This is a genomic window from Bradyrhizobium sp. WSM1417 (assembly GCF_000515415.1).
Lineage (GTDB): Bacteria > Pseudomonadota > Alphaproteobacteria > Rhizobiales > Xanthobacteraceae > Bradyrhizobium.
Window position 1 is genome coordinate 3613062 of record NZ_KI911783.1, and the last position, 57273, is coordinate 3670334.

A 57273-nucleotide genomic window follows, 5' to 3' on the forward strand; every position below is an offset into this window, starting at 1 on the left:
CCATTATTGCCGCTATTCGGCGATGCCGGTCGGCCGCTTCATGCTCGACGTCCATGGTGAGAGCACCTCGACCTGGGCCGCGTCGGATGCGCTCTGCGCAGCGCTGCAGATCAACAACCACCTTCAGGATTGCGGCAAGGATTTCCGCGAGCTCAACCGCGTCTATCTGCCGCGCGATGCGCTGGCCGCGAGCGGCGCCTCGGTGGAGCAGCTCGGACTGGCGCAGTCGCCGCCGGCGATGCTGGCCTGCCTTCAGGCTCTCGCCATACGCAACGAAGCGCTGCTCGAGGAGGGCAGGTCGCTGGCCGCGGAGATCCGGGATTTCCGCCTCGGCGTCGAGGTCTCGGTGATCCAGGCCTATGCCGACCGCATCGTGCGCCTGTTGAAGGCGCGCGACCCCTTGCGCGAGCGCGTGCACCTGAACAAGCTCGAGCTCCTCACCTTCAGCCTCGCCGGCATGATCGGCGAAGTCGGCCGCCGCGCGGTCGGACGCAAGGCCATTTCCAGACCGGGGACTGCACATGACGCTTGAGGCGACCTCGCCCGGCGCCAATTATGGCTCGACCGCATCCGGCAGTTCGTTCTATGCCGCGATGCGCATCCTGCCGCACGACCAGCGCGAAGCGATGTTCCAGATCTACAGCTTCTGCCGCCAGGTCGACGACATCGCCGATTCCGATGGCCCGCGCGACGAGCGGCTCGCCGCGCTTCAGGCGTGGCGCAACGACATCGATGCGCTCTACCAGGGCAATCCGCCGCCGCGGCTGAAGGACTACGTGGCCTCGGTGAAGACCTTCGGCCTCAAGCGCGAGGATTTCCTCGCGATCGTCGACGGGATGGAGATGGACGTGCCGCAGGACATCCGCGCGCCCGACATGGCGACGCTGGATCTCTATTGTGATCGCGTCGCGAGTGCCGTGGGGCGGCTGTCGGTCCGGGTCTTCGGCCTGCCGGAAGAAGACGGCATCGAGCTCGCGCATCATCTCGGCCGCGCGCTCCAGCTCACCAACATCCTGCGCGATATCGACGAGGACGCCGGGCTCGGCCGGCTCTATCTGCCGCGCGAAGCGCTGCTGCATGCCGGCATCACCTCCAACGATCCGGACCGCGTGATCGTCGAGCGCGCGCTGCCGAAGGTCTGCCTGCCGCTGGCGCAGCGCGCAAAGGTGTATTTCGAGAAGTCGGACGAGATCATGAACCGCAACCGGCGCCGCGCGGTGCGCGCGCCGCGCATGATGTCGAAATACTATCATGCTATTCTGGATCTCCTGATCGCGCGCGGGTTCAACGCGCCGCGCGAGCCGGTGCGTGTGTCGAAGATCACACGCATCGCCATCCTGCTCCGTTACGCTCTCATCTGATGCAAAAAACAGCTCACATCATCGGTGCTGGAATCTCCGGCCTCTCCGCCGCCGTGCGGCTTGCCAATGCCGGCTTCAAGATCGCCGTGCACGAGGCGACGCAGCAGGCCGGCGGCCGCTGCCGTTCATATTTCGACGGCGCCACCAATCTCACCATCGACAACGGCAACCATTTGCTGCTGTCCGGCAACAGCCATGCGCGCGCCTATGCGCGCTCGATCGGCACCGAGGCGGGCCTCGTCGGTCCGGACCGCGCGCAGTTTCCCTTTGTCGATATCAAGACCGGGCAGCGCTGGCAGATCGATCTCGGCGACGGCCGGCTGCCGACCTGGGTGCTCGACGAGAGCCGCCGCGTCCCCGACACCGGGCTGACCGATTATCTGAAGCTGGCGCCGCTGATCTGGGCCTCGGAAGAGACGCTGGTCGGCAAGTCCATTCCCTGCGAGGGCGTGCTCTATCAGCGCCTGGTGCAGCCGCTGCTGCTGGCGGCGCTCAACGTCGATCCACCCGAAGGCTCGGCGGGGCTTGCCGGCGCGATCGTGCGCGAGACGCTGCTCGCCGGCGGGCAGGCCTGCCGCCCGCTGATCGCGCGCGACGGCCTCAGCGCGGTGCTGATCGAACCCGCCGTCAAATTCTTGAGCGAGCGCGGGCACTCCGTTCAGCTCGGCCATGAGCTGCGCTCGTTTGCGACCCATGACGGCAAGGTCGGCGCGCTGAATTTCGGCGGCGAGGATGTGATCCAGATCGGCGAGGGCGACGTCGTCGTAATGGCGGTACCGCCGCGCGCTGCCTCCAATCTGCTGCCCGGGCTCAAGACGCCAACCGAATTTCGCGCCATCGTGAATGCGCATTTCCGCGTCGAGCCGCCGGCGGGATCGGCTCCGATCCTAGGCGTGATCGGCGGCGTCGTGGAATGGCTGTTCGCGTTCCCGAACCGGCTTTCCGTCACCATCAGCAACAGCGATCGTCTGGTCGACATGCCGCGCGAGGAACTCGCGCAGGCGATCTGGAGCGACGTCTGCAAGGCGGGCGGTGTGTCCGGCGAGCTTCCCCCTTGGCAGATCGTGCGCGAGCGCCGTGCCACATTTGCGGCGACGCCGGCGCAGAATGCCCTGCGTCCGGGGCCGGTCACTGCGCTGAAAAACCTGTTTCTTGCAGGCGATTGGACTGCTACGGGATTGCCTGCAACCATCGAGGGATCGGTCCGATCCGGTGATCGCGCCGCCGATCTGGTTCTGGCCGCCAAGGGATAGTGACAGGCGGCCCTGACGGGCATTTGTCCCGGTCAATTTCGGCCAATTCAATCGACTATCGGAGCAATCGAGCGAGATGGATTCCGTGAACGCGACCAGCCGCGAAGCCCAAGAATTGAGAAACTTGGAATCGAGCATTGCGTCGGCCACCGAAGGCGTCCTCGGCTTCCAGCAATCCGACGGACATTGGGTGTTCGAGCTCGAAGCCGATTGCACGATTCCGGCCGAATACGTGCTGCTGCGCCATTGTCTCGCCGAGCCGGTCGATGCCGTGCTCGAAGCCAAGATCGCCAATTATCTTCGCCGCGTGCAGGGCGCCCATGGCGGCTGGCCGCTGGTGCATGACGGCGAGTTCGACATGAGCGCCAGCGTCAAGGCGTATTTCGCGCTGAAGATGATCGGGGATTCCATCGACGCGCCGCACATGGTGCGTGCGCGCGAGGCGATCCATTCCCGCGGCGGCGCCATTCACAGCAACGTCTTCACGCGCTTCATGCTTGCGATGTTTGGCGTCGTGACCTGGCGTGCGGTACCGGTGCTGCCGATCGAGATCGTGCTGCTGCCGTTCTGGTCGCCGTTCCACATCAACAAGATCTCCTACTGGGCGCGCACCACCATGGTGCCGCTGATGGTCATCGCCGCGCTGAAGCCGCGGGCGAAGAATCCCAAGGGCGTCGGCATCGACGAGCTGTTCCTGCAGGATCCGCGCTCGATCGGCATGACCGCCAAGGCTCCGCACCAGAGCATGGCCTGGTTCGTGCTGTTCCGGGCGCTCGACGGCATTTTGCGCGTGGTCGAGCCGATGTTTCCGAAGAGCCTGCGCAAGCGCGCCATCGACGCGGCGCTCGCCTTCACCGAGGAGCGGCTGAACGGCGAGGACGGCATGGGCGCGATCTATCCGCCGATGGCCAACATCGTCATGATGTACGACGCGCTCGGCAAGGACGAGAACTTCCCGCCGCGTGCGATCACGCGCCGGGGCATCGACAAGCTGCTCGTGATCAAGGACGACGAAGCCTATTGCCAGCCCTGCGTCTCGCCGGTGTGGGACACGACGCTGACCGCCCACGCGCTGCTCGAAGCCGGCGGCGACAAGGCGGTGCCGGCGGCCAAGCAGGGTCTCGACTGGCTGATCCCGAAGCAGGAGCTCGAGGTGAAGGGCGACTGGGCGGTGAAGCGGCCCGACGTGCGCCCGGGCGGCTGGGCCTTCCAGTACAACAATGCCCATTATCCCGATCTCGACGACACTGCGGTGGTCGTGATGTCGATGGACCGCATGCGCCGGGAGCACGGTGCGACCGGCTATGACGCCGCGATCGACCGTGCGCGGGAGTGGATCGAGGGTATGCAGAGCGACGACGGCGGCTGGGCCGCTTTCGACGTCAACAACCTCGAATATTATCTGAACAACATCCCGTTCTCCGACCATGGCGCGCTGCTCGACCCGCCGACCGAGGACGTCACCGCGCGCTGCATCTCGATGCTGGCCCAGCTCGGCGAGACCGCCAAGACCAGCAAGCATGTCGCGGACGGGATCGCCTACCTCCGCAAGACCCAGCACCCTGAAGGGTCCTGGTATGGCCGCTGGGGCATGAACTTCATCTATGGAACCTGGTCGGTGCTGTGCGCCCTCAACATGGCCGGCGTCCGCCATGACGACCCCATGATCCGGAAAGCCGCCGGCTGGCTGGCCTCGATCCAGAACCAGGATGGCGGCTGGGGCGAGGATGCCGTCAGCTACCGGCTGGACTACCGGGGCTGGGAGGCCGCCCCCTCGACCGCCTCGCAAACGGCATGGGCCTTGCTTGCCCTGATGGCTGCTGGCGAGGTTGATCACCCGGCCGTCGCCCGCGGGGTGGAGTACCTGATTGCAACACAGAACGAAAAAGGACTGTGGGACGAACAGCGGTACACCGCCACAGGCTTTCCCCGTGTATTCTATCTACGGTACCATGGTTACCCGAAGTTCTTCCCGCTGTGGGCGTTGGCGCGGTATCGGAACTTGCGGAACACCAACAGCAGGGTGGTAGGGGTCGGAATGTGACTTTGGGGACGGGGGACTATCTTACCGCGGGTCAAACCGTTGATCCGCGGCCGATATTGATCGTGACTGGACTGGTTCAGGAGGCCCGCATCGCGGCCGGGCCCGGCATGGCGGTCATTTGCTCGTCGAGCAGCCCGACCCAGTTGCGGGCGCTGTTGACGGTGCTGGATCCCGAAACGATTCGCGGCGTGATCTCCTTTGGCGTGGCCGGCGGGCTCGACCCGACGCTGCGCTCCGGCGACGTCGTCCTGGCGACCGAGGTGCTCGCGGGCGACACCCGCTGGGCCGCTGGCCTCTCGCTCGGCGACGACCTGATCGACCGCCTGACGTCGGGGCGCCGCCGCGTGGTGCGCGGCAGCCTCGCCGGTGCCGAGGAAGTGGTCACGGGGCGCTCCTGCAAGGCGGCGCTGCATTCGGAGACGGGAGCTGCCGCCGTCGACATGGAAAGCCACATCGCGGCCGCCTACGCCGCCGAGGCCGGCTTGCCGTTCGCCGCGGTCCGCGTCATCAGCGATCCCGCCCATCGCGCGCTGCCGGCGCTCGCCCGCGCCGCCATCAAGCCGAACGGCCAGATCGACGTGCTGGCCGTGCTGCGCGGCATCGCGCGCAACCCGACCGCGCTGCATGGACTGGTCTCGACCGGCCTCGACTTCAACCGCGCGCTGCGCAGCCTGCGCGGCTGCCGCGACTTCCTGATCGGCACCGAGATCGTGGAGAGCGAAGCGCTGGTCTCCGAGGCGGCCTGAGCGGCTTCTGCGATCAGGAAAAGAAAAGGCCCGCTCGCCATTGGCGATCGGGCCTTTTTTGTTGGTGGCGAATAGCGCGCTTACGCGGCGGTCGAAGCCTTCCGCGCAGCCTTCTCCTGCGCGGCGGCGGCTTCGTCCTTGCGGATCTCCGACAGGCGCTTCTGCACTTCCGCCGAGAAGATGTACTGCGCCGGGCGCTGCTTGCTCATGTCGATCTCGGGCGCCATCGGACCCGTGGTCCTGATGCCGCGCAGCGACACCCACATCGCCTTCAGCGGGTTGTTGATGGCTGCGGTCGCCGCCGTCGGCTCGTAGCCGCAATGAGCCATACAGTCGGCGCACTTCTCGTACTTGCCGGTGCCGTAGGTCTCCCAGTCGGTGGTGTCCATCAGCTCCTTGAAGGTTTTTGCGTAGCCTTCACCGAGCAAATAGCAGGGCTTCTGCCAGCCGAAGATGTTGCGCGCGGGCATGCCCCAGGGCGTGCACTCGTATTCCTGGTTGCCGGCGAGGAAGTCCAGGAACAGGCCGGAATGCATGAAATTCCACTTCTTGCCCTTGCCCATCGCAAAGACGTCGCGGAACAGCTTCTTGGTCTTGGTGCGGTTGAGGAAGTGCTCCTGGTCCGGCGCCCGCTCATAGGCGTAGCCGGGCGACATCGAGACGCCGACACCGAGCTCGACGGTGAGATCCAGGAACTTGGCGATCTCCTCGGCCGGATGGCCGTCGAAAATGGTGGCGTTGACGTTGACGGTGAAGCCGCGGGCCTTCGCCGCTTTGATCGCGGAGACGGCGCGGTCGAACACGCCCTTCTGCGACACGGCCTTGTCGTGGTGCTCCTTCAGGCCGTCGAGATGCACCGAGAAGAACAGGTAGGGCGAAGGCTCGAACAGATCGAGCTTCTTCTCGAGCAGCAGCGCGTTGGTGCAGAGCGAGACGAACTTCTTGCGCGCTACGAGGCCGCGCACGATCTCGCCGATCTCCTTGTGGATCAGCGGCTCGCCGCCGGGAATGGCGACCATCGGCGCGCCGCACTCGTCGGCCGCGTCCCAGCACTCCTGTGCGGTCATGCGGCGGTTGAGGATTGCATCCGGATAATCGATCTTGCCGCAGCCGACGCAGGCGAGGTTGCAGCGGAACAGCGGCTCCAGCATCAGCACGAGCGGATAGCGCTTGCGGCCAAGCAGCTTCTGCTTGATCAAATAGCCGCCGATACGCATTTCCTTGAAGAAGGGGATAGCCATTACAAGTTTCTTTCTGGGCTTGAAATTCGGGTGGGTCAGCTCGCAGCCAGTTGGGCCGGAAGCCGGAATTCGATGTTTTCCTCGCGGCCCGGAAGCACCGAAACCTTGACCGGTCCGATCCGCCGCATCGCTTCGATCACGTCATCCACGAGTACCTCGGGCGCCGAAGCGCCGGCCGTGACGCCGACGATCCTGGCATCTTTCAACCACTCCGGATTGAGCGCGCTGCCGTCGGCAATCAGATAACTCGCGACACCGGCCTCAGTGCCGATTTCGCGGAGCCGGTTCGAATTCGAGCTATTGGCAGCGCCCACCACCAAGATCACGTCGACCAGCTTGCTCAAGTCCCTTACCGCAGATTGGCGGTTCTGTGTCGCATAGCAGATATCCCGGATATCCGGGCCTTGAATATCTGTAAAGCGGGCCTGCAGGGCCGAAATGATGTCCTTGGTGTCATCCACCGAGAGGGTGGTCTGGGTGATATAGGCCACTGGCGTATCCGCCGGCAGCTCAAGGGCCTTAACTTCTTCAACGCTTTGGACCAGCAGGACGGGTGCGGGAACCTGGCCCATCGTACCCTCGACCTCGGGGTGGCCGGCATGGCCGATCAGGATCAGGGTGCGGCCCCTGGCGATGTAGCGCTTCCCCTGATTGTGAACTTTCGTGACCAGGGGGCAGGTGGCATTGAGCACCGGAAGGTCGCGCGCAGCGGCTTCTTCCTCGACGCTCCGGGCAACGCCATGAGCGCTGAAGACCGTCACGGCCTTCGGCGGCACCTCCGACAGCTCCTCGACGAAGATCGCACCTTTGTTTTTCAGGCTCTCGACGACGTACTTGTTGTGCACGATCTCATGGCGCACGTAGACGGGCGGGCCGTACTTTTCCAGCGCCCGTTCCACGATCTCGATCGCACGCACCACCCCCGCGCAAAAGCCGCGCGGTTGCGCCAGATAAACTTCCATTGGACGCCCATCACGCAAGTTGCACCAATCCGCTCTCAAGTTCAGGGGACACCCCGATACGAACCAATGAGTTGCAATATCCGCACCATCGGTTCGCGCACGCGGTAACCGCCCACCCCTGCCGGGTCCCGGTGCATGGAGGCGCAGTACTTTGTGTCAAAAAATGGGCAGTAAGGAAAGGTGGAATGAACTTTGGTTCCCCTGCTGGATCACTTTTACGGTATTATAGTAGAGGGATGTTGGGCCAAAAAAGGTGACATCGGTGTTCGCGCCTTCGTCACTTTCCCGCCTCAACTCCTCGGCTATACCGACGGTCCCGCATGATTTTGCCATGGTCTTCCGCCGTTTACCTCGAACCATCTGACGGCAATAACCACTCAAAACAGCAATAGGTTTCGGCCGGGAACTCCGTTAAACAGCGGGCGTTTCCGGCAAGCTGTTAACCGCAGAAAGAAAAGTAGTGCTGCAAAGCGTCGTCGTTGCCATCGTCAGGGCCTGCACCCGGTTTGCCTCCCTCGTCGTCGTTCTCGGACTCCTGCTGGCGGTGGGGGCGGGCTATTACACGTCCCGGCACTTCGCCATCAACACCGATATCAATTCGCTGATTGCCCAAAATCTGGACTGGCGCCAGCGCGACCAGCAGTTCGATCGCGCCTTCGACCGCGATGCGACGATTACGGCGGTGGTCGAAGCCAAGACGCCGGAGATGGCGACCGCGGCGTCGGACGCGCTCTATGCCAAGCTGAAGGACAACAAGACCGAATTCCAGTCGATGCAGCAGCTCGGCACCGGCGAGTTCTTCGAGAAGAATGGTCTTTTGTTCCTGCCGACAGAGGAAGTCGCCAAGGTCACCGGGCAGTTCGAATCCGCGGCGCCCCTGATCGAGATCATGGCGGGCGATCCCTCGATCCGCGGTCTGACCGGCGCGCTCGAGACGGGACTTGCCGGCGTAAAGCGCGGGCAGGTCAAGCTCGACAACACCGAACGGCCCTTCAACCAGATCGCGCAAACGGTCGAGACCGTGCTCAACAAGGGCAATGCGACGTTCTCCTGGCGCCAGCTCGTCAGTGACGAGCCGCTGACGGATTCGGACAAGCGCGCCTTCATCGAGTTCAAGCCGATCCTCGACTACAACGCGCTGGAGCCCGGCAAGGGCGCCACCGATGCGATCCGCAAGGCCGCAGCCGATCTGGATTTTGCCACCAAATATCAGGCACGGGTCCGGCTGACCGGACCGGTCCCGATCGCCAACGAGGAATATGCAACCGTCCAGGAAGGTGCCGTCGTCAACGGCATCGGCACGGTCCTCGTCGTGCTGCTCATCCTGTGGCTGGCGCTGCATTCGGCGAAGATCATCTTCGCGGTGTTCGTCAATCTCTTCGTAGGGCTTGCGCTGACAACCGCCGCCGGCCTTATGATGGTGGGCTCGCTCAATTTGCTGTCGATCGCGTTCGCCGTGCTGTTCGTCGGCCTCGGCGTCGATTTCGGCATTCAGTACAGCGTCCGCTATCGCTCCGAGCGCTACAAGCACAACGATCTCTCGGGCGCGCTGATCCTGGCTGCCAAGCGCTCGGCAATTCCGTTGTCGCTGGCGGCAATGGCGACCGCGGCTGGCTTCCTCTGCTTCATCCCCACCGACTACAAGGGTATCGCCGAACTCGGCCAGATCGCCGGCGTCGGCATGCTGGTCGCGTTCCTCACCAGCATCACTGTGCTCCCGGCGATGCTGAAGCTGTTGAACCCGCCCGGTGAGAAAGAGCCGGTCGGCTATGCCTTCCTGGCGCCGCTCGATCACTTCCTGGAGAAGCACCGCGTGCTGGTCGTCGGCGGCACCATGTTTCTGGCGATCGCCGGCCTGCCGCTGCTCTATTTCATGAAGTTCGACTTCAACCCGATGAACCTGCGCAACCCGAAGGCAGAGTCGATCGCGACCTTCCTCGATTTGCGCAAGGATCCCAACACCGGCGCCAATGCCATCAACGTGATGACCACGTCGGAAGAGCAGGCGAGGCAGGTGGAGGCGAAGCTGGAGAAGGTGCCGGAGGTGTTGCGCGTGATGTCGCTCAACAGCTTCGTTCCTGAAGACCAGCCGCCGAAGTTGAAGCTGCTCGCGCAGGGCGCCAAGGTGCTGAACCCCGCGCTCAATCCCGACCAGATCGACGCCGCGCCGACGGACAAGGAAAATATCGATGCGCTGAAATCCTCGGTCGACAATCTGCGCCGGACCGCAGGCGATGCCAAGGGCCCGGGAGCGGTCGCCTCGCGTCGGCTCGCGGACGCGCTGGAAAAGCTCGCCAATGGCGACGAGGCCACGCGGAACAAGGCGCAGGACGTGTTCGTCGCGCCGATGAAGATCGTGTTCGACCAGCTCCGGAACGCGATGCAGGCCGAGCCGGTCACCCTGAAGTCATTGCCGGCAGATCTCGTCAGCGCCTGGAAGAGCAAGGATGGCATCATCCGCGTCGAGGCGCTGCCGAAGGGCGATCCCAACGACAACGACACACTGCGCAAATTTGCGGCGGCGGTGCTCGTTGCCGAGCCGACCGCGATCGGCGGTCCGGTCTCGATCCTGAAATCCGGCGACACCGTGGTGAAGGCGTTCATCCATGCCGGAATTTATGCGCTGCTGGTGATCGGCCTGTTGCTGTGGGTCACGCTGCGCCGGTTCGTCGACGTGCTGATGACGCTGGTGCCGCTGCTGGTGGCCGGCGCGGTGACGCTCGAGATCTGCGTGCTGATCGGCCTGCCGCTCAACTTCGCCAATATCGTCGCGTTCCCGCTGCTGCTCGGCGTCGGCGTGGCCTTCAAGATCTACTATGTCGTGGCCTGGCGCTCGGGCAGGACAAACCTGCTCCAGACCAGCCTGACGCGCGCGATCTTTTTCAGCGCGCTGACAACGGCGACGGCGTTCGGCAGCCTGTGGCTGTCGAGCCATCCCGGCACATCCAGCATGGGCAAGCTGCTCGCGCTGTCGCTGGTGACGACGCTCGCCGCCGTGCTGCTGTTTCAGCCCGCCCTAATGGGCAAACCCCGCAATCTCAGGGAGTAGGCAGATGTCGCCGACCTGGTCGGCGGCGCCCTTCTGACCGGGTTTGGCAGTGCCGGCAGCCTTCGGGGCTGCGGGCGCAGGCTGCGCCGCTTGAGCGCCCGTCGTTGCCGGGGCTTTCGGCGCCGCACCGGCGGGCTTCGGCGCGCCCTTGGCCATGGCGTTGGCGGAGCTCAAGGGAATCGGGGGGCTGACCCGGGTCCAGGTCTCGCCACCGCACAGGAACCCCATCACGCAGCCCTTGATCTCGAGCTGGTCGGTGCCAACCGGCGTGATGGTCGCGCTGTAGAGCTGGCCGTCCTTGGCGTTGTAGACCTGACCTTCCCATTGATCGGCGCCGGACTTCTTCTTCATGTCGATCAGGGTTGCCATGCCGAGCGTGGGGCGGGTCTTTTTCGACGCGTCCGGATTGTTCTCGTCGCGGCCGCCGGGCTGTTTTTCCCACGAAACCGCGCCCCACATGCTGCCATTGCATTGGGCGACACGAATGTTGGCGACGCCGTCGGCAACCCGCCAGTCGCCGGTGGGATCGGCGGCGAGCGCGGGGGTCAGGCAGGTGTAACCGCCAGCCAGTATTAGTCCGGTGTAAAGGGCTAAACGCATGATAGTTCCTTGGCAGTGCAACATGGTCTAAAGCTCTGCTTGCGAAGATGGTCCGAAAAAGGGCAAAAGGCCGCACAGACCGTTTTCAGCGACGTTCCGTTTTCAGTTGACGAGACGGCCCTCAACCGAAGTATGTAGCGGATGCACAGCCCAAATCCAGACATGTCTCAGCTGTTCGCGGACCGCCAGGCCCAGCGCAGCGCCCTGCATAATCGGCATCTGAACGAGCAGTTCGTTCGGGTTCTGAAGACCATCGGCTACGATGTCGGCTTCCAGAAGGGGCAGGGACAGTACCTCTACGACCGCGACGGGGCGCGCTATCTCGACCTCTTGTCCGGTTTTGGCGTGTTTGCGATCGGGCGCAATCATCCGCTCATGCGCGAGGCGCTCAAGAGCGTGCTCGATGCCGACCTGCCCAACCTCGTCCAGTTTGACGTCTCGGTGCTTGCCGGCGTGCTCGCCGAGCGGCTACTGAAGTACGTCCCCTATCTCGACAAGGCGTTCTTCGCCAATTCCGGCGCCGAATGCGTCGAAGCCGCAATCAAGTTCGCCCGTGGAGCCACCGGCCGTCCGGGCATCGTCTATTGTGCCCACGGCTATCACGGCCTGACCTATGGCGCGCTGTCGCTGACCGGTGATTCGAACTTCCGCACCGGCTTCGAGCCGCTGCTGCCGGGCTGCACCTCGATCCCGTTCAACGATCTCGCCGCGCTTGAAAAGGCGCTGGCCTCGCGCGAGGTGGCCGCCTTCGTCGTCGAGCCGATCCAGGGCAAGGGCGTCAACATGCCCACCGACGAGTTCCTGCCGGGTGCGGCTGCGCTGTGCAAGAAATACGGCACGCTGTTCGTCGCCGACGAGATCCAGACCGGCATGGGCCGTACCGGCCGCTTCCTCGCGGTCGAGCACTGGAATGTCGAGCCCGACATGGTGCTGCTGTCGAAGTCGCTGTCCGGCGGCCACGTGCCGGTCGGCGCGGTGCTGACGCGCAAGAGCATCTTCGACAAGATCTTCAATCAGATGGACCGTGCAGTCGTGCACGGCTCGACTTTCTCCAAGAACGACCTGGCGATGGCCGCGGGCATCGCCACGCTCGACATCATGGAGTCCGAGAAGCTGATCGAGTCCGCCGCCAAGCGCGGTGCCGAGCTGCGCCTCGCGCTCACGCGCATGGTGCCCGGCTACGAGCTGTTGAAGGAAGTCCGCGGCAAGGGCCTGATGATCGGCATCGAGTTCGGCCCGCCGAAATCGCTGCGGCTGCGGGCGTCCTGGAACGTGCTGGAGGCAGCCAACAAGGGCCTGTTCTGCCAGCTCATCACCGTGCCGCTGTTCAAGGACCACAAGATCCTCACGCAAGTCGCCGGCCATGGCAGCCACACCATCAAGCTGTTGCCGCCGCTCACCATCACCGAGGAAGATTGCGGCTGGATCGAGCGCGCCTTCGACGACGTCATCGCTGGCAGCCACAAGGTCCCCGGCGCGATCTGGTCGCTCGGCAAGACGCTGGTGGACAACGCGGTGAGGCGATCGGCCTGATCTTTTGCCGAGACGTTTCGGTAATCGTCATCGCGAGCGAAGCGAAGCAATCCAGACTCTCTTCGCGGAGGCAGCCTGGATTGCGTCGTCGCTTCGCGCCTCGCAATGACGGTGGAGGGTAGAGCTACCCCTCCACATTCGCCTTCATCGCCGCCTCGAACTTGTCGACGAACTCAGCGAGTTCGTCGGCGCCGAGATCGCTGACGGCCCAGAAGTTCAGGCCGCGATTGCCCCAGCGGCGGCAGTTGAAGCCCTGCATGGTCTCGGTCTTCGCCGCGCGATATTCCGCGTTCGATGTCTGCGACACGAATAGATTGACGACGTGCTGCCGGCGCTTGTAGACGACCGCGCCGATGGCACGTGCGTCGATATAATCGAGCCTGCCACCAACCAGCGTAAAACCTTGTGCGGTGAGGTCGATCACGGGCGGGGCGACGTCGAGCTTGCCGTTGAACCACGGCTTCACCGTGTGCTGGTCGGTCGAGACCACGTCGATGAGGTGGCCGGCCTGGAGCGAGCGCAGATGCGCAGAGACGACCTCCGACAGGATGCGCTGCTGGTCGTCCTGGCGCAGCACCAATGCGACGACCCCGGAGGCGGCGAGCGCGGAGACTGCCGAGCCCATCGCAAAGCCGCGCAGCACGGAGCGGCGGCTCGGCTGTTGACGCTGCGGCTGCGGCAGCGAAGCCTCGATACGCGCACGCAGGCTCGCCGGTGCGGTGTAGCGCAAATCGGCGTCCGCGAGCACGCGCTGCATGTCGCGTTGGGCCGAAAGCTCCGCAGCGCAGGCCGGGCAGCTGGCGATATGGGCTTCGACCTCGCGCGCATGGCCGGCATCGAGCTCGTTGTCGAGCAGCGCGTGAAGCAGGATTCTTGCTTCGTCGCAGGTCATCTTGCTTGCTCCTCATCCGCCGTCCAGGCCGCGCGCAGCATGGCGCGGGCGCGGGCGAGGCGGGACATCACGGTGCCGACGGGGGCACCGACGGCATCGGCGATTTCACGATAGGACAGGTTGTTGATCTCGCGCAGCACGAATGTTTCCTTGAACGGCTCGGCGAGCGCGTCGATCAGTTTGCGGATCGCGCCCGCATCGCGGCTGCGCAGCACTTCGGTTTCGGGACTGGCCTCGGCCTCCTGCCAGATCGGCGTCTGCTCGGCAGCGCCGGGCGTATCCTCGATCGCGCTGTGCCTGTGCGCGCGCCGCGCATATTCGGCATTGCAGACGTTACGCAGGATCGCGAACAGCCAGGGCTTCATCGCCGGCCCGCGATAGCTGTCGAAATGCTTCAGCGCGCGCAGATAGCACTCCTGCACCGCGTCCTCGGCATCGGAGGCGTCACGCAAGAGATAGCGCGCGAGCGTGTAGACGTCGTCGAGATAGGGCAGCGCCGCCTCGCGGAAGCGTTGCGCCTTCTGCAAATCGTCGTTGGCGGGCATCGCTCCTCGCTTTGCCTCTTGTTCTGCTCGTTGCTTCGTTTCGTCGTTGCTCGTTTCGTCCCTGTTCGTTTCGTCCAAGTTCGCTTGGTCGCCGCGTGTGACCGAAGGCACACGAGCCCGGCCGGCGTGGGACCACCGGCCGGGCAAGACGTTGATGCCTTGGTTCGAGATGTTACTCAACCTTGATCATCCCCGTCATGTGCGGGTGCAGAGAACAAAAATATTTGTAATCGCCCGCATTGGTAAAGGTGAACGAGAACTTGTCGTCAGTATCCAGGGTCTTGGACCTGAATTTGCCGGCCGACACTACGGTGTGGGGGATGTCGTCCCGGTTGGTCCAGGTCACGGTGGTGCCGACCTTGATCTTGAGCTCGGCCGGCTGGAAGACGAAATTGTCGATATGCACCTCCATGTTGTCGGCACGGGCGGTTGTGGCGGGTACCAGCATGGCCGCGGCCCAAGCGAGACCGAAGGCGACACCGAAGTCGCGGCGATTGAGAGTCTTCATTGTCAGCTTCCGTTAGCCCTGCATCAACCCTGGAGCGGCGTGTCGATGATCGCGAGCCGCTGCTCGTTCTGCTTGAAGTTGATGCTGGCAACGCCGAGCATCGCGCGGAGCTTTGCGTCCTCGACCTTCATCGGTCCGGGCGAGGGGGCAGCTCCCGGCGCTGGCTGCGGAAAGGCGGTGGAGCGTGCGGTGTGGAAGGTGACGTTTCCTTCGACCTTCTGCATCACCTGGTGAATGTGGCCGTTCAGCACGGTGACCGAACCGAAGCCTTTCACCTGTTCCAGCGCGCGGGCGCCGTCCTCGGTGCCCCAGCCCCATTCGGGGTAGACGGTCCAGAGCGGGATATGGGCGAACAGCACGATCGGCGTCGATTTCGACTTGCCGCGCAGATCGTCCTCGAGCCAGGCGAGCTGCTCGGCACCGAGATTGCCGAGGCCTCCGGCCTTGAGGTCGACGACATTGACGAGGCCGATGAAGTGGACGCCGCCGGCGTCGAACGAATACCAGCCCGCCCCCTTGGTGCCGCGGCCGTAGCGCTCGCGATAGAACTTCACGTCCTCGTCGAGGAAGTCATGCTCGCCGGGCACGTAATGCACGTCGAGCTTGCTCTGCGAGATGATGCGATCGGCATTGTCGAACTCGGCGGCCTTGGAGAGATGCGTGATGTCGCCAGTGTGGATCATGAAGGACGGCTTGACCGGCATCGCGTTGATCTTGTTGATGGCTTCCTCCAGCGTGCCGAGCGCGTTGGGATTGGCCGGCTTGTCGAAGCCGACATGGCTATCGCTGATCTGGAGGAAGGTCATTCCGGGAGCGGCCGCGGTCGCAGCTTGCGCGGAATCGATGATGCCGAGCGAGCGCGGGACGCCACCGGTGATGGTCCAGAGCACCCCGGTGCTGGCCCAGGTCATGCATTCCAACACCTTGCGGCGGCTTAAGCCGTCCTCGCCGTGATCGTGTCCGCTCATCGCGCAGCTCCACTTCGCCCGGAATTGGGCTTCGGGGAGGTGATTGGGGGAGCGGGGGTGTTATTCCCGGACGCGATGACGTTTTCGTGAGGTGGTTGGACGCGTAGCCCGTATGGAGCGTAGCGGAATACGGGACCTATCGAGCGTCCTCTCCCGGATTTCGCTACGCCCGATCAAAGCTACGCATTCACTTCGCATCCTCCAAAATCATCGCCGCGCCTTTCTCGGCGATCATCGCGGTCGGCGTGTTGGTGTTGCCAGACGTGATGGTCGGCATGATCGAGGCATCGACAACGCGAAGGCCGCCGAGACCGTAGAAGCGCAGGCGTTCGTCGACCACCGCCATCGGATCGCTCACCGCGCCCATCTTCGCGGTGCCGACGGGGTGGAAGATGGTGGTGCCGATGTCGCCGGCGGCCTTGGCGAGCGAGGCATCGTCGTCGCCGACGGCGGGGCCGGGCAGATATTCGCTCGGGCGGTATTTTGCCAGCGCCTTCTGCTGCATCAGGCGGCGGGTGGTGCGGATGGCATCGGCGCCGACCTGGCGGTCGTCATCCGTTGAAAGGTAATTCGGTGCGATGATCGGCTTCTCGTCCGCCGTCGCCGAACGGAGACGTACGGTGCCGCGCGAGGTCGGCTGGAGATTGCAGGCGCTCACCGTGATCGCGGGGAAGCGGTGCAGGGGATCGCCGAACTTGTCGAGCGACAGCGGTTGCACGTGAAACTGGATGTTGGCCCGTGCACGCGTCGCATCGGAGCGGGTGAAGATGCCGAGCTGCGACGGCGCCATCGTCAGCGGCCCGCGGCGGCGGAAGGCGTAGTCGAGGCCCATCAGGCCGCGTCGAACCAGATTGTAATAGGTCTCGTTCAGGGTGCGCACGCCTTCGACCTTGTAGATCGCGCGCTGCTGGAGATGGTCCTGCAGATTGCGGCCGACGCCGGGCTTATCCATCACGATGTCGATGCCGAGCGGTGACAGCCAGTCGGCAGGTCCAATGCCGGAGCGATGCAGCACCTGCACCGAGCCGATCGCGCCCGCCGAGAGGACCACCTCGCGTTTCGCACGCGCCTCGAAGATCTCGCCATTCTGGATGAAGCGCACGCCGACGGCGCGGCCCTGTTCAATGATCAGACGGTCGACCAGCACATGCTTTTCGAGCCGCAGGTTCGGGCGGTTCAGCGCCGGCTTGAGGAAGCCGCGCGCCGACGACCAGCGCCGGCCGCGCTTCTGATTGACGTGAAAATAGCTGGTGCCTTCGTTGTCGCCGGTATTGAAATCCGGGATGCGCTTGATGCCCATCTCCTCGGCCGCGTCGCCCACGGCATCGAGGACGTCCCAGGACAGCCGCGGCGCCTCGATGCGCCAGCCGCCCCCGGCGCCGTGGTGCTCGCTTGCGCCGAGGAAATGGTCTTCGAGCCGTTTGAACAGCGGCAGCACGTCATCATAACCCCAGCCGGTCATGCCGAGCTGGCGCCAGTGATCGTAATCGGCGGCCTGTCCGCGCATCGAGATCATGGCGTTGATCGCCGAAGAGCCACCGATCACCTTGCCACGGGGATAGGCGAGCGAGCGGCCGTTCAGGCCGGGCTCGGCCTCGGTCCTGAACATCCAGTCCGAGCGCGGATTGCCGATGGCGAAGAGATAGCCGACGGGAATGTGGAACCAGATCCAGTTGTCGTCGCCGCCGGCTTCGAGGACGAGGACGCGATTGGTGGAATCGGCAGACAGCCGGTTGGCGACGATGCAGCCGGCCGTGCCGGCCCCAACGACAATGTAGTCAAACTCACCTTCGAGCCGCCTTGGCATTCTGCTTCCACCCAATACAGGCGTCAGGCCCGGGCTTGTCCGGGGCATCCACGCGCTTTCCGTTCTAATAGTCAGACGCGGATGGCCGGGACAAGTCCGGCCATGCCTGTAAGTCAGGGCTACACCCCGATCCCCGCCAGTTGGGTGGACTGGTGCTTGCATGGTAGACAGGCCTGCATTTTCAACAAAGCTTGAGACCCTCCATGCCCATCGTGAACCGCGTCGCCGACCTTCAACCCGATATTCAGGCCTGGCGCCGGGACATCCACCAGCATCCGGAGTTGCTCTACGAGGTCCACCGCACCGCAGCATTCGTCGCGGACCGCCTGCGCGAATTCGGCTGCGATGAGGTCGTGACGGGGATCGGCCAGACCGGCGTGGTCGGCGTGATCAAGGGCAGCAAGCCGGCCGGCGAGGGCCTCAAGGCCATCGGCCTGCGTGCCGACATGGATGCGCTGCCGGTCGAGGAACAGACCAACCTGCCTTACGCTTCGAAGACGCCGGGCAAGATGCACGCCTGCGGCCATGACGGCCATACCGCGATGCTGCTCGGTGCTGCGCGTTATCTCGCCGAGACCCGCAACTTCGCCGGCGATGCGGTGGTGATCTTCCAGCCGGCCGAGGAGGGTGGCGCCGGCGGCTTGGCCATGGTCAAGGACGGAATGATGGAGCGCTTCGGCATCGAGCAGGTCTACGGCATGCACAACGGTCCGGGCATTCCGGTGGGCTCGTTCGCGATCCGGCCGGGTCCGATCATGGCGGCGACCGACGAGGTCGATATCACGATCGAAGGCCTCGGCGGCCATGCCGCGCGGCCGCACAAATGTGTCGATTCCGTTCTGGTCGGCGCACAGGTGATCACGGCACTGCAGTCAATCGTCGCGCGCAGCGTCGATCCGCTGGAATCGGCCGTGATCTCGATCTGCGAGTTTCACGCGGGCAATGCCCGCAACGTGATTCCACAAACCGCGACACTGAGGGGCACCATCCGCACGCTGTCGCCGGAGGTGCGCAAGCTGGTGGAGAAGCGCGTGCACGAGGTTGTGGCGGGCGTGGCGCAGATCACCGGCGCCAAGATCGACCTGCGCTACCAGCGGAATTATCCCGTGGTGAACAATCACGCCGCGGAGACCGAGATCGCGCGTCGCATCGCGGGGCAAGTTGCGGGCGAGGCCAACGTGCTCGAGATGTCGCCGCTGATGGGCGGCGAGGATTTCGCCTATATGCTGGAGGCGCGCCCCGGCGCCTTCATCTTCTGCGGCAACGGCGACAGCGCCGGCCTACATCACCCCGCCTACAATTTCGACGACGAGGCGATCGTTTACGGCACGTCGTACTGGGTCAAGCTGGTCGAGGAGTCGCTCGCGGCAGCGTAGGCTCTTACTTCACCTCGCCCCGCTTGCGGGGAGAGGTCGGAATTCGAGCGCAGCTTGAATTCCGGGTGAGGGGGACTCTCCGCGAGTCCGTTTCTCACCGCGATCGCGGAAGCAGCCCCTCACCCTGACCCTCTCCCCGTAAGAACGGGGAGAGGGAAAGAGCTCAGAAGATCCGCGAGAAGATCACGTACAGCGTGCCCGACAACAGGATGGCGACGGGCAAGGTCAGCACCCAGGCCATCACCATGTTCCTGATGGTGGCGACCTGGAGACCCGAACCGTTCGCGGCCATGGTGCCGGCGACGCCGGACGACAGCACGTGGGTGGTCGAGACCGGCAGCCCGAACACGTCGGCGGCGCCGATCGTGGCGGCGGCGACGAGCTCGGCGGAAGCACCCTGCGCGTAGGTGAGATGGGTCTTGCCGATCTTCTCACCGACGGTGACGACGATGCGCTTCCACCCGATCATGGTGCCGAGGCCGAGCGCGATGGCGACGGCGACCTTCACCCAAATCGGGATGAACTTGGTCGCGCTGTCGAGGCCGCCCTTGTAGGCGTTCAAGGTCGCGACCTCGTCCTTGCTGAGGTCGTTTTCCTTGTCCTTCATCAGGAAGCGGATCGCTTCCGAGGTCAGGTACATGTCGTTGCGGGTGTTGCCGACGACTTCCGCCGGCACCTTGTTCAGCGAACCGTATTTCGCGACCTGCTCGCCGACATCCTGCACCAGCACTGACAGAGCAGGATAGGTGCCTTCGCTGATGTGATGCGAGGTGACGTACTGCGTCACCGCAGGACGGGGATCGCCGATGATCGCATGGCCGGCGCCCTTGGCCGCAACCACCTTGGAGGCGGCTTCCGAGACCTTCGTGAACTGGGCGACCTGCGACTCCGGCAAGGCGCGGTTGAGCGCATAGGCCGTGGGCACGGTGCCGATCAGGATCAGCATGATCAGGCCCATGCCCTTCTGGCCGTCGTTCGAGCCGTGGGCGAAGCTGACACCGGTGCAGGTCAGGATCAGCAGGCCGCGAATCCAGATCGGCGGGGCTTTGTGACCCTCAGGGGCGGCATAGAGCGCCGGGTTCTTGATGATGAACTTGAGCAGCAGCAGCAGGCCGGCCGCGCAGACGAAGCCGACCAGCGGCGACAGCAGGAGCGCATAACCGATCTCCGTGGCCTTGCCCCAGTCCACACCCGAGGTGCCGTCGCGGCCCCGCATCAACGCGTTCGCGACGCCGACGCCGATGATCGAGCCGATCAGCGTGTGCGAGGAGGAGGCCGGCAGGCCGAAATACCAGGTGCCGAGGTTCCAAAGGATCGCGGCGATCAGCAGCGCGAACACCATCGCGAAACCGGCGCTGGAGCCGACCTGCAGGATCAGCTCGACCGGCAGCAGCGAGACGATGCCGAAGGCCACGGCGCCGGACGAGAGCAGCACGCCGAGGAAGTTGAAGAAGCCCGACCACATCACCGCGACTTCGGCCGGAAGCGAATGGGTGTAGATCACGGTCGCAACCGCGTTGGCGGTGTCGTGGAAACCGTTGACGAATTCGAAGCCGAGCGCGATCAGGAGCGCGACGAACAAGAGGATGTAGGGCAGATAGCTCGTGACCCTGGTGCCGGTCGCATCGACATCCGAGTAGATGCTGTAGGCCACATAGAGCAGGCCCGCAGCGAGGATGCCGAAGAACAGGATCAGTGTCAGCGGATTGAAGCCCTTGTCGAGATTTGGCCGCGAGGCCGGCTGGATCGGCGCGGGATCGGCTACCGCGCGGTCGAATGCAACATCGGTCATGTCTGGACGCCCCTTAACTTTCTGTAAGGGCTATTGTCCCCGATGGATTTGAAGGCTGGATGACAGACGGCGCCTGAAAGGGGTTTTCCCGCCCGTATTCAGGCGGCGCGTGCGGCTTTCTTCTGCAAACCGGCGACGATCTTCAGGTCTTCGACAAAGCGCTGATATTCCAGCGCCTTGGCTTCCGGATCGGGCAACCGCAGCAGATAGGACGGGTGCACCGTCACCAGCGCCTTGTGACCGTCGGGAAGGTCGATCAGCCGGCCGCGGGTCTTGCCTACAGGGGTGATCTTGCCGAACACGCTCTGCGCGGCGGTCGCGCCCATCGCGACGATGAGATCGGGCTGGATGACGGAGACCTCCCGCTCGTACCACTGCCGGCAGGCCTTTATCTCCGGCGTATTCGGCTTCTGATGCAGGCGGATCTTGCCGCGCGGCACGAATTTGAAGTGTTTTACCGCGTTGGTGACATAGACCTTCTTGCGGTCGACGCCGGCCTCTTGCAGTGCCTTGTCGAGCATCTGGCCGGCCGGACCGACAAAGGGATGGCCCGCGAGGTCTTCCTTGTCGCCGGGCTGTTCGCCGACCAGCATGACGTTGGCGGACTTCGGGCCCTCGCCGAACACGGTCTGGGTGGCGTCCTTGTAGAGATGGCAGGCACGGCAGTGGGCGGCCTCCTCGCGGAGCGCTTCGAGATCGTCGGTGGCAAGCTTGCGTTTCATCGGAGCCTCCGGCCGCCTTTGAGGCTTGTGCGGATCGGTTGCGGCATTGGCGATCATGGCGCCGGTCATGCGTTCGGCGTCCTCGATCAGGGGCTTAATGATCGAAGCCTCGGGCAGGTTCCTCCAATATTTCTTCGGCATCTCGGCCTGCATCGCCTTCACCTTCAGGCGGGCCGGATTGAAGATGCTGGCATAGTAGCGTCGCCAGGTTTCCTCCAGCCGGTCTTCGCTCGGCGCCTCGCTCTTGCTGACGCCCGACGTGAACGAGAGCGCGTGGCCATCCCAATGCGCGCACAAATCGGGCGTCAGAATCGACCAAGGCATGTCGGCAAAGCGCTTGGCGAAGAACGGTGCGGCGAGCTCGACGATGTGATGCTCCGGCTCGAACCAGGCGACGTAGTGTGCTTCGCGTTCCCTGCCGATCTCGCGGAAGCGCACGAAGGCATGCATCTTGTGCTCGTCGCGGTAGACCGCCTTTGCCATGGCCATGACTTGCGCGACATCGGCATCGGTCGCGACCTCAATGATGTCGTGATTGTCCTTCAGCCGAAACAGCAGGCGATAGAGGATCGCAAAACGCTCGGGATCGCGATGCAGGATCGCGGCCTTGGCGAGCTCGACGAATTTTGCTGGCACGTTGAAGGTGCCATCGCCACCCTCCGGCAGCGGAGACGGCGAGGGCGTCGCGAACAGCTCCGCTTCGCCGCCCTGCACGGCCCAGGTGACATCGGCCGGTTTCATTTGGTGAAGCACGAGGCTACGCGCGGCTTTACGCCAGCCGTCGAAATCGGTTTCGTTCTCGAGGATGATGTATTGCATCAGAAGCCAAATCCCAGTTGTGTTGCCTTCGGCTTGAACCGTTCGATCAGCCGTGCCTCGTCGAGGCGATGCGGCGGGGGCCGGTGATCGCTCAGCACGATGAACGGCAGCGCCTTGGTGCGGGGCACATGCAGCCGCGCGAGATCGGCGACGCGGATCGTGGTCGTGCGGCGCGCCGCGATGATGCGCTCGACCGCCTTGGTGCCGAAGCCCGGAACGCGCAACAATTCCTCGCGGCTGGCGTGGTTGACGTCGAGTGGGAAGCGGTCGCGGTGACGCAGCGCCCAGGCGAGTTTTGGATCGATGTCGAGCGGCAGCATCGCACTGTCGTCGACGATCTCGCCGACGTCGAAACCGTAGAACCGCATCAGCCAGTCGGCCTGGTAGAGTCGGTGCTCGCGCAGCAAGGGCGGCGCGCGCAGAGGCAGCGCGCGGCTGGCATCGGGGATCGGGCTGAACGCGGAATAATAGACGCGCCTCAGCCTGTATGAACCGTAGAGATTGGCGCTGGTGTGGAGGATGGTGTGGTCGGAGGCCGCGTCGGCGCCGACGATCATCTGCGTGCTTTGGCCGGCCGGCGCGAAGCGCTGCGGCTTGGCTTTCGTGTTCGCGTTGCGGCTTTCCTCGGCCTCGTCGAGCTTCAGCCGCAGCCGGCCCATGGTGCGGCGGATCGCGCGCACGTCCTTCTCGGGCGCGAATTGCTGCAGGCTCGTCTCCTGCGGCATCTCGATGTTGATGGAGAGACGGTCGGCATATTTGCCGGCCTCGGAAATCAATGCATCGTCGGCCTCGGGGATCGTCTTGAGATGGATGTAACCGCGGAAGTGATGCTCCTCGCGCAGTTTGCGCGCGACGCTCACCACCTGCTCCATGGTGTAGTCGGGGTTGCGGATGATGCCGGAGGAGAGAAACAGTCCTTCGATGTAATTGCGCCGGTAGAAGTCGAGCGTCAGCTTGACGACTTCGTCGATGGTGAAGCGGGCACGCGGCACGTTGGAGGAGGCCCGGTTGACGCAATAGAGGCAGTCGTAATTGCAGGCGTTGGTCAGCAGCACCTTGAGCAGCGAGATGCAGCGGCCGTCCGGCGCGTAGGAATGGCAAATGCCCATGCCGGGCGCGGTCGATCCCATGCCCTTGCCGTCGCTGGAATCCCGTCTCTCGGTGCCGCTGGAGGCGCAGGACGCGTCGTACTTGGCGGCATCCGCCAGAATCTCCAGCTTGCGTTGCACGTCCATATTGGAATCCCTTTGATTCAGCTCATGAATCCCAAGGCCCGCCAATTCGATTGACTCCCGGGGCGTCGTTAGCTTTATATTAGAACATATCATGAACAAACGAGCTAGCCGCTGGTTCTCTTTTTGAGAGCCACCGGCAATCACCTTGAGGAGCGGCGTATATGAGCGGCGCACGAACAAGCGCGCTTGCAGCCTTGCGCGGCCAGATCGAGCGCATCGAGACGGCGGAGGTCGTGCATCATCGCGACCGTGTCGCGCTCGGCCACCGCGAGGCCGACAGTGCGCTGAAGGGCGGGCTCGCGCGCGCGGCAATCCACGAGGTGTTTTGTGAAGGACGTCAGGGCGCGGCCGCGACCGGCTTTGTCACCGGACTTGCGGGGCGCGTGACGGCGCGCAAACCGCTGCTGTGGGTGCGGCAGGATTTTTCGGAAATTGAAACCGGCGCGCTGTCGATGAGCGGGCTCGCCGAGATCGGTCTCGATCCGCGCCGCATGGTGATGGTGCGCGCCGCCGACGTGGAGAGCGCGTTGCGCACGTCGGCCGATGCGCTCGCCTGCGACGCGCTGGGTGCGGTCGTGCTCGAGCTCTGGGGTGAGACCAGGCAGTTCGATCTTGTGGCGAGCCGCAAGCTGACATTGGCTGCGCAATCTTCCGGTGTCACCGGTTTGCTGCTGCGGATGGCCGCGCAACCTTTGCCCTCGACCGCCGAGACCCGATGGATGCTTCGCGCGGCGCATTCGCCGCCGGGCGCGATGTGGAGCGCCTGGGGCGCGCCGCGCTTCGATGCCGAGCTCCTGCGCAATCGTCATGGCCCGTGCGGCCGGTGGATCATGGAATGGAAATGTGATGAGTGCCAGTTCTCTGAATCGTCGGCGTATCCTCAGCCTGTGGCTGCCGCGCCTGCCCATCGATCGGATCCAGCGGTTCTTCGGCAACGTCGGACTGCATGAAAATAATGCGCCCAGCATCGTCGTTGCCAAGGATAGCAACGCGCTGGTGATCCATGCGCTGGACGAGGCGGCCGAGCGCCTCGGTCTGCATATCGGCCAGCCCCTGGCCAATGCCCGGGCGATGTGTCCAGATCTCAAGGTGTTCGACGCCGATGCCGTGGCCGATGCCAAGACGATCGGCGACATCGCCGACTGGTGCGACCGCTTCACGCCGCTGGTGGCGCTCGATCCGCCGCACGGGCTGTTCCTCGACATCACCGGCTGCGCGCATCTGTTCGGCGGCGAAGCTGCGCTGTTGCAAACCCTTGTCCGTGCCCTCGATCGCCAGGGCTTTGCCGTCAGTGCGGCGATCGCCGGCACCTCGGTCTGCGCGCGCACGCTGACGCGGCAATCTTCAGGGACCATCGTCGCCGATGGCGGGGAGGCGGCGGCAATCAGCCGGTTTCCGGTGTCCGCGCTTGGTGCGGGTGAGGCCATCAGCACCGGCCTGCGCCGCGCCGGCCTGAAGACCATCGGCGATGTCGCCTCGCGCACGCCGAGCGAAATCACGGCGCGGTTCGGTGCACGGTTCTCCACGCTGCTCGCGCATGCGCTGGGGCAGGGCGACGCGCCGATCAATCCACGAAAGCCGCCGCCCGATTACATCGTGGAGAAACGCTTTGCCGAGCCGATCGCGACCGACACCATGATCGCGATGACGCTGTCGCGTCTGGCGGATACGTTGATTGCGTCCATGGAGAAGCAGGGCAAGGGCGCGCGACGGCTGGAGGCTACCTTCTTCCGTACCGACGGCGCAGTGCGTGCGATCATGGTCGAGACCGGACGTCCCGTGACGCGGAGCGCGGTCGTCGACCGGCTGTTCCGCGAGCGCCTCGATGCCCTCGCCGATCCCCTTGATCCGGGCTTCGGCTTCGACATGGTGCGGCTGTCGGCAAGCCGTACCGAGATCGTGGTGCAGGAGCAGCGCGATCTCGACGCCCATGTCCACGACAATGACGAGCTGGCCGCGCTGATCGACCGCATCGCCGCGCGCATCGGCGGAAAGCGCGTCGTCGTGCACCTGCCTGAGGATACCCATATCCCCGAATGTGCGGTGCTGGCGGCGCCTGCGCAGCATCATCTCGCCGTGGCGATGCAGGCCGAATGGCCCGCGCGCACTGAAAGTGAGCCGCCGCTGCGTCCCTTGCGATTGTTCGACAAGCCTGAGCCGATCAATGTGCCGTTTGCGACCGTGCCCGACGGCCCGCCGCATCAATTCACCTGGCGCCGCGCGCAGCATGCGGTGGTGCGGGTGGAAGGCCCCGAGCGCATCGCCATGGAATGGTGGCGGCAGGACGGCAAGCAACTGACGCGGGACTATTTCCGCATCGAGGATGCCGAGGGCCTGCGCTTCTGGATCTTTCGCGACGGTCTTTACGAGGGGGAGTGCTTCGACGGCGACGGCAAGCCCGTTCCTCCCGGTTGGTATGTGCACGGTCTCTTCGCATGAACACGCCCACTTATGCCGAGATCGGCATCACCACGAATTTCTCCTTCCTGCGCGGCGGTTCGGACCCGCGCGCCTATGTGCACCAGGCCAGCATCCTCGGCATTCCCGTGATCGGCATTGCCGATCACAACACGCTCGCCGGTGTGGTGCGCGCCTGGAAGGAACTCGACAATGACGAGGTGCTGCACAAGCCGAAGCTTTTGATTGGCACCCGCATCGTCTTCATCGACGGCACGCCGGATATCCTGGTCTATCCGCGTGACCGCGCCGCCTATGGCCGGCTGTGCCAGCTTCTCACCCGGGGCAAGCGCGGCGACGGTATCACGCGGATCGCGAAGGGCGAGTGCCATCTCACCTTCGCCGATCTCCTTGCGTTTTCCGAAGGCCAGCTCCTGATCCTGACGCTGCCGCATCGCTTCGATGCGGCGCAAGCGCAGGACATCCTCGCCAAGCTGAAGGCAAGTCGCGCCGAGGGCGTGTGGCTGGCGGCGAGCCTGATCTATCGCGGCGACGACCGCCGTCGCCTCGCGCAGCTCGATGATCTCGCCGCAAAAGCAAAAGTGCCGCTGCTTGCGACCAACGAGGTGCTCTATCACCACCCCGCGCGCCGTCCCCTCCAGGACGTTCTGACCTGCATCCGGGAGAAAACCACGATCGAGGCGGTCGGCCGGAAGCTGGAAGCCAATGCTGAGCGATTTCTGAAGACGCCCAGGGAGATGGCGCGGCTGTTCCGCGATTTCCCTGAGGCTATCGCGGAGACCATGCGCTTTGCGGACAAGATCACCTTCTCGCTCGACCAGCTCAAATACCAGTATCCGGACGAGCCGGTGCCGCGGGGCAAGACCGCGCAGGGGCATCTGGAGGATCTGACCTGGGCCGGTGTCGACAAATATTTCGGCGGCAAGATCGACGACAAGCTGCGCGCCACCCTGAAGAAAGAACTCGCGTTGATCGCCGATCTGAAATACGCGCATTACTTCCTCACCGTGCACGACATCGTGCATTACGCCCGCAGCCAGAACATTTTGTGCCAGGGGCGGGGATCGGCGGCGAATTCGGCGGTCTGCTACGTGCTCGGCATCACCTCGGTCGACCCGACCAAGGTCGATCTGCTGTTCGAGCGCTTCATCTCCAAGGAGCGGCTGGAGCCGCCCGACATCGACGTCGATTTCGAGCATTCGCGGCGCGAGGAGGTGATGCAATATGTCTATCGCCGTTACGGCCGCCATCGCGCGGCGATCATCGCCACCGTCATTCATTATCGCCCGCGCAGCGCCATCCGCGACGTCGGCAAGGCGCTGGGCCTGACCGAAGACGTCACCGCGGCCCTCGCCGACACCGTCTGGGGAAGCTGGGGCAAGGGCCTCAACGACATGCAGGTCAGACAGGCCGGCCTCGATCCGCAAAATTCCATGATCAACCTCGCGGTCGAGCTCGCGACCGAGCTGATCGAATTCCCCCGTCATCTGTCCCAGCATGTCGGCGGCTATGTGCTCACGCAAGACCGGCTCGACACCTATGTGCCGATCGGCAACGCCGCGATGGACGATCGCACCTTCATCGAATGGGACAAGGACGATGTCGACGCGCTCAGCATGATGAAGGTCGACGTGCTCGCGCTGGGCATGCTGACCTGCATCCGCAAGTGTTTTGATCTGATCGAGCAGCACAAGGGCGAAAGCTGGATGCTGGCGAGCGTCCCGCAGGATGATTCCAAAGTCTACGACATGCTGTGCGACGGGGAGTCGCTCGGCGTGTTCCAGGTCGAGAGCCGCGCGCAGATGAACATGCTGCCGCGGCTGAGGCCACGGACCTTCTACGATCTCGTCATCGAAGTCGCGATCGTGCGGCCGGGACCGATCCAGGGCGACATGGTGCATCCCTATTTGCGGCGGCGGAACGGCTTGGAAAAAGTGAACTATCCATCGCCGTCATCGGAGCATGGCGACAAGGACGAGCTTTACAGAGTGCTGCACAAGACGCTCGGCGTGCCCTTGTTCCAGGAGCAGGCGATGCGGATCGCGATCGAGGCCGCGAAGTTCACGCCGGAGGAAGCCAACGGCCTGCGCCGTGCGATGGCAACGTTCCGCAATGTCGGCACCATCGGCAAGTTCGAAGACAAGATGATCGGCAACATGATCGCACGCGGTTATGCGCCGGATTTTGCCAGAAATTGTTTCGAACAGATCAAGGGTTTTGGCAGCTACGGTTTTCCGGAGAGCCATGCTGCAAGCTTCGCGCAGCTTGTCTATATCTCCTCATGGCTGAAGCATTATCACCCTGATGCATTCTGCTGCGGCCTCCTGAACTCGCAGCCGATGGGCTTTTACGCCCCGGCGCAGATCGTCAGCGACGCTCGCAAGAACGGCGTCGAAGTACGCGATATCGATGTGTCCTACAGCTTTGCGCAGAACACGCTGGAAGAAGGAAGTGGCAAATACTGCGCCGTGCGCCTGGGCTTCCGCCAGATCGACGGTTTTCATTGGCTCGACGAGGATGAGGAAAGGCTGAAAAGAGGCGCGCCTCGGAATGAGTATGCGGAGAGAGCGCCCGACTGGGCCGACCGCATCGTCGCCGCCCGCAACCGCCGGCCCTTCACCTCTCTGGAAGACTTCGCCCGCGACACCGGACTGCCCAAGCGCGCGCTGATCCTGCTCGCCGATGCCGACGCGTTCCGCTCGCTCGGGCTCGACCGCCGCGAGGCGCTGTGGCAGGTGCGGCGCCTGCCCGACGATGTGCCGCTGCCGCTGTTCGAGGTGGCCACCGCACGCGAGCAGCCGGACGAGCACGCCAGGCCGTTGCCGGTGATGCCGCGGGCCGAACAGGTGGTCGCGGACTATCAGACCATTCGGTTATCGCTGAAGGGGCATCCGATGGAATTTTTGCGCGAGATGTTTTTGCGCGAGCGCATCGTCGCCTGCAAGGACATCAATCATGACAACGAGCGGCGCCGTGTCCGCTGTGCCGGCGTCGTGCTGGTACGGCAGCGGCCGGGCAGCGCCAGCGGCGTCGTGTTCATGACACTGGAGGACGAAACCGGCATCGCCAATATCGTGGTATGGCCGAAGATCATGGAGCAGTACCGGAAGGAGGTGATGGGCGCACGCCTCATCCTGGTCGAGGGCTATATCCAGAGCAGCCCCGAAAAGGTGACGCACCTCATTGCCCAGCGGATGATCGACCGTTCGCACGATCTGGTCGGCCTCGCCAACGACGCCCTCGGCCGCAAGCGTCCGGTGCCAGCAGGCGCCACTGTGGTCGAACCGCTCAACGACGATCCCCGCGCCCACACGGATGCGCCCGCGCAAAAACTTCGCCATCCCCGCAACGTCCGCATCCTGCCGCCGTCGCGGGATTTCCATTGAGGAATGTAGAGTACTCTGCTGCCACACCGTCATTGCGAGCGCAGCGAAGCAATCCAGACTGTCACCGCGGAGAAATACTGGATTGCTTCGCTGCGCTCGCAATGACGAGCTTGTTCTAAAAATTCACCCGGTTCGAGATCGCGCCGTCCACCACCAGGTTTGAGCCCGTGGTGAACCCCGACACCGGGCTCGCCAGAAACACCGCTGCGCTCGCGATCTCCTGTGGCGTCGCCATGCGGCCGGTGGGGTTACGCTTCATCGCATCATTGTAGCGCTCGGGCATGTTCTGCTCGATCGTATTCCAGACGCCGCCTTTGAAGTAGACGGTGCCGGGCGAGACCACGTTGACGCGGATCTTCTTCTTCGCGTACTGCCGCGCAAGTCCCTTTGCCATGTGGATCAATGCCGCCTTGATAGGGCCGTAGGAGCTCGCCGTGTCCGCTTGCGCCGCTGAAATCGAGGAGATGATGACGAAGGCGGCGTCGCCGCTGCTCGCACCGCTGGCCTCGAGGAACGGCCGCGCGGCGTCGAACGCATGCACGGCGCCGAGCAGGTCGAGCCGAAAATTCTGTTCCCACGATGGGGCATCATGGCCCTGCGCCATCGCGCCCGCGTTGGAGAACAGCATGTCGATGCCGCCAAGCTCCTTTGCAGCATTCTCGATCCAGGATTTCAGTGCCGCGCCGTCGGTGACGTCGACCGGGCCGCCGGTCGCGCGGACCCCGCTGGCCTTCAACTCCGTAACGGTGGCGGCAACCTGGTCAGCGTTGCGTGCACACACCGCGACATTGCTGCCTTCGCCGGCCAGCGTCGCCGCAATCGCCCGCCCGATGCCGCGCGTGCCGCCAAGCACGACGGCGTTCTTGCCTTTGAGACCGAGATCCATTGTTTGGTTTTCCTTTTTTGTTGGTCGCAGCGAGTGTAGCTGTTTCGAGAGACGCCCAAAAGCCTCCACGTCGTCATTGCGAGGAGCTCTTGCGACGAAGCAATCCAGACTGCCACCGCGGAAAGACTCTGGATTGCTTCGCTTCGCTCGCAATGACTGTGTGGAAACAGCGGCCCTCACTCCGGTGCCGCCCCCACCGGCGGGCCGCCGGGCGGGCGGTGCAGGAATGTCAGTGAGACGTAGGCGCCGGCCCAGGAGCCGATCGCCGCGAAAGCCACATAGAAAGCGTTTTCGGTGTAGCTGATCACGGCATAGGAGGAGAGCATGTACCAGACCGCGCTCCAGTTCGCCGCCGGCACGCGCTTGCGCGCGATCACGGCCGAGGTGAACATGACATAGACCGCGTCGGTGGCCGCCGTTGCGATGAACACGGCGCCTGCAGTGAGAGGATCGATGGCGGCCATTGCATGTCCTTGTGTGCTAATGCGATGGTCGCAAACTAAAGGGAGAGAAGGGTCATGCAAAGCCCCACCGAGATTCTCAGTGGCATCTGGACCTCCGCCGGCGGTGACGCGGCCGCGCTCGCCCACGTGCGGCTGACGGGCGAGGAGCCGCAAATCCCGTCTTCGTTTCGCGTCGCAATTGCCGGCCAGACGACGATCGCCGCCGCCGGTCTTGCCGCCGCCGAAATCTCGAGATTGCGCAGCGGCGAGGCACAGGACGTTAGCGTCGACCTGCGCCATGCCGTCGCCGAATGCCGCTCCGAGCGCTATTTGCGCGTCGACGACAAGCCGCCGCCGCCCGCCTGGGACGCCATAGCCGGCGTCTACAGAACCGGCGACAACCGCTTCGTCCGCTGCCACACCAATTTCCCGCATCATCGCGACGCCGTCTGCAAGGTGCTCGGCTGCGAGCCCGAGCGCGAGAAGGTGGAGGCCGCATTGATGCAATGGAAGGGCGAGGATTTCGAGACTGCGGCTTACGCTGCGGGCGGCGTCGTTGCCCTGATGCGCTCCTACGACGAATGGTCGGCGCTGCCGCAGGCCCGCGCGCTTGCCGAATTGCCGCTGGTCTCGATCGAGAAGATTGGCGAGGCCCCGCCGAAGCCGTGGCCGCAACGACCGTCAAAAGGCGATCGCCCGCTCGCAGGCCTGCGCGTGCTCGATCTCTCTCGCGTCATCGCGGGGCCCGTCGCCGGCCGCACGCTCGCCGCGCACGGCGCGGATGTGCTGCTCGTGTCAGGCCCCGCGCTGCCGGCCATTCCGTGGCTGACCATCGACACCGGCCGCGGCAAGCTCACCACCTTCATCGAGCTGAAAAGCAAGGCGGGGAGAGCGCAGATGCGCGCGCTGTTGAAGGACGCCGACATCTTCTCGCAAGGCTATCGCCCGCGCGCGCTTGCCGCTCTCGGCTTTACGCCGGAGGACGCAGCAAAAATCAATCCCGGCATCGTCTACGTGACGCTGTCGGCCTATGGCCATGCCGGTCCCTGGGCGGAACGGCGCGGCTTCGATTCTCTGGTGCAGACCACGACCGGCTTCAACCATGCCGAGGGACAGGCGGCCGGCCTCGATGGACCGAAGGAGTTGCCGGCACAGATGCTCGACCACGCCACCGGCTATCTGATGGCGTTCGGCGCGATGATGGCCAAGGCGCGCCAGGCTCGCGAAGGCGGCAGCTGGCACGTGCGCGTGTCGTTGGCGCAGACCGGGCGCTGGCTGTGGAATCTCGGACGGCTCGAAAATGGCCTGAACACCCCGGATATTACGGGCGAGGCCGTACATGCTGCATTCATCGAGAGCATGCCATCTGGCTTCGGCACGTTGAAGGCGGTGCGCCATTCAGCGCTGCTGTCGAAGACGCCGGCGCAATGGAGCCGTCCGGCGATGCCGCTCGGCAGTCATCCGGCAGAGTGGCCGGTGACAAGCTGACGTGAAGCTGACGTGTCGCAAATTTTTAACGCAAACCGAAAGGCGCCCGGCGTTTTTTAGGTTGTTTGAAATCACAATTCGGCACTATTAGCGCGACCGATGACGCCGGCATCCGCTGGTATCATCGCAGACATGACCGGGCCCCATGGTAGTTGAAAATACCAAGCGATTGCAGGTGCTTACAAAACAACGGGTAATTACATCCGTAGTTTTACTAGCTCTTGCCGGTGCCGGGGCCTACGGCTTCCTCCATGCGGGAGCGAAGGAGAAGAACCACTCCGAGATCTCCAGCCAGTCGCGCAGGAATGCGCAGAACTTCACGCCGACGCCGTCGGAATGGGCAACGCTGACGATCGAGCCGGTCAAGGCCAAGACCTTCCGCGCCGAGTATGTCACCGAGGGTAAGGTCGCAGTCGACGAGGACCGTTCGACGCCGGTGTTCTCGCCCTATGCGGGCCGGGTGACCAAGCTGCTCGCCAAGCCCGGCGAGGTGCTGAAGCAAGGTCAACCGCTGTTCACGATCGAGGCCGCCGACACCGTGCAGGCCCAGAACGATTTCATTGCGGCGATGAGTTCGCAGAACAAGGCGAAGTCGGCGATCGATCTTGCCGACATCCAGTTCAAGCGCGCCAAGGACCTCTACGAGGGCCACGCCATCCCGCTGAAGGACTATCAGCAGGCGGAAGCGACCCAGGTTCAGGCGCAGAATGACATGCGCTCATCGGCGACGGCGCTCGAAGCCGCGCGCAACAAGCTGCGTATCCTCGGCTTCACCGACGAGACCATCAAGGCGTTCCAGGACAAGGGCGTCATCAATCCGGAGGTCACGATCTATTCGCCGATCGCGGGCACGGTCGTGCAGCGTAAGATCGGTCCCGGCCAGTACGTCAATTCCGGCGCCAGCGATCCGGTCTTCGTGGTGGGCGACCTCTCCACGGTCTGGCTCACCGCCTTCGTGCGCGAGAGCGATGCGGCTGCCGTGTGCGTCGGGCAGGACATCAGCGTCAACGTGATGGCGCTGCCGGGCCGCCCCTTGACTGCCAAGGTCAACTACGTCGCCGCCGCGATCGATCCGAACACCCGCCGCTTGTTGGTCCGCGCCACCATCGACAACAAGGACGGTCTGCTCAAGCCGGAGATGTTCGCCAACGTCACGATCTATTCGTTCGGCGACCGCGCCGCGCCGGCGGTACCGAAGCAGGCCTTGATCTACGAAGCCGACAAGGTCCGCCTCTGGGTCGCACGCGAGGACAAGTCGGTCGAGCTGCGCGAGATCAAGATCGGTCTCATCAATGGCAATCTCGTCGAGGTCACCAGCAATCTGAAGCCCGGCGAGCAGGTTGTCACCAAAGGCAGCCTGTTCATCGACCGCGCGGCGTCCGGCAGCTGATCGACGGGCCGGGAAAAAGACAAGCTGAAGACCTGAATGGATCGCCTCGTCGCCCTTGCCGTCAACCGGCGCTTCCTGATGGTCGGGATGTTCGTCGCCGTGCTCATCGGCGGCCTGATCGCGTTCAACCAGCTCAACATCGAGGCTTATCCGGATCCGACCCCGCCGATGGTCGACATCGTGACGCAGAGTCCGGGCCTGTCGGCGGAGGAGATCGAGCGCTACATCACGATTCCGATCGAGACCCAGGTTGCGGGTCTGAAGAACGTGACGACCATTCGCACCATCTCGCTCTACGGTCTCTCCGACGTCAAACTGCAGTTCTCCTTCGCCTACACCTATGACGAGGCGTTGCAGCAGGTCTTGAACCGCCTGGCGCAGCTCGCGCCGCTGCCCGGCAACGTGCAGCCGCAGATCTCGCCGCTCAGCCCGATTGGCGAAATCTTTCGCTACCGTCTCGTCGGTCCGCCGAACTACAGCGTGCTCGACCTCAAGACCATCCAGGACTGGATCCTCCAGCGGCGCTTCCGTGCCGTGCCCGGCGTGATCGACGTCACCGGGTGGGGCGGCAAGAGCAAGACCTACGAGCTCCAGGTCGACTTCAACAAGCTGGTCGCCAACGGCCTGACGCTGCCGCAATTGCTCCAGGCGGTCGGCAATTCCAACGTCAATGTCGGCGGCAACACCGTCAATATCGGTCAGCAATCGGCCGTGGTGCGCGGCGTCGGCCTGATCCGCTCGATCGACGACCTCGCCAACACCATGGTCTCGCAGACCAACGGCAATCCGGTGCTGGTCAAGGACGTCGCCACCGTCACCGTCGGCCAGAAGCCACGTCTCGGCATTGCCGGCCTCGATGAGGCCGACGACATCGTGCAGGGCATCGTGCTGATGCGCCGGGGCGAGCAGAGCTCGCCAACCATCAAGCGCGTCCACCAGCTCGTTCAAACCATCAACGAGTCCAGCATCCTGCCACCCGGCGTGCGCATCGAGCGCATCTACGACCGCGGCGACCTGATCGAACTCACCACCCACACCGTGCTGCACAACATGGTGGTCGGCATTCTCTTGATCGTGCTGCTGCAGTGGATCTTTCTCGGCGATCTCCGCAGTGCGCTGATCGTCGGCGCCACCATTCCGTTCGCGCTGTTCTTCGCGGTGATCATCCTGGTGCTGCGCGGGGAATCGGCAAACCTGCTGTCGGTCGGCGCGATCGATTTCGGCCTGATCGTCGATGCCACCGTCATCATGGTGGAGGCGATCTTCCGGCGCCTGACTCAGACGACGCCGATGTCGGAGTCCGAGCAGATGTCGTCCGAGACGCTGTTCGGCATGAAAAGCCACGCCATCCTCAGCGCGGCGGCCGATGTCTCCCGTTCGATCTTCTTCGCCGCGGCGATCATCATCGCGGCCTTCCTGCCGCTGTTCACGCTCTCCGGCGTCGAGGGCAACATCTTCGGGCCAATGGCGCGCACCTATGCCTACGCGCTGGCCGGTGGACTGCTTGCGACCTTCACCGTCACCCCGGCGCTGTCCGCGATCATCCTGCCCGCGCATGTCAGGGAGACCGAGACCAAGGTGATGCTGATCCTGCATCGGATCTACATGCCGGTGCTGCATTGGGCGGTCGCCAACCGCGGCATCATGCTCGGTGGCGCGTTCGGCCTCGTGCTGATGACGGTTGCGCTCAGCCGCTTGCTTGGCCTCGAATTCCTGCCGAAGCTGGAGGAGGGCAATCTCTGGATCCGCGCCACGCTGCCGCCGACCATCTCGCTCCAGGAAGGCAACTCCTACGTCAACGAGATGCGCAAGGTGATCCGCGCGCGGCCTGAAGTGGAATCCGTGGTGTCGCAGCACGGCCGCCCCGATGACGGCACCGACGCCGCCGGCTTCTTCAACGCCGAGTTCTTCGCGCCGCTCAAGCCCGCCAGCCAATGGCCCGGCACCCGCGACAAGGAAGAGCTGACCGCGCAACTGCTCAAGCAGCTTGACGATCGCTTCCCGGGCGTCGAGTTCAACTTCTCGCAATATCTCCAGGACAACGTCTCCGAAGCCGTCTCCGGGGTGAAGGGCGAGAACTCGATCAAGCTGTTCGGCAGCGATCTCCAGGCGCTGACCGACACCGCCAACAAGATCAAGTCGGTGCTGTCAACCGTGCAGGGCGTCACCGATCTTGCGGTGTTCACCTCGCTCGGGCAGCCGACCATCCAGATCGACATCAACCGTGCCAAGGCGGCGCGCTACGGCCTCGCGCCGGGCGACATCAACGCCACCATCAAGGTCGCGATCGGCGGCGACACCGCGGGAGACATCTACGAGGCGGGAAGCGACCGCCACTTCCCGATCATCGTTCGTCTTGCGCCGGAATTCCGCAGGAGCGCCGAGGCGATCCAGAATTTGCGGATCGGCGCGCCCGGACCGAACGGCACCGTCACGCAGATTCCCCTGAGCGAGGTCGCCACCATCAGCCTCGTCTCGGGTGCCGCCTACATTTATCGCGAGCAGCAGGAACGCTATCTGCCTATCAAATTCTCGGTGCGTGAACGCGACCTCGGCAGCGCGATTCGCGAGGCGCAGCAGAAGATCGCCGATCAGGTGCAGCTGCCGCCCGGCGCGCACATGGACTGGGTCGGCGAATTCGGCAATCTCCAGGACGCGATCCGGCGATTGTCGATCGTGGTGCCGATCTCGCTCGCGCTGATCGGCGTCCTGCTCTGGTTCAATTTCGGCTCGATGACCGACACGCTGCTCGCCATGAGCGTGATCCCGATGGCGATCTTCGGCGGCGTGCTCGGTCTCTTGATCACCGGCACCGCCTTCAGTGTCTCGGCAGCGATCGGCTTCATCGCGCTGTTCGGCATCGCCGTGATGGACGGCATCATCATCCTGTCGCAGTTCAACCAGCTCATCGAAGAGGGCATGGACCGCGTGAGCGCGGTGATACGCACCGGCGAATTGCAGCTTCGGCCGGTGCTGATGACCTGCGTCGTCGCCGGCATCGGCCTGTTGCCGGCCGCGCTGTCGGAAGGCATCGGCTCGCAGGTGCAGAAGCCGCTCGCGGTGGTCGTGGTAACAGGCATGATGCTGGCGCCGATCGTGATCCTGGTGACGCTGCCGGTCCTGATCTCCTTCTTCTCCCGCCGCGCACGCTGACGTCAAAACCCGTACAGTCGCGCCGGGTTATCGACCAGGATATTTTTGCGCACATCCGCATCCGGCGCCCACACCGGAAGCTGGTTGAGCAGGCGGCCGTCGTCGATCTGGTAGAGCGGCGCGATGTCGGTGGCTTTGCGTCCCTCGACACGGCTCGAATCCGGATGCGGCCAGTCCGTGCCCCAGACGATGCGGTCCGCATTCGCCGCGATCAGCGCGCGGGCATACGGCGCCATGTCCTGATAGTCGGGCGCGAGCTTCGAGGAGCGATAGGCGCCGGAAATCTTGACATAGGCCTTGCCGGATTTCACCAGCGCGACCAGATCGGCAAATCCCGGCTGCTCCAGTCCAAGCGAAGCCTCGAGGCCGCCGAAATGGTCGAATACAACGGGTACCGGCGCCGTCTCGACGAGGTCCTTGATTGCCGAGATCATGGGGAGCGTGGTGTAAAGTTGCACGTGCCAGCCGCGCGCCTTCATGCGCTCGACTGCGGCGGTGAAGCGCGGTCGGCCGACATTGGGGTCGTTGACGCCGCCGGTCGCAAGATTGAGGCGGACACCGCGAAAGCCGTCTGCTTGCATCGCGTCGAGCTGGGCCTCGGTCGTTTTGTCGTCGATCACGGCCACCCCGCGCGCGGCCGCGCCGCGCGCCTTCATGCCGAACAGGGTGGAGGAATTATCGGTGCCGTAGACGCTCGGCGTCACGATCACAACGCGCTCGATATGCAGCGCCTTGTGCAGCGCGGCCATTTCTTCGGGGCTCGCTGGCTCCGGCGTGTAAACGCGGCCCGCGAAGAACGGAAATTTTTCGACATCGCCATGGATGTGGGTGTGACAGTCGCAGGCATGCGCCGGGACGTCGAAATTGACAGGCGTCGCGGGCTGCGCGGCACGTGCGTGGGCTTTGTTGGACATGGCAACTCCGGCGGCAAGGGAGGCAAGCAGGACGCTGCGTCGGCTGAGCATGGTTTCTCTCCCTGTTTTTATCATTTGGCAGTGGCGTCGTGACAATATCACATCAGCCCGGCAGCCGCTGCGCTTCGCTGCATAGCTGCTCGACGAGGTCCGCAAGCGGGCGTGAGCCGTCGACGCGCACGACCGGGCAGGGCAGCTTCGCGAGCCACGCCTCATCTTTTGCGAGACTACGGCCGTCGCGATCCCCGGCTTCGTAGTGCGAGGCCCAGTCGACGAACGACTCCGCCTCCTCATGACGCCAGCCGCCCTGTGCCACGGCATCCGCTCCGAAATGCGTAGCCTCGCGGTCACGCAGGCGCTGCAAGCGAAGCTCGCGCGGCGTCGTCACAAAGACGACGAGATCGAAGAATGGGACGAGCTCGTCGCCCCAGCCGGTGACGGTTCCGCTCAGCACCCAATCGAGCCGCGGCAGAAACATCTCGCGCATCAGCCGCAAACGTTCGGCGGTAGGGCGTGTGGTCTGGTAGGGCGGCGCGGTCGGCAGCCAGAAATAATCATCGCTGTCGTGATGCGGCAGCGCAAGCCGGCCGGCGAGCGCGCGGCCGATCGTCGTCACGCCGGAGCCGGAGGCTCCCATCAGATGGATGCGGCGGCTTTTCATCGGCACCAAGCCAGACGATTTGAAACTACTGCCCGGACGGCGTGCGCAGGCCGTGCCAGGCGTCGCGGACCTGCTGGTAGTGCACCTCGGGCAGATAGTCCGGCGTGTTCAGGCTCAAGGTCTTGACGTCGAGATGGCCGACGGCGCTGAGCAGCGTGTAGGAGGCGATCACGCGGTCGCGATTGGCGCCGATGAGGCGGGCCTTGGCCTGAATCAAGTCGGCCTGCGAGTTCAGCACGTCCACGGTCGTGCGCTGTCCGCCGGCGGCCTCGCGCTGCACGCCCTGGAGCGCGACGGTCGCCGCCTTCACTTCGGACTCCGAGGCCGAGACCGCGATCTTGGCGCCTTCATGGACAACCCACGCGCTGACCGCCGCCGTGCGCGCCTGATTGCGCACCTGGTCGAGCACGAGCCGGCTCTGCGCGGTGATCTCCTTGGCCTGCCGGGTCTGCGCCGCGGCCTGGCCGCCGTCGTAGATCGGGGCGGTGACATTGGCGACGATCGAGGCCTGGTCTTCGGCGAAGGTGCCGAGCGTCGGGTCGTTGTTGCGGCTCTTGCTGGCGCTGCCCTGGATGCTGGCGCTCGGCAGCAGCGCGCCTTCGGCGACGCGGATGTTGGTCGAAGCGACATCGACGTCGAAGCCCGCCGCCATCACCGCCGGGTGCTGGCGGATCGCCATCGTCAGCGCGTCTTCGCGGCTCTTCGGCAGATAGCGGTCGACCACGTCGGCAGCGCGAAGCTGCGACGGCGCATTGCCGATCACCTGCGCGTAGATCGACTGGCTCACCGCCAGGGCGACTTCCGCGGCGTTGAGATCGGAGAGCCCGCGGTTAAGCCGCGCCTCGGCCTGGGCGCTGTCGGTCGGCGTGACGTCGCCGGCGTTGAGGCGCCGCTGGGTGACCGAAAGCGTTTCGCGCAGGAAGGCGACGTTGGAGCGCTGCGCCTCGACCAACGACTGGTTGGCGAGCACGTTGGTGTAGGCGGTGACCGCGTCGAGCAGCACGCCCTGGCCGACGTTGCGTAGCGCCTCGCGGCCCGATTGTACCTGGAGTTCGGCGGACCGCACGTTGTTGGCGGTGCGGAAACCGTTGAACAGGGTCTGCGTCACGGTGACGCCGATGATCCATGGCTTCAGATTGGCGGTCTGGATGGTGTTGTTAGGCAGCAGGTTGCGGACCGATTGCAGCCCGGCGCTGAGGCTTGCCACGATCTGTGGCCGGTACCCGGCGAGGGCCTGCGGCACGTTCTCGTCGGTGGCGCGCTGCCGCGCACGCTCGGCATTGAGCTGCGGATTGGTCTGGTAGGCCTTGGCGAGCGCCTCCGGCAGCGCTTCCGCGCGTGCGGCGGAGGGCAGGGCGCAACAGAGCGCCAGCGTGGTCCATGTCGCGAGCACAGGAGCCACGCCCGATCGATGCCGCGTCATCACGCGACCAGCTCTGGCGGCACGCCCAATCATGTAATCCGCAAATCCCGGCTGTCCGCCCCCGCCGACGGCGGCTCTCTTAACTGTTTAACCAGCCGAGGTCCCGCAGGCAAACTGCCGCGGGGGAAACCCCCATGTATTCCGTGCTTGTTGCAGCTACATCACAGGGATTCTGCGGGAAGGTAGAGTCTTACACCAGCCTGACCGCTCGCCTCCTTACCGGTTCTTGTTCACCGGCTTCCGCTTCTCGATGAACGCCGCCATGCCCTCGGAGCGGTCCTCCAGCGCGAAGGTCGAGTGGAACAGGTTGCGCTCGACGCTCATGCCCTCGGCGAGCGTGGTCTCGAAGGCGCGGTTGACCGCTTCCTTGGCCATCGCGACCGCCGGCCGCGACATCGCGGCGATCTTCTCGGCCGCGGCCATCACCTCTTCCATCAGCTTGTCGGCCGGCACGATGCGGCTGACGAGGCCGCTGCGCTCGGCTTCTGCTGCATCCATCATGCGGCCGGTGAGGCAAAGGTCCATCGCCTTGGACTTGCCGATCGCACGGGTCAGGCGCTGGGTGCCGCCGATGCCGGGGATGGTGCCGAGCGTGATTTCGGGTTGGCCAAATTTGGCGGTGTCGGCTGCGATGATGAAGTCGCACATCATCGCGAGCTCGCACCCGCCGCCTAGGGCATAGCCCGCGACCGCGGCGATCGTCGGCTTGCGGCAGCGCGCGACCCGATCGCCGCCGATCGCGGCAAAATCCTCCGAAAACATGTCGATGAAGCCTTTCGGCTGCATCTCCTTGATGTCGGCGCCGGCGGCAAATGCCTTCTCGCTGCCGGTCACGACGATGCAGCCGATGGCGTCATCGGCTTCGAGATCGTCGACGGCCGCGGCGATCTCGCGGAAGACACCGAACGAGAGTGCGTTGAGCAGCTTCGGCCGATTCAGCTTGATGATGCCGACCGCGCCTTTGCTTTCGACGATGATGTGTTCGAACGTGCTCATGCTCCACCCACGCTTTTGGTTGAGGGGGCAATGTGCCCGCTGGCGCGGTGGGCTTCAAGAGGCGCTAAAGCCATCGGAGCAGGAACGGCCGGAACACGCGGCGAGATGCGCGTTCCGGACGAGGTCCCGCGGGCCGGCGATCAGGCCGTAATCAAGCCAAAGTCACGCCATGAACATGCGCGCGGCGGAGGCCAGCGTCAGCAGCGTGCCGACACCGATGAAGATCTTTCCGATCAGGGAGCTCTGGTCCCAGGCCGAGCTCTGCTGGCTGCTTGCCATCACCGGCGCCGGACGCGGCTGCGCGTCGGTTGCGGCGATCACCGCCTTCTGCGCCGGCGCGTTGTCCTGTTGCAGGGCGCGGTCGATGTCGTTGAGCTGATCGGGTGCGACGACCTGGCTCTCGGGGTTCGGGGCGGCGGTATTATCGGCCGCGGCCTGGACGTTGTCGTTGGCGCGGCCCGTCATTGCGGAGGCGGCTGCCGCGGTCGGCGTATCGGCGGCGGCGAGCTGCGCATTGGCGTTGGCGACTTCCGGCGGCATCTGGCTCGAGGCCGGGACCTCACGAGTGTCGGCCTTCGCCTCGTCGGCCGTTGCCGCGGCGTCCTTCTTGTCGGCTTTGTCGTCGGATTTCTGTGCCGTCTTGGTGCTGTCGCGGTGGCGCGACGTGTGACGCCGCTGCTTGCTTGGCTTGACCTCGTCCGCCTGTTTGCCTGCATTGTCCGACTTGCTGCTAGCGGCTGAACTCGGGGCCGCCTGTGCAACGCCCCCGAACAGCACGAAAAGCCCGGCCAGGAGAATCAGGGCCGCGCGCCCGCTGGCTTTCATCATGTTGACATCTCCCCAAGTCCGCCCGTCCCGGACCGAACAGAGACCCTGGCGCGTGACGACAGCGGGGCAGAAAGTGGGAATCTTCGGGCCACACCGGGCAAAAGCGCGGCAAACCCTTGCCGTCCCGGCCGGCCGCGGGTGCGTACGGGACCGATCGGTGTTATGAGCCGTCGCAGATCCTGACGGCCGTATCGGTTGCGTGGCCAAGCATGATCACGAACTCGTGATCATGCTGCCGCGGGCGTAACAAACTGAAAGAACGGCCGAATTGCATGGTGAGGGCGCGCGTGCGCGGACGTGAGGACGAGTGGACCGACCTGATGCGGTCGGCCATGGCAGGCGATGACGCGGCGTATCATCGTCTGTTGAAGGCGGTCACGCCTGTGCTGCGCGCTGCCGCGAGGCGCGGCCTGGCGCGGGCCGGGCAGCCTCCCGATCAGGCCGAGGATATCGTGCAGGAGATTCTGTTGGCGGTGCATTTGAAGCGGCACACTTGGGACAGCGAAGCCCCCTTCGCCCCGTGGCTGTTTGCGATCGGCCGCAACAAGCTGATCGACATGCTGCGGCGACGGGGCAGGCGGATTTTCGTCAACATCGACGATTTCGCCGAGATATTGCCGGGCGAGGCGCCGCAGGAGACGGCCTCGGCGGGCGAAGTCGCCAGCCAGCTCAATACGCTGCCGCAACGCCAGCGCGACGTGTTGCAATCGATCGCGGTCGACAGCACCTCGATCAAGGACACGGCGGCGAAATATTCGATGAGCGAGGGCGCGGTGCGGGTCGCGCTGCATCGCGGACTTGCGGCGCTGACAGCCAAACTGCGGGACCACTAGTCATGGATACCGATCAACTCATTCGCTCGCTCGCGGCCGACAACGCCCATCGCCCGCCGCGCGTCGGCGCGGTACTGACCATGGCGCTGCTGGTCGCCGCGCCGCTGTCGATCCTGATCTTCGCCACCTTCCTCGGTGTGCGCCACGACGTGATGAGCGCGATGCGCAACCCGTTCTTCGACATGAAGTTCGCGGTCACGCTGTCGCTCGCGATCCCGGCGATCATCGTCAGCCTGCATCTGTCGCGTCCCGAGGCCTTGCTGCGTGGCTGGGGCTGGCTGCTGCTGCTGCCCGTCGGGCTGCTCGCGGTGGCGATCGGCAGCGAGGCGATGATGGCGCCGGCCATGCCGATGACGATGCGATTGATGGGCAAGAATTCCAGGGTGTGCCTGTTTGCAATCCCTGCGATGTCGCTGCCGCTGCTTGCGGGGGCCCTGTTCGGCTTGCGCCACGGCGCGCCGTCGCATCCCGCGCTCGCCGGGGCGCTCGCCGGCCTGGTGTCGGCCGGGCTCGCCGCGACGCTGTACGCCTCGCACTGCACCGATGACTCGCCGCTGTTCGTAGCGACCTGGTACACGCTCGCCACCGCGTTGGTGACGGCCATTGGCGCGCTGGTGGGGGCGAGGGTCCTACGCTACTAACTCGCCAGCTTCACGCCGCCGGCGTCGCGCCCTGCTGCATGCGGTGGAAGCGCAGCACCTGCTGCGCGGTCGAGCTGCGCAGCGCCTCGTAAGCGTCGCGCAGCGTCAGCATGTCGGTCTGCGGGCCGCCTGAGAGCTTCTCGCGCAGGGCGATGATGGCGCGGACGCTCGACCATTGCATGGCCGCGACCTTGGCGAGGATCATCACGCCCTCGATCCGGCTTTCGATCATGATGGTCTCGGCGGTCTCGACTGCGACGCCCGCAAGCGCCGCGAGCCCCGCATTGGTCTCGTCGAACTTGCCCTGCTCTGCGAAGGTGGCAACCTGGAGCTCGCTGAGGCGCCCGTCCTCGTGCAGCGACTTCACCAGCGCCCGCGCCCTCTCGGTCTGCCAGGTCATGGTGGCGGCGCGGATCCGCCGGGCCGCTTCCTGGACCACGCTGGACACGTCGTCCGCGAGCTCCGGATGCGCGGCCTCCAGCTTCCGGCGCACGGTCAAGGAGGCCTTCGCGACCAGCTTCAAATAATGATGGCGGGGCAGGTCGGCCCGCAGGCCGATGCAGCTGGCGAGATCGTCGTCACGTTCGGCGCGGGTCACGAGGTCGGCGAGACTTCCCTCCGACAGTTGCGCACCCGGATTGCTGACGGTCGATTGCACCACGTCCTCGTCGCCGCGGGTCACCAGCACGTCAGTCAGCGCTTCCGACAGCACCCGCCGCAGCGAGATCGCCTTGAGATGGGCCTGGCCCCTGGTGCGCGCGATCTCGATCAGGGTCGCCTCGTCCAGCCGTTCGGATTTCGACAGCACCGGGCCGGAAACCTCGATCACCTCGTCGAGCGCGAGTGTGCGGATGATCTTCGGCGGCGCAGCCGCGATCGATGCGAGGCGGTCGGCGAGCAGCGCCCTGGCGGACGTCTCGATCCGCTCGATCAGGCATTGGAACACGTCGTCGAACACGCGGACGTGGTCGTCGGAATAGTCCACCGCGTTGCCCACGAACAGATCGGTGACGCGGCGCAACGTCTCGACCCGGTGCGCAACGGTGCCGTGCGAGAGCGCAGTTTGCAATTCCTCGAGCAGACTCTCGGATGATTTTACGGCTTTGGATCTCATTGCCCTGTCCTGGAGCGTTCGGCCCGGCCGCGGCTTCTGTCGCGCCTGGAGAAAATGGATTGGTCAGCTGGTTGCAATGCGGTTGCGCCCTTGTGCCTTGGCGGAATAGAGCGCGCTGTCGGCGCGCACGAGAAACGTGTCGGCAGTATCGTTGTCCCGGAGCGTCACGACGCCCGCGGAAATGGTCACGCGCATGCCCGGGGAGAATGCGCTCCAGTCCAGATCGGCGACGATGCCGCGCAGCCGATCGAGCATGCGCGACGCCGCATCGCCGTCCATCCCCGGCAGCAGCAGCAAGAATTCCTCGCCGCCGTAGCGGCCGAAGCAGTCGGCCGGGCGGATGTTGGCGAAAATGGTGATCGCGAAGGTGCGCAGCACCTCGTCGCCGACGGGATGGCCATGGGCGTCGTTGATGCGCTTGAACCAGTCGAGATCGATCAGCGCGATCGCGCAAGGGGTCGACGTCTGCCGCGATTTTTCGATCTCGTCGTCGAGAAGCCGCATGATACAGCGGCGGTTGTAGGAGCCGGTGAGTTCGTCGAGCTCCGCCAGTTCCTCGATGCGCCGATAGGCGGCCTTCAGCTCGATGCTGCGCCGGTACAGGATCTTGCGCAGCGTGGCGCCGAACAGGCCGAGAAAGGCGCACTGGCCGATCACCAGCACGAAGCACAGCATCGATGCCGCCCGTTGCAGCTGGGTCGTAACCGGCAGTCCGATTGGCAAGTCCGAGGCGAGGAAGACCAACGCGAGCCCGCAAGTGGTGAGACCCCAGGTGAGCATCGCCTGGCTCGATGTCATACGAAGCGTGCCGAAGGCGAAGATTAGAAACAGCACGGCCAGGAACGCGACTCCGACTGTCGGCACCGCGAGCAGGAACAGCAGCTGCAGCGTCATATGCGCCGAGATCTGGAAGACGGTGAGGTAATGATCCTCGAACCGGTCGCCGAAGCCCGCTTCCGATAGCACGGTAAAGGTACCGATGATCAGCAGGCCGCTGAGCCAGAACAGCGACGGAACGCCCATGGAGATCACGCCGTCAAAGGCGTAGAGCAGCAGGACGGAGGCGCCGAGCGAGTAGCTCGCCACCTGGCCGACATACATCTGGCGCCGCTGCCGGATGCGGCGCGCCAGGACCTCGGGTGCCGCTGCCTCGGTCGTCAAGGCGAGATCCGCGGCCTCAGCGGCATTCCTCTCGGGAAAGGACGTCGCAGCCGTGCTCATGGTCCCGCCAGTGGTGGATGTCAGCTCAAAAATCTACGTCGCAAGCCTTTAGGTTTGGTATCCTTCGAAACCGAATCCACGCTGTAGAGCGCGGCAGCAGGGGACGTCGATCGCTCCAGGAATTTGCCGGCGATTAGGTATCGTGTGCGACGCGGTCGAGCCAAAGCAGGGCTTCGGAAGACATATGTCGTGCTAGGCTGCTAAGGTTCCATGCACGTCGGGCCGTCTCTACTGGGACGGCATTGCTCAGGAAAGTGCTTCATTACTATGTTACCGTTCTTGAGCAAGGCGCCCAGCCGCGGCTGGCAACAGGAAATTTCGCGTATGTGGGGTAGATCACACAGCTTCCCGTATGACTGCGGTAGGTTGAACAATTTTACCCCTCCCGTCGAACCGTCTGCCGCATCGACCCGACCAACCTTGCGAGACGGTCTTTGAGCGTGACACAAGCGGCTTCGGACGAGATCCTGATCGCCAGGATCGCTCAAGGCGACCGGCTCGCCATGCAGGTGCTGTACGGGCGGCACCATGTCAGGGTGTATCGGTTCGGCCTCCGGCTCGTGCGGGACGAGCAGGCGGCGGAAGACCTCATCAGCGAGGTGTTTCTCGACGTCTGGCGTCAAGCCGGCAAATTCGAGGGCCGATCCGCCGTTTCCACCTGGCTGCTGGCCATTACCCGATTCAAGGCCCTGTCTGCGCTTCGGCGCAGGAAGGATTTTGAGTTGGACGACGACGCCGCGAACGCGATCGAGGATACGTCCGACAATCCGGAAACGGCGGTGCAGAAGAAGGATACCAGTGAAGCGTTGCGGGAGTGTCTGACGGGCCTCTCGCCGGACCATCGGGAAATCGTCGATCTCGTCTACTACCACGAGAAGTCCGTGGAAGAAGTGGCCGAAATCGTTGGCATCCCGGAGAACACTGTGAAGACGCGCTTGTTTTATGCGCGCAAGAAATTGGCCGAACTGCTGAAGGCAGCCGGCATTGAGCGAGGCTGGCCATGATGGCTTTGAGCAAGAAGATGCTGGAGCAAGAGCCCGGTGAAATTGAACTGCTGCTGCCGTGGCACGCCGCCGGCACGCTGAATCCGCGCGATGCGCGCCGCGTCGACGAGGCGCTAGCGCGCGATCCGGAGCTCGCGAAGCAATATGCCGCGATCCGCGGCGAGTATGAAGAGACCATCCATCTGAACGAGAGCCTGGGTGCTCCGTCGGCGCGTGCGATGCAGAAGCTGTTCGCCGCGATGGATGCTGAGCCTGCGCGGGCGGCCGGTTCGCTGCCGCTGTCGGCGCGCATCGCCAGCTTCTTTGCGAGCCTGTCGCCGCGCACTCTGGCCTGGTCGGCGAGCCTTGGCGCCATGGCGCTGGTGCTACAGGCCGGAATCATCGGCGCCGTGTTGACGAAGATCCACACTGCGACCTTCCAGACTGCTTCGCTCTCGACCAGCGCTCCGATCACCCGCGACCTCGGAACGACCGTCCCGCCGGCGCGCGCGCTGGTACGCTTCACGCCCGAGGCGCGCGTCGCCGACATCACGGCATTGCTCGACGGCTACCAGGCTTCGATCATCGGTGATGCCAAGGGCGGCATGTTCCGCCTCCAGTTCGACAAGGCGATGAGCCGTGACGAACTCACCTCGCTGCTCGGCAAGATGCAGCGCGAGAAGTTCGTCAACCTCGCCGTCGCAGCGCCATAAGGCGCTTCCAAACCAATGACGCGCAAGTTTGAAAGTGGAGTAAGAGCGGGGGCCTGCGCTTCGTCGGTCGGAGCCGCGCTTCTGCTCGCCGCCTGTCTCGGCGTCGAGGTCGCGCAGGCGCAGGCGATCATGCGCACGCCGACGATCAGCGTCCCCTCCCGAATGCCGACCGTTTCTCCTGGCATCGCCGCACGCGTCAGTCCGGGCGTTACCGCCAGAGCGGTGGCCGTCGGTCGCGGTCCCGGCCCGATCGTGACCACGAGGATTTCGGCGCGGATGGGGCCGACGCCGGTGCTGCCTTATGCGCGCTACTCCCCGAACCTCTATCCCGCCTGTACTGCGCCCGATCGCGACGCCGCCGGCGAATGCCTGGCGCAGCAGAACGCAGGCGGCGATGGCTCGGGCAAGTCGGGCAAGAAGACCGCCGCAAAGGGGCGCGGCAACAACACGCCCGTCGCCGCGGATTTGCGCACCTTCGCCGGCGAATTCGTCGCCGAGATCGACGGCGGGCTGTCGTTGAGCCAAGCCGACGAGCTTGCGCGTCGCCATGGCCTGACCCGCGTGTCCTCCGAGAATTTTCCGCTGATCGGGGCAACGTTCGGATTGTTCCGCATCACCGACGGCCGACCCTCCGCGACGGTGCGGCGTGAATTCGCGGCGGACGGCAGCGTGCGCTCGGTCCAGCCGAACTTCCGCTACCTGCTTCAGGACCAGAAATCGTCGGTGCCGACCGAGGGGGATCCCGCGCAATATGCGCTGGCCAAGCTCCGCCTGCCGCAGGCACATACTCTCGCGCATGGCGCCAATGTGACGGTCGCCGTGATCGACTCCGGCATCGACGTCCAACATCCCGAACTTGCCAACTCCATTGCCGACAATTTCGATGCGCTCGGCATTGCCGAGGGCCCGCACATTCACGGCACCGGCATTGCCGGCGCCATCGTGGCGCATGCCAAGCTGATGGGCAGCGCGCCCGAGGCGCGCCTCATCGCCATCCGCGCCTTCGGCGGCACCACCGGCGGGGCCGAGAGCTCGTCCTACATCATCCTGCGCTCGCTGAATTATGCCGCCGAGCACGGGGCGCAGATCGTCAACATGAGCTTTGCCGGTCCGAAAGATGCGGTGATCGAGCGGGCCATCGCGGCGACCGCCGCGCGTGGCCTAGTGCTGATCGCGGCCGCCGGCAATGCCGGCGCGAAGTCGCCGCCGCTCTATCCGGCCGCCAATCCCAACGTGATCGCGGTTAGCGCGACCGACCAGCAGGACAGGCTGTTCACCGCCTCCAACCGCGGCAACTACATCGCGGTCGCGGCCCCCGGCGTCGATATCTTCCTGCCGGCGCCTGACGGCAAATACCAGATGACGTCGGGCACCTCATTCTCGGCCGCCTATGTCTCCGGCGTCGCGGCGCTGCTGCTCGAGCGCAATTACGCCCTGAAGCCGGAAGCGCTGCGCACGACGCTGGCGAAGACGGCGCGCGACCTCGGTTCACCCGGCCGTGATGATCTGTTCGGCGACGGTGAGGCCGACGCGTTTGCCGCGGTCATGGCCGTTCCTGCCGCCGGCGCGACGCCGGTCGCGGCCGCCTCCGGTACAACAAAACGTGAAGATATCGGGAAGCGTCGCGACGAGCCTGGCGTCCGCGCATTAGAGCAACCTTCGTTGTCGAGCACCGAGGATAAAGCCACGGTTTCTCAAGCGGATAGACCGGCGACGCGATAGCGGCTGTGACAACTTTGCGCGCGGCGCGAAGGTCGAAAAATCAAACGCCGCGTTGAACGTTCGGCCCGCTGCCACGACCAAATTATGTGGGAGCGGTTATCCCTCCCCATAAGTCATATTAGGCGCGAGCGCCCATCCACCCCAAGCGCCCATATGGCTCGACCCGTCCGGTTGTCCCCCCGGACGGGTCTTTTCTTTTTGACGTCCAATTCCTCGAAGCCCTACGCGAGATCAGCTTCCGGTTGAGAGATCGTGGCTCACTCAGCGCGACCGCTCCGCCCGCATGCCGCAAGCGCGCTATGCTTGTGCGAAGCTTGACTCCAAAACCCCTTGAATCTCCGCACGACTACGGAGTTTGGCGACGAAAACATCGTCGTTGCTGGACAAGTCAAAACTTTTCCACAAAATATTCACGTCGCGTCTAAATTGATTCGTGTGCGTTGCGTCGCGTCCGTATTTTCTCCTGACGGGCTGATTTATGACACATCGCCAAGAGGCTATTCGCGACGTTGCCATTGGCCGCGACGTTGCGGCACGCTGGTGCGCTCTCGCCGAGCAGCGGCTGGTGCATCTCTCCGAGATGTTCGAGACCGGGCGCTGGCGCCGCTATCACTCCGAGATCGCATTTCTCGAAAACATTCAGGAAGCCAAGCTCGCCGTCCAGACCTGGCGCGCGCTTGCCACCGGCGCTGATGTCGCCACGGCGGCTGCGAGCGTGTCGCCCGCATTCGGCTGGTCGCCGGCGACAATGCCCCGCATGTTTCCGCGCGAGCCCCAGGCGCAGACCGTGCAACCGAAGGCCGTGCACATCGCCCCGGAGACCGCCGTCCCGGTCAGGCTCGATCCGAATCCGGGCGTTCTCGCCGAAATCACCGAAGCCCCGACCGCGCGGGTCGCCGCGCCTGCCGAGATGGCGCCGCTCCAAGTGCCGGCTGCCATGGCGCCGCCCACCGCGCCCGTCACGATGACGGGGCCCAAGATGCCGGCCGCGACGGCAGCGCCCAAGGCGCTGGCTGCGATGGCGGCGCTTCTGCCGCAGTTCTCTCCGCCGGCAGCCGAAATTGTCGCAGCCCCCGAACGCCTGGTTGAGTTCACCTTCAGCCTCGACGGCCTCGAAGCGAAATACCCGCTGCTGCGGAACGCGTTCTAGCGTTCGAGAGTAAGAGGCGAGGAACGGCAGCTACCGCCGCACCGCATTCCCGCCGACCACCAATTGGGCAAACCGCTGGGCGCCGTCCGCCGACAGGTCGGACGTTACGGCGCGCGCATGATCGAGCCCGACCACGGCGCCGCGCGGGGTTTCCGAGATCATGTTGTTGTTGACGAGCGCGGTGCCGGCGCCGGGCACGACGGACACGCCGACGCCTGCCAGTGCCTTGCGGATCACGTTGCCCGTGATGGCGACGTCGCGGAGATATTTGCCCCAGCCGGCGACGATGCCGTAGGACGGCGCGTTCTCGATCACGTTGCCGGTGACCGATGAATCCGCCTCGATGTAGATGCCGATGCCGGCATCGTCATCCGGCGCGGTGCCGATCGGCCGCTTCGGGATCAGATTGCGGATGATGTTGCCCTGAACCACGGCGATGCGGCCGCCTTCGTTGAAATTGCAGACGGAGACGCCGACGGCGGCGCCGTCCACAATGTTGTTGGCGATCACCGCGGCCTCGAAAGCGAATTCCGAATAGAGCGCGACCTCGCGCACGTCGCTGACGCTGTTGCCGGTGATGTGGATGTTCGAGGCCGAGTTGCCGCGCACGGCGGAGTAATCGCAGTTCTTGATGCGATTGCCGCGCACGATGACGTTGCCGGCGCGGAACGCGTTGATGGCGTTGCCGTACTGGCCGGAGCCGCCGGGACCGGCCTTGATGTCCTCGATGCGGTTATCAGTGACCAGCGTGCCGTCGTCGCCGATGGCGGTGCGCAGGATCTCGATGCCGTTGTCGTTGGTGCCGGTGATGGTGTTGTGGGAGACGCTGAGTCCCCTGGCGTCGAACGACACCACCGCCGTCACCGCGATGTTGGTAAAGATGTTGCCCGAGATATCGCCGGAGACTTGTTCGAGCCAGATGCCGCTGCCACCGGAGCCGGTGATCGCGCAATCGGTGATGCGGACGTCGCGTCCGCCTAAGATCTGGATCAGCCCGCGTCGCGTCGGCAGCGGAATGCCGCTGCCGTCAAAAGTGATGCCGGAAATGCCGATTGCATCGGAGCCGTCGCTCTGGATCGCCGACGCCCCGCCGGTGAAGACGAATTTTGTCGCGCCGCGCACGCCGATCAGTTGTGCGCCATTTGGCAGGCGCAACAATCCGGTGCGGTAGATGCCGGGTGGCAGCGCCAGCGGCATCTGCGCTCGCGCGGCCTCGTCGATCGCGCGCTGGAGCGCGCGGGTCTGATCCTCGCTGCTGCCAGGCCGCACGCCATATTGCGTGGCATCTCGGCCGAGCAGCGACGTCAGCGGCGCCGCACGCGCGGCGTCGGCGGGTATCGCGAGCGCGCCGGCGATGCCTGCGGTCGAAGCTCCGATGAGATGGCGGCGATTGAGGTCCATGGACGCGTCCTCCGGCGGACGCGGGGGCCCGCGCGGACTAGGTAGCGCAGAAATGGGCAGGGACGGCCGGGGCCGTGAGGATTGTTCGCGGTAGGGTTAAATGTTTACGCAGTCGTGTTCCGAGCCTTCCGTGCCAACTGCACCATCTCCATCAGCATCGCTTCCCCGGCGTCCACCAGTTCCTCCAGCGTGATCCGCGGCGCGCCCTTGCGGCGCACGGCGCCACTGCGCGCGAGCAGGGGAATATGGATGAACGCGGCGAGCTTTGGCCCGCCGCCCCTGACGTTTTCGATCGCGCGCCAGCTCAGGTAATTGCAGAGATAGGCGCCGGCATCACGCGAGGGGCGCGCGTCGATGCCGGTGAGGCGGGCGGCGCGCAGCAGCCTTGCGGTGTGCGGGCCGAACGTTATCGCGTCCGCATTGCCGGCGATGCCGCGCTTGCTCGATCGGCTGTTGGCGGCATCGGGCCACAGCATGGTGACGGCGTTGCGCGCGCGGCTCTCGATGCGCAGATAGGGCGTGCGTGCGGCGAGGCCGAACATCAGCAGCGCATCGGGCTTCTCTTTCGCAAGCACCTCCGGCAATTGCCGGTCCACCGCGGCATAGGTGACCGGGAAGATGTGGCTGGAGATCGCGGCATCGTCGAGTGCGGGACGGCGCAATTGCGCCAGCCGGGCGACCAGCGGCTGGGTCGGATTGTAGGGCGCGCCGGGAAACGGGCCGAAGCCGGTGAGGAGAATGCGGAGCTTGTCGCTCATTGCAGCAACTCCAAGATCTTTTCGGCGGCGAGCGCCGGTGTGAGATGGCCGTCGGCCACCTCAGTCTCGATCTTCCGGACCTTGGTGCGAACCGACGCCTCGCTGCGCAAGCGCGCCAGCATGCGCTGCTCCAGCATCGACCACATCCATTTCACCTGCTGCTCGCGCCGCCGTGCGGCGAAATCGCCGGATGCATTCATCGCCTTGCGGTGATCGAGGACCTTCTGCCAGATCTTCGCGACGCCGTCGCCGGTCAGCGCCGAATAGGTCTCGACCGGCGGATGCCAGTGCTCGGAGCGTGGCGTCAGGATATGCAGCGCGCCGCGATAATCGGCGGCGGTGATGTTGGCGCGCTTGAGATTGTCGCCATCGGCCTTGTTGATCGCGATCATGTCGGCGAGCTCGACCAGGCCCTTCTTGATCCCTTGGAGCTCGTCGCCGCCCCCCGGCAGCATCAGGGCGAGGAAGAAATCGGTCATGTCGCAGACTGCGGTCTCGGACTGGCCGATGCCGACAGTCTCCACCAGCACGACGTCGAAGCCGGCCGCCTCGCACAGCAGCATCGCCTCGCGTGTCTTGGCCGCGACGCCGCCGAGCGTGCCCGAGGCCGGCGAGGGCCGGATGAAGGCGTCGTCGGACGCCGAGAGCCGGGCCATCCGCGTCTTGTCGCCGAGGATCGAGCCACCGCTCCGCGCCGAGGACGGATCGACCGCGAGCACCGCGACCTTGTGGCCTTGCTCGATGAGATGGGTGCCGAGCGCGTCGATGGTGGTGGATTTGCCGACGCCGGGCGAGCCGGTGATGCCGACGCGGACCGCCCTGCCAGTATCGGACAAGAGCATTTGCACCAGCTCGCGCGCCAGCGCCTGATGGTCGCTGCGCCGGCTCTCGACCAGCGTGATGGCCCGCGCCAGCGCCGCGCGGCTGCCGGCGCGGAGGTCATGGGCGAGGGATTTGATGTCCAGTGAAGGCTTTTTCTCAACCATGCCCTGCTTTACAACGCCGGCGCGGGGCAGGCGAGGGTTGCTCGCCCGATATCACCGGGATGTCGCCGCCACCCCCGTCCGCAGCGGTTTCAGCTTCCGCCAGGCCCAGACCATCACCGGCCACAGCAGCGCCCCGATCGCCATGGCGGCGAGGATCGCGGCCACGGGGCGCTCAAAAAACGGCAAAATGCTGCCGTCCGACTTGATCAGCGAAGTGACGAAAGCCTGCTCGACCATGGTGCCCATGACGATGCCGAGCACCATCGCGGCGACGGGATAGCCGTTTGCTTCCATGACATAGCCGATCACGCCGAAGGCGGCGACGGTGACGACGCCGAACATGTTGTTGCCGATCGCGAACGAGCCGACCGCGCAGCACAGCATAATAACTGGCATGATAGCGGAGCGCGGTGCCAGCAGGATGTAGGCGGCAACCCGGATCATGGCGATGCCGAGCGGGATCATCAAAATGTTCGCGATGATGAACATCAGATAGATCGCGTACATGCTCGACGCTTTCTCGGTGAACAGCGTCGGCCCGGGGTTGAGCCCCTTCATGTAGAGCACGCCGATCGCGATCGCGGCGATGGTGTCGCCGGGGATGCCGAACAGCAATGATGGCACCCAGCCCGAGGCGATGCTGGCATTGTTGCTGGCGCCGGCCTCGACCAGGCCCTCGACATGGCCGGTGCCGAACTTCTCCGGTTCCTTGGAGAAGCGCTTCGACATCGCGTAGGACACCCAGGCGGCCATGTCGGCGCCGGCGCCGGGCAGCACGCCGATGATGATGCCGACGATGTTTCCGCGCGTCATCTGCCAATGGTATTTCTTGGTCAGCTTCCACTGGCCGGCCATGATGCTTCCGAATTTGCGCCGCGGCAGCGGCGGAGGCTCGGGCGTCAGCATCGCGCGCATCACCTGGGCCACCGCGAACACGCCGACCAGCGCGGGGATCGGCTCGATGCCGCCGAACAGATCGGTGAGGCCGAAGGTGAAGCGCGGCACGCCGCCGGGATTTTCGATGCCGACGCAGGAGACCAGCAGGCCGAGGAACATGCCGGCGATTGCCTTTACCGGCGAGGAGCGAGCGACCAAAGTGGCGCACATGAGGCCGAGCAGCGCCAGCCAGAAATACTCGAAGGTCGAGAACGACAGCGCGATCTCGGCCAGCGGCGGCGCCAGGATCATCAGCGACAGCACGCCGGCGATGCCACCGACGGCCGAGAACCACACGCCGGCCCCGAGCGCCAGCTCGGCCTGTCCCTTGCGGGTCATGGCGTAGGCCTCGTCCGCATAGGCGGCGGAGGCGGGCGTTCCCGGGATGCGCAGCAGCGCGCCGGGAATGTCGCCGGAGAAGATCGCCATCGAGGACGCCGCGACGATGGTCGCAATCGCCGCAATCGGCGAGAGGTAGAAGGTGACGGGGACGAGCAGGGCGGTTGCCATCGTCGCCGACAGGCCCGGCAGCGAGCCGATCACGAGCCCGTACACGGAGGCTGCGAACATCGCGATGATGACCTCCCAGGTGGAGATCAGTGCGAACGCTTCAATCAGGGTTTTTAGCATGGGATCACCAGGGCGTCGGCAACAGGCCGGCGGGCAGCGGCACGCGCAGCAGCTTGCCGAAGATCAGGTGGATGGCGAACGGCGCCAGCGCAGCGAGCGGCAGCGCCAGCTTCCACTTCGCCCCCAACGCGGTCGAGGTGACGTAGACCATGATCGCCGCGGTGATGATGAAGCCGAGCCGGTCGGCCGCGACCACGTAGAACAGCAGCAGCGCCGGCGGCAGCAGCGCGCGCATGCCGTACAACTTTCCCTGCGGAGGCGGCGCAGCCGCTGCCTGGCCATCCTCCAGCGGGATCAGCTCTTCCGCCTCCTCGAAGGTGTGGCCGATCCCGAACACGATCGCGAGCCCGCACAGCGCAAGCCCGATGCCGATCACGAGCGGAAATACGTTGGGGCCGACCGGCTGCCCGGGCACCGGCGGCAACAGCCAGCCGCCATAGGCGGCTGCTGTGCCGAGCACGACGAGAAACGATCCCGTGACCGAGTCGGGAAGACGCATGGGAGAATCCTATGTGAGGTATGCTCTCTCTCCCCGCGCGGGAGGAGAGAGAGGCGATCAGCGCGTGTAGTCGGGAAATGATCCCAGGGTCACGCCTTGCTCAGACCCGCCGCCTTCATCGCTTCGCCCATCTGGGCGTCGCCCTTGTCCATGAAGCTTGCGAACTGGCCGGCATCGCCCCACACCGTGCCGAAGCCGCGATTGCCCATGAAGTCCTTGAACTCGGCGGAGTCATAGACCTTCTGCAGCGCCGCGGTGAGCTTGGTTGCGATCTCCGGCGGCAGGTTCTTCGGCCCGGCGATGCCGCGCCAGGCGCCGGTCGCGTAGTCGATGCCCATCGCCTCCTTCAGCGTCGGCACGTCCTTGAAGATCGGATTGCGCGCCGGGGCCATGATGGCAAGGCTCCGGGCCTTGCCGGCCTCGATGATGGCGCGGGCTTCCGGCACCGAGCAGGTGGTGAGGTCGAGGCCGCCGGCGGCGAGGTCCTGCATCGCGGGTGCGGCGCCGTTCGACGGTACCCAGGCGACCTGGTTGGCGGGCAGGCCCATCGCCTGCATCCAGCCGACCAGCGCGAGATGCCAGATGCCGCCCTGGCCGGTGCCGGAGGCCTTGAACTTGCCGGGAGGGGCCGCCTTGATGGCTTCCGCGAGTTCCTTCACCGTCTTGTATGGCGAGGAGGAGGAGACCTGGATGCCCGGGGGATCTTCGTTCATCAGAGCCAGCGGGGTGTAGCTCTTCGGCGCCAGTTCGGTCAGCCCTTGCCAGTGCATCATCGAGATTTCGACCGTGAGCATGCCGATGGTGTAACCATCGGGCTGCGCGGTCGCGATCGCGGTATGGCCGACAACGCCGGAGCCGCCGGTGCGATTGACCACGTTGAAGGGCTGGCCGAGATCCTTCTCCAGAAGCGCTGCGACAATGCGTGCAGTCGCGTCGGTGCCGCCGCCCGCGCCCCAGGGCACGATCACGGTGACGGGCCGCGCCGGATAGGCTTGCGCAAGTGCAGGTGTGAGGCCGAATGCGGCGGATGCCGCGACTGCGGCAGATGAAGCCGCAAAGGTGCGGCGCGTAATCTTGGACATCAATGCCTCCCAACGGCGCCCATGACGTCAGGCGCTCTTGTCAATGGCGACATTCTAGTCGGCTTTGCAGCGCGGCTGCAAGGTAGCGCTACCAGCGCTCTGCGAGCAGCTTGTCGCTGCTCAACACGATCACTGCGGCTCGTCCGCGTCGCTCTTCGGCCGCGCGCCGCCGAAGATGCGGGTGCCTTCCGCGGTGAAATAGGGTTTCAGCATTTCCCACGGCACGAAGGCGACATATTCGCCCTCGGCGTAGGGGCCGACTGCGTAGGGCGGGTAGTGGAAAGTGAGGCCGGAACTCTTGCCCGCTTCGGTTGATGGCGCGAGCGTCACCGCACCGATCTTGAGCAGGCTCGGTGCGAGCTCCTTAAACCATTCGTCGGTCGCGGTCTCGCCGGCGCCGCGCTTCTTCTTCTCGATTTTCAGTGAGGCGATCACCGCCTTCACCATCGCCTTCATGGCCGGGCCGCTGTCGGCGGTTTCGGTGAAGAACGGGCGGATGGAGATGCGCTTGTTCTCGGCCTTGTCCCACAGGACCGTGTTCACGTCGGAATTGGGATGTGCGCCGTGGGTGTCCATGTAGTCGTTGCGGAGAATGCTGACATAGCGGTCGGCGACGACGGAGCGGACCGCATATTTGCGTTCAAAGTCCCAGCCGCCATCCCTGAAGAACTGCGGATCCTCTTTGCGCGCGGCGGCGGCTTCTGCCGCGTTCTTGTCGATCCACTTCCTGCCTTCAGTCAGGCAGTCGGCCGTTAGCGTCGCATCGACCTTGACCTTGTCGTCGAGGAAAACGCGGGCCTCGATGCTCTTGGTCTTGATGACGGCGTCGGGCTTGGGGTCGGCGGCATGGGCGGTCGCCAACAATGCGCTGCAAGCTGCGACCACAGCTAGCGCGCGCATGATGCTGGCGCGGAAAATATCACGCACTGTCCTTCCGAAGATCGATGGCGACCTATTCCGCCGCCTCGCTATGCCCGAGCCGGGCGTTCAGCTTGCGGATCAGCTCCTCGGCCGCGTCCGCGATCACCGTGCCCGGCGGGAAGATGGCTTCGGCGCCGGCCGCGTAGAGCGCGTCGTAATCCTGTGGCGGCACCACGCCGCCGACGATGATCATGATGTCGTCGCGGCCCTGCTTCTTCAGCGCGGCTTTCAGCTCCGGCACGGC

At 64.8% G+C, this 57273-nt stretch carries 48 protein-coding genes (2 of these 48 running past the window's edge); 20 read left to right on the forward strand and 28 right to left on the reverse strand.

Annotation, left to right across the window (positions count from 1 at the left end):
- From hpnC to BRA1417_RS0117370, 5 genes are all read left to right on the forward strand, one after another.
- Positions 1-532, forward strand: partial view of a squalene synthase HpnC gene (gene hpnC, locus BRA1417_RS0117350; protein ID WP_027516854.1) — the 3' portion only. It extends 353 nt beyond the left edge of the window; 532 of the gene's 885 nt are visible here — the last part of the coding sequence; its start codon lies beyond the left edge, outside the window; its stop codon occupies positions 530-532.
- Positions 522-1361 carry a presqualene diphosphate synthase HpnD gene (hpnD, locus tag BRA1417_RS0117355; protein WP_007593625.1) on the forward strand — a complete coding sequence of 280 codons (840 nt, stop codon included), beginning with the start codon at positions 522-524 and terminating at the stop codon, positions 1359-1361. Before hpnC ends, hpnD begins: the two co-directional genes overlap by 11 nt.
- Positions 1361-2614: a hydroxysqualene dehydroxylase HpnE gene (gene hpnE, locus BRA1417_RS0117360; RefSeq protein WP_027516855.1), complete on the forward strand. Its 1254-nt coding sequence runs from the start codon at positions 1361-1363 to the stop codon at positions 2612-2614. Before hpnD ends, hpnE begins: the two co-directional genes overlap by 1 nt.
- A 76-nt stretch (positions 2615-2690) precedes the next feature.
- Positions 2691-4658 (forward strand): squalene--hopene cyclase, encoded by a 1968-nt coding sequence (gene shc / locus BRA1417_RS0117365; RefSeq protein ID WP_027516856.1) that lies wholly within the window; start codon positions 2691-2693, stop codon positions 4656-4658.
- Positions 4655-5404, forward strand: coding sequence for a phosphorylase (locus BRA1417_RS0117370; RefSeq protein ID WP_027516857.1), 750 nt, complete (start codon positions 4655-4657; stop codon positions 5402-5404). The genes shc and BRA1417_RS0117370 overlap by 4 nt, the downstream gene beginning before the upstream one ends.
- 80 nt (positions 5405-5484) lie before the next feature.
- Here BRA1417_RS0117370 and hpnH read toward each other — a convergent pair whose 3' ends face one another.
- Together hpnH and ispH are read right to left on the reverse strand one after the other, a co-directional pair.
- Positions 5485-6645, reverse strand: coding sequence for an adenosyl-hopene transferase HpnH (gene hpnH, locus BRA1417_RS0117375; protein WP_007593619.1), 1161 nt, complete (start codon positions 6643-6645; stop codon positions 5485-5487).
- Positions 6646-6680: 35 nt separating this feature from the next.
- Positions 6681-7607: a 4-hydroxy-3-methylbut-2-enyl diphosphate reductase gene (ispH, locus tag BRA1417_RS0117380; RefSeq protein WP_027516858.1), complete on the reverse strand. Its 927-nt coding sequence runs from the start codon at positions 7605-7607 to the stop codon at positions 6681-6683.
- A 460-nt stretch (positions 7608-8067) separates the two neighbouring features.
- On the opposite strand from ispH, the gene BRA1417_RS0117385 reads away from it, so the two are divergent.
- Positions 8068-10656: an MMPL family transporter gene (locus BRA1417_RS0117385; protein ID WP_027516859.1), complete on the forward strand. Its 2589-nt coding sequence runs from the start codon at positions 8068-8070 to the stop codon at positions 10654-10656.
- Here the strand turns inward: BRA1417_RS0117385 and BRA1417_RS0117390 are convergent.
- The gene (locus BRA1417_RS0117390) at positions 10624-11256 is read right to left on the reverse strand and encodes a DUF2147 domain-containing protein (protein ID WP_027516860.1); all 633 of its coding nucleotides are present in this window, start codon (positions 11254-11256) and stop codon (positions 10624-10626) included. The two genes, BRA1417_RS0117385 and BRA1417_RS0117390, sit on opposite strands and share 33 nt — an antisense overlap.
- 141 nt (positions 11257-11397) lie before the next feature.
- Between BRA1417_RS0117390 and hpnO the strand changes: the two genes are divergently transcribed.
- Positions 11398-12789 carry an aminobacteriohopanetriol synthase HpnO gene (gene hpnO, locus BRA1417_RS0117395; protein WP_027516861.1) on the forward strand — a complete coding sequence of 464 codons (1392 nt, stop codon included), beginning with the start codon at positions 11398-11400 and terminating at the stop codon, positions 12787-12789.
- A 124-nt stretch (positions 12790-12913) separates the two neighbouring features.
- Here hpnO and BRA1417_RS0117400 read toward each other — a convergent pair whose 3' ends face one another.
- The 5 genes from BRA1417_RS0117400 to BRA1417_RS0117420 form a co-directional block, all read right to left on the reverse strand.
- Positions 12914-13681: an anti-sigma factor gene (locus BRA1417_RS0117400; protein WP_027516862.1), complete on the reverse strand. Its 768-nt coding sequence runs from the start codon at positions 13679-13681 to the stop codon at positions 12914-12916.
- Positions 13678-14226, reverse strand: a complete 549-nt coding sequence (locus tag BRA1417_RS0117405; protein ID WP_027516863.1) for a sigma-70 family RNA polymerase sigma factor — start codon at positions 14224-14226, stop codon at positions 13678-13680. Before BRA1417_RS0117405 ends, BRA1417_RS0117400 begins: the two co-directional genes overlap by 4 nt.
- 172 nt (positions 14227-14398) lie before the next feature.
- On the reverse strand, positions 14399-14734 hold the full coding sequence (locus BRA1417_RS0117410; protein WP_027516864.1) for a cupredoxin family copper-binding protein: 336 nt from the start codon (positions 14732-14734) through the stop codon (positions 14399-14401).
- A gap of 23 nt (positions 14735-14757) precedes the next feature.
- The gene (locus BRA1417_RS0117415; protein ID WP_027516865.1) at positions 14758-15702 is read right to left on the reverse strand and encodes a metallophosphoesterase; all 945 of its coding nucleotides are present in this window, start codon (positions 15700-15702) and stop codon (positions 14758-14760) included.
- A 187-nt stretch (positions 15703-15889) separates the two neighbouring features.
- On the reverse strand, positions 15890-17509 hold the full coding sequence (locus tag BRA1417_RS0117420) for a GMC family oxidoreductase (RefSeq protein WP_027516866.1): 1620 nt from the start codon (positions 17507-17509) through the stop codon (positions 15890-15892).
- 203 nt (positions 17510-17712) lie between these two features.
- On the opposite strand from BRA1417_RS0117420, the gene BRA1417_RS0117425 reads away from it, so the two are divergent.
- The gene (locus BRA1417_RS0117425) at positions 17713-18885 is read left to right on the forward strand and encodes a M20 aminoacylase family protein (protein WP_027516867.1); all 1173 of its coding nucleotides are present in this window, start codon (positions 17713-17715) and stop codon (positions 18883-18885) included.
- A gap of 163 nt (positions 18886-19048) precedes the next feature.
- On the opposite strand, the gene BRA1417_RS0117430 is transcribed toward BRA1417_RS0117425, so the two are convergent.
- The 3 genes from BRA1417_RS0117430 to BRA1417_RS0117440 all read right to left on the reverse strand — a co-directional run bounded on the left by BRA1417_RS0117430 (position 19049) and on the right by BRA1417_RS0117440 (position 23453).
- Complete coding sequence (locus tag BRA1417_RS0117430) at positions 19049-20677, reverse strand: inorganic phosphate transporter (protein ID WP_027516868.1); 1629 nt, start codon at positions 20675-20677, stop codon at positions 19049-19051.
- Between the two features lie 98 nt (positions 20678-20775).
- The gene (locus BRA1417_RS0117435; RefSeq protein WP_027516869.1) at positions 20776-22218 is read right to left on the reverse strand and encodes a UdgX family uracil-DNA binding protein; all 1443 of its coding nucleotides are present in this window, start codon (positions 22216-22218) and stop codon (positions 20776-20778) included.
- A complete protein-coding gene (locus BRA1417_RS0117440; protein WP_027516870.1) occupies positions 22218-23453 on the reverse strand; it encodes a putative DNA modification/repair radical SAM protein in 1236 nt (411 codons plus the stop codon). The genes BRA1417_RS0117435 and BRA1417_RS0117440 overlap by 1 nt, the downstream gene beginning before the upstream one ends.
- Positions 23454-23614: 161 nt before the next feature.
- Between BRA1417_RS0117440 and BRA1417_RS0117445 the strand changes: the two genes are divergently transcribed.
- The 3 genes from BRA1417_RS0117445 to BRA1417_RS0117455 are packed head-to-tail and all read left to right on the forward strand — an operon-like array spanning position 23615 to position 29257.
- Entirely contained in the window at positions 23615-24403 is a 789-nt protein-coding gene (locus BRA1417_RS0117445; protein WP_027516871.1) for an ImuA family protein, read from the forward strand.
- On the forward strand, positions 24300-25892 hold the full coding sequence (locus BRA1417_RS0117450) for a DNA polymerase Y family protein (protein WP_035968607.1): 1593 nt from the start codon (positions 24300-24302) through the stop codon (positions 25890-25892). Before BRA1417_RS0117445 ends, BRA1417_RS0117450 begins: the two co-directional genes overlap by 104 nt.
- On the forward strand, positions 25889-29257 hold the full coding sequence (locus BRA1417_RS0117455; RefSeq protein ID WP_027516873.1) for an error-prone DNA polymerase: 3369 nt from the start codon (positions 25889-25891) through the stop codon (positions 29255-29257). The genes BRA1417_RS0117450 and BRA1417_RS0117455 overlap by 4 nt, the downstream gene beginning before the upstream one ends.
- Positions 29258-29372: 115 nt before the next feature.
- Here the strand turns inward: BRA1417_RS0117455 and BRA1417_RS0117460 are convergent, their stop codons facing one another.
- Positions 29373-30143 (reverse strand): SDR family NAD(P)-dependent oxidoreductase, encoded by a 771-nt coding sequence (locus BRA1417_RS0117460; protein WP_027516874.1) that lies wholly within the window; start codon positions 30141-30143, stop codon positions 29373-29375.
- Positions 30144-30319: 176 nt separating this feature from the next.
- On the reverse strand, positions 30320-30607 hold the full coding sequence (locus tag BRA1417_RS0117465) for a hypothetical protein (protein ID WP_007593600.1): 288 nt from the start codon (positions 30605-30607) through the stop codon (positions 30320-30322).
- A gap of 54 nt (positions 30608-30661) precedes the next feature.
- Here BRA1417_RS0117465 and BRA1417_RS0117470 point away from each other — a divergent pair, with 54 nt between their 5' ends.
- The 3 genes from BRA1417_RS0117470 (at position 30662) to BRA1417_RS0117480 (ending at position 36617) form a co-directional block, all read left to right on the forward strand.
- Positions 30662-32074: a CoA transferase gene (locus tag BRA1417_RS0117470; protein WP_027516875.1), complete on the forward strand. Its 1413-nt coding sequence runs from the start codon at positions 30662-30664 to the stop codon at positions 32072-32074.
- A 145-nt stretch (positions 32075-32219) separates the two neighbouring features.
- A complete protein-coding gene (locus BRA1417_RS0117475; RefSeq protein WP_027516876.1) occupies positions 32220-33464 on the forward strand; it encodes an efflux RND transporter periplasmic adaptor subunit in 1245 nt (414 codons plus the stop codon).
- Between the two features lie 36 nt (positions 33465-33500).
- Positions 33501-36617, forward strand: a complete 3117-nt coding sequence (locus BRA1417_RS0117480; RefSeq protein ID WP_027516877.1) for an efflux RND transporter permease subunit — start codon at positions 33501-33503, stop codon at positions 36615-36617.
- 2 nt (positions 36618-36619) lie between these two features.
- Here BRA1417_RS0117480 and BRA1417_RS0117485 read toward each other — a convergent pair whose 3' ends face one another.
- The 5 genes from BRA1417_RS0117485 to BRA1417_RS0117505 form a co-directional block, all read right to left on the reverse strand.
- Positions 36620-37582, reverse strand: coding sequence for an amidohydrolase family protein (locus BRA1417_RS0117485; RefSeq protein ID WP_027516878.1), 963 nt, complete (start codon positions 37580-37582; stop codon positions 36620-36622).
- Positions 37583-37634: 52 nt separating this feature from the next.
- Positions 37635-38192 carry a hypothetical protein gene (locus tag BRA1417_RS0117490; protein ID WP_027516879.1) on the reverse strand — a complete coding sequence of 186 codons (558 nt, stop codon included), beginning with the start codon at positions 38190-38192 and terminating at the stop codon, positions 37635-37637.
- 25 nt (positions 38193-38217) lie between these two features.
- Positions 38218-39615, reverse strand: coding sequence for a TolC family outer membrane protein (locus BRA1417_RS0117495; protein WP_035968608.1), 1398 nt, complete (start codon positions 39613-39615; stop codon positions 38218-38220).
- A 216-nt stretch (positions 39616-39831) separates the two neighbouring features.
- A complete protein-coding gene (locus BRA1417_RS0117500; protein WP_027516881.1) occupies positions 39832-40611 on the reverse strand; it encodes an enoyl-CoA hydratase in 780 nt (259 codons plus the stop codon).
- Between the two features lie 162 nt (positions 40612-40773).
- On the reverse strand, positions 40774-41439 hold the full coding sequence (locus BRA1417_RS0117505; protein WP_027516882.1) for a hypothetical protein: 666 nt from the start codon (positions 41437-41439) through the stop codon (positions 40774-40776).
- A gap of 287 nt (positions 41440-41726) precedes the next feature.
- Here BRA1417_RS0117505 and BRA1417_RS0117510 point away from each other — a divergent pair, with 287 nt between their 5' ends.
- Positions 41727-42272 carry a sigma-70 family RNA polymerase sigma factor gene (locus BRA1417_RS0117510; RefSeq protein WP_027516883.1) on the forward strand — a complete coding sequence of 182 codons (546 nt, stop codon included), beginning with the start codon at positions 41727-41729 and terminating at the stop codon, positions 42270-42272.
- A 2-nt stretch (positions 42273-42274) separates the two neighbouring features.
- Positions 42275-42913 (forward strand): NrsF family protein, encoded by a 639-nt coding sequence (locus BRA1417_RS0117515; RefSeq protein WP_027516884.1) that lies wholly within the window; start codon positions 42275-42277, stop codon positions 42911-42913.
- Between the two features lie 10 nt (positions 42914-42923).
- Here the strand turns inward: BRA1417_RS0117515 and BRA1417_RS0117520 are convergent, their stop codons facing one another.
- Together BRA1417_RS0117520 and BRA1417_RS0117525 are read right to left on the reverse strand one after the other, a co-directional pair.
- On the reverse strand, positions 42924-44027 hold the full coding sequence (locus tag BRA1417_RS0117520; RefSeq protein WP_027516885.1) for a DUF2336 domain-containing protein: 1104 nt from the start codon (positions 44025-44027) through the stop codon (positions 42924-42926).
- 63 nt (positions 44028-44090) lie between these two features.
- Positions 44091-45248 carry a GGDEF domain-containing protein gene (locus BRA1417_RS0117525; protein ID WP_027516886.1) on the reverse strand — a complete coding sequence of 386 codons (1158 nt, stop codon included), beginning with the start codon at positions 45246-45248 and terminating at the stop codon, positions 44091-44093.
- A 434-nt stretch (positions 45249-45682) separates the two neighbouring features.
- Between BRA1417_RS0117525 and BRA1417_RS0117530 the strand changes: the two genes are divergently transcribed.
- The 4 genes from BRA1417_RS0117530 (at position 45683) to BRA1417_RS0117545 (ending at position 49816) form a co-directional block, all read left to right on the forward strand.
- Positions 45683-46252 carry a sigma-70 family RNA polymerase sigma factor gene (locus tag BRA1417_RS0117530; RefSeq protein WP_007593582.1) on the forward strand — a complete coding sequence of 190 codons (570 nt, stop codon included), beginning with the start codon at positions 45683-45685 and terminating at the stop codon, positions 46250-46252.
- Positions 46249-46944, forward strand: coding sequence for a hypothetical protein (locus BRA1417_RS0117535; protein ID WP_027516887.1), 696 nt, complete (start codon positions 46249-46251; stop codon positions 46942-46944). Before BRA1417_RS0117530 ends, BRA1417_RS0117535 begins: the two co-directional genes overlap by 4 nt.
- 15 nt (positions 46945-46959) lie before the next feature.
- Positions 46960-48666 carry a S8 family serine peptidase gene (locus tag BRA1417_RS0117540; RefSeq protein ID WP_027516888.1) on the forward strand — a complete coding sequence of 569 codons (1707 nt, stop codon included), beginning with the start codon at positions 46960-46962 and terminating at the stop codon, positions 48664-48666.
- Between the two features lie 478 nt (positions 48667-49144).
- A complete protein-coding gene (locus BRA1417_RS0117545) occupies positions 49145-49816 on the forward strand; it encodes a TIGR03809 family protein (RefSeq protein ID WP_035968609.1) in 672 nt (223 codons plus the stop codon).
- A gap of 30 nt (positions 49817-49846) precedes the next feature.
- Here BRA1417_RS0117545 and BRA1417_RS0117550 read toward each other — a convergent pair whose 3' ends face one another.
- From BRA1417_RS0117550 to scpA, 8 genes are all read right to left on the reverse strand, one after another.
- Positions 49847-51217 carry a TIGR03808 family TAT-translocated repetitive protein gene (locus BRA1417_RS0117550; protein WP_027516890.1) on the reverse strand — a complete coding sequence of 457 codons (1371 nt, stop codon included), beginning with the start codon at positions 51215-51217 and terminating at the stop codon, positions 49847-49849.
- 104 nt (positions 51218-51321) lie between these two features.
- Positions 51322-51975: a pyroglutamyl-peptidase I gene (locus tag BRA1417_RS0117555; RefSeq protein ID WP_027516891.1), complete on the reverse strand. Its 654-nt coding sequence runs from the start codon at positions 51973-51975 to the stop codon at positions 51322-51324.
- Positions 51972-52961 carry a methylmalonyl Co-A mutase-associated GTPase MeaB gene (gene meaB / locus BRA1417_RS0117560; RefSeq protein WP_027516892.1) on the reverse strand — a complete coding sequence of 330 codons (990 nt, stop codon included), beginning with the start codon at positions 52959-52961 and terminating at the stop codon, positions 51972-51974. Before meaB ends, BRA1417_RS0117555 begins: the two co-directional genes overlap by 4 nt.
- A 51-nt stretch (positions 52962-53012) precedes the next feature.
- A complete protein-coding gene (locus BRA1417_RS0117565) occupies positions 53013-54527 on the reverse strand; it encodes a tripartite tricarboxylate transporter permease (RefSeq protein WP_027516893.1) in 1515 nt (504 codons plus the stop codon).
- A 4-nt stretch (positions 54528-54531) separates the two neighbouring features.
- Positions 54532-55026 carry a tripartite tricarboxylate transporter TctB family protein gene (locus BRA1417_RS0117570; protein WP_027516894.1) on the reverse strand — a complete coding sequence of 165 codons (495 nt, stop codon included), beginning with the start codon at positions 55024-55026 and terminating at the stop codon, positions 54532-54534.
- Positions 55027-55115: 89 nt separating this feature from the next.
- Positions 55116-56108, reverse strand: a complete 993-nt coding sequence (locus tag BRA1417_RS0117575) for a tripartite tricarboxylate transporter substrate binding protein (RefSeq protein ID WP_027516895.1) — start codon at positions 56106-56108, stop codon at positions 55116-55118.
- A gap of 129 nt (positions 56109-56237) precedes the next feature.
- Entirely contained in the window at positions 56238-57008 is a 771-nt protein-coding gene (locus BRA1417_RS0117580; RefSeq protein WP_027516896.1) for an RsiV family protein, read from the reverse strand.
- A 52-nt stretch (positions 57009-57060) separates the two neighbouring features.
- Positions 57061-57273, reverse strand: the 3' portion of a protein-coding gene (gene scpA, locus BRA1417_RS0117585) for a methylmalonyl-CoA mutase (protein ID WP_027516897.1). It continues 1944 nt past the right edge of the window; the window shows 213 of its 2157 coding nt (coding positions 1945-2157); its start codon lies off the right edge, out of view; its stop codon occupies positions 57061-57063.

Bases quoted from the DNA above. Each gene is read 5' to 3' on its own strand.
- hpnD (WP_007593625.1), top strand. From the start codon at position 522: ATGACGCTTGAGGCGACCTCGCCCGGCGCCAATTATGGCTCGACCGCA.
- hpnE (WP_027516855.1), top strand. From the start codon at position 1,361: ATGCAAAAAACAGCTCACATCATCGGTGCTGGAATCTCCGGCCTCTCC.
- shc (WP_027516856.1), top strand. From the start codon at position 2,691: ATGGATTCCGTGAACGCGACCAGCCGCGAAGCCCAAGAATTGAGAAAC.
- hpnH (WP_007593619.1), bottom strand. From the start codon at position 6,645: ATGGCTATCCCCTTCTTCAAGGAAATGCGTATCGGCGGCTATTTGATC.
- ispH (WP_027516858.1), bottom strand. From the start codon at position 7,607: ATGGAAGTTTATCTGGCGCAACCGCGCGGCTTTTGCGCGGGGGTGGTG.
- BRA1417_RS0117390 (WP_027516860.1), bottom strand. From the start codon at position 11,256: ATGCGTTTAGCCCTTTACACCGGACTAATACTGGCTGGCGGTTACACC.
- hpnO (WP_027516861.1), top strand. From the start codon at position 11,398: ATGCACAGCCCAAATCCAGACATGTCTCAGCTGTTCGCGGACCGCCAG.
- BRA1417_RS0117400 (WP_027516862.1), bottom strand. From the start codon at position 13,681: ATGACCTGCGACGAAGCAAGAATCCTGCTTCACGCGCTGCTCGACAAC.
- BRA1417_RS0117405 (WP_027516863.1), bottom strand. From the start codon at position 14,226: ATGCCCGCCAACGACGATTTGCAGAAGGCGCAACGCTTCCGCGAGGCG.
- BRA1417_RS0117410 (WP_027516864.1), bottom strand. From the start codon at position 14,734: ATGAAGACTCTCAATCGCCGCGACTTCGGTGTCGCCTTCGGTCTCGCT.
- BRA1417_RS0117415 (WP_027516865.1), bottom strand. From the start codon at position 15,702: ATGAGCGGACACGATCACGGCGAGGACGGCTTAAGCCGCCGCAAGGTG.
- BRA1417_RS0117420 (WP_027516866.1), bottom strand. From the start codon at position 17,509: ATGCCAAGGCGGCTCGAAGGTGAGTTTGACTACATTGTCGTTGGGGCC.
- BRA1417_RS0117425 (WP_027516867.1), top strand. From the start codon at position 17,713: ATGCCCATCGTGAACCGCGTCGCCGACCTTCAACCCGATATTCAGGCC.
- BRA1417_RS0117430 (WP_027516868.1), bottom strand. From the start codon at position 20,677: ATGACCGATGTTGCATTCGACCGCGCGGTAGCCGATCCCGCGCCGATC.
- BRA1417_RS0117435 (WP_027516869.1), bottom strand. From the start codon at position 22,218: ATGCAATACATCATCCTCGAGAACGAAACCGATTTCGACGGCTGGCGT.
- BRA1417_RS0117440 (WP_027516870.1), bottom strand. From the start codon at position 23,453: ATGGACGTGCAACGCAAGCTGGAGATTCTGGCGGATGCCGCCAAGTAC.
- BRA1417_RS0117445 (WP_027516871.1), top strand. From the start codon at position 23,615: ATGAGCGGCGCACGAACAAGCGCGCTTGCAGCCTTGCGCGGCCAGATC.
- BRA1417_RS0117450 (WP_035968607.1), top strand. From the start codon at position 24,300: ATGAGTGCCAGTTCTCTGAATCGTCGGCGTATCCTCAGCCTGTGGCTG.
- BRA1417_RS0117455 (WP_027516873.1), top strand. From the start codon at position 25,889: ATGAACACGCCCACTTATGCCGAGATCGGCATCACCACGAATTTCTCC.
- BRA1417_RS0117460 (WP_027516874.1), bottom strand. From the start codon at position 30,143: ATGGATCTCGGTCTCAAAGGCAAGAACGCCGTCGTGCTTGGCGGCACG.
- BRA1417_RS0117465 (WP_007593600.1), bottom strand. From the start codon at position 30,607: ATGGCCGCCATCGATCCTCTCACTGCAGGCGCCGTGTTCATCGCAACG.
- BRA1417_RS0117470 (WP_027516875.1), top strand. From the start codon at position 30,662: ATGCAAAGCCCCACCGAGATTCTCAGTGGCATCTGGACCTCCGCCGGC.
- BRA1417_RS0117475 (WP_027516876.1), top strand. From the start codon at position 32,220: ATGGTAGTTGAAAATACCAAGCGATTGCAGGTGCTTACAAAACAACGG.
- BRA1417_RS0117480 (WP_027516877.1), top strand. From the start codon at position 33,501: ATGGATCGCCTCGTCGCCCTTGCCGTCAACCGGCGCTTCCTGATGGTC.
- BRA1417_RS0117485 (WP_027516878.1), bottom strand. From the start codon at position 37,582: ATGCTCAGCCGACGCAGCGTCCTGCTTGCCTCCCTTGCCGCCGGAGTT.
- BRA1417_RS0117490 (WP_027516879.1), bottom strand. From the start codon at position 38,192: ATGAAAAGCCGCCGCATCCATCTGATGGGAGCCTCCGGCTCCGGCGTG.
- BRA1417_RS0117495 (WP_035968608.1), bottom strand. From the start codon at position 39,615: ATGACGCGGCATCGATCGGGCGTGGCTCCTGTGCTCGCGACATGGACC.
- BRA1417_RS0117500 (WP_027516881.1), bottom strand. From the start codon at position 40,611: ATGAGCACGTTCGAACACATCATCGTCGAAAGCAAAGGCGCGGTCGGC.
- BRA1417_RS0117505 (WP_027516882.1), bottom strand. From the start codon at position 41,439: ATGATGAAAGCCAGCGGGCGCGCGGCCCTGATTCTCCTGGCCGGGCTT.
- BRA1417_RS0117515 (WP_027516884.1), top strand. From the start codon at position 42,275: ATGGATACCGATCAACTCATTCGCTCGCTCGCGGCCGACAACGCCCAT.
- BRA1417_RS0117520 (WP_027516885.1), bottom strand. From the start codon at position 44,027: ATGAGATCCAAAGCCGTAAAATCATCCGAGAGTCTGCTCGAGGAATTG.
- BRA1417_RS0117525 (WP_027516886.1), bottom strand. From the start codon at position 45,248: ATGAGCACGGCTGCGACGTCCTTTCCCGAGAGGAATGCCGCTGAGGCC.
- BRA1417_RS0117535 (WP_027516887.1), top strand. From the start codon at position 46,249: ATGATGGCTTTGAGCAAGAAGATGCTGGAGCAAGAGCCCGGTGAAATT.
- BRA1417_RS0117540 (WP_027516888.1), top strand. From the start codon at position 46,960: ATGACGCGCAAGTTTGAAAGTGGAGTAAGAGCGGGGGCCTGCGCTTCG.
- BRA1417_RS0117545 (WP_035968609.1), top strand. From the start codon at position 49,145: ATGACACATCGCCAAGAGGCTATTCGCGACGTTGCCATTGGCCGCGAC.
- BRA1417_RS0117550 (WP_027516890.1), bottom strand. From the start codon at position 51,217: ATGGACCTCAATCGCCGCCATCTCATCGGAGCTTCGACCGCAGGCATC.
- BRA1417_RS0117555 (WP_027516891.1), bottom strand. From the start codon at position 51,975: ATGAGCGACAAGCTCCGCATTCTCCTCACCGGCTTCGGCCCGTTTCCC.
- meaB (WP_027516892.1), bottom strand. From the start codon at position 52,961: ATGGTTGAGAAAAAGCCTTCACTGGACATCAAATCCCTCGCCCATGAC.
- BRA1417_RS0117565 (WP_027516893.1), bottom strand. From the start codon at position 54,527: ATGCTAAAAACCCTGATTGAAGCGTTCGCACTGATCTCCACCTGGGAG.
- BRA1417_RS0117570 (WP_027516894.1), bottom strand. From the start codon at position 55,026: ATGCGTCTTCCCGACTCGGTCACGGGATCGTTTCTCGTCGTGCTCGGC.
- BRA1417_RS0117575 (WP_027516895.1), bottom strand. From the start codon at position 56,108: ATGTCCAAGATTACGCGCCGCACCTTTGCGGCTTCATCTGCCGCAGTC.
- BRA1417_RS0117580 (WP_027516896.1), bottom strand. From the start codon at position 57,008: ATGCGCGCGCTAGCTGTGGTCGCAGCTTGCAGCGCATTGTTGGCGACC.